Origin of the sequence: Micromonospora humidisoli, from assembly GCF_016900955.1 — a bacterium.
Taxonomy (GTDB): domain Bacteria; phylum Actinomycetota; class Actinomycetes; order Mycobacteriales; family Micromonosporaceae; genus Micromonospora; species Micromonospora wenchangensis.
On sequence record NZ_JAFEUO010000009.1, the window covers coordinates 57,672 to 115,342 of the forward strand.

Annotated in this window: 45 protein-coding genes and 1 riboswitch (1 of these 46 only partly in view); of the genes, 24 read left to right on the plus strand and 21 right to left on the minus strand. The window is 72.8% G+C overall.

The window, feature by feature from the left end; translation table 11 throughout:
* A protein-coding gene (locus JQN84_RS27700) for a hypothetical protein (protein WP_204961504.1) crosses the window boundary here: on the minus strand, positions 1-64 show its 5' portion. It extends 110 nt beyond the left edge of the window; only the first 64 of its 174 coding nucleotides appear in the window; the start codon lies at positions 62-64; its stop codon lies off the left edge, out of view.
* 290 nt (positions 65-354) lie between these two features.
* Here JQN84_RS27700 and JQN84_RS27705 point away from each other — a divergent pair, with 290 nt between their 5' ends.
* Positions 355-1,299 carry a hypothetical protein gene (locus tag JQN84_RS27705; RefSeq protein WP_204961505.1) on the plus strand — a complete coding sequence of 315 codons (945 nt, stop codon included), beginning with the start codon at positions 355-357 and terminating at the stop codon, positions 1,297-1,299.
* A 47-nt stretch (positions 1,300-1,346) separates the two neighbouring features.
* On the opposite strand, the gene JQN84_RS27710 is transcribed toward JQN84_RS27705, so the two are convergent.
* Positions 1,347-1,736: a winged helix-turn-helix transcriptional regulator gene (locus JQN84_RS27710; protein WP_307821459.1), complete on the minus strand. Its 390-nt coding sequence runs from the start codon at positions 1,734-1,736 to the stop codon at positions 1,347-1,349.
* A 123-nt stretch (positions 1,737-1,859) separates the two neighbouring features.
* On the opposite strand from JQN84_RS27710, the gene JQN84_RS27715 reads away from it, so the two are divergent.
* The gene (locus JQN84_RS27715) at positions 1,860-2,513 is read left to right on the plus strand and encodes an NAD(P)-dependent oxidoreductase (RefSeq protein ID WP_204961506.1); all 654 of its coding nucleotides are present in this window, start codon (positions 1,860-1,862) and stop codon (positions 2,511-2,513) included.
* A 90-nt stretch (positions 2,514-2,603) separates the two neighbouring features.
* Here the strand turns inward: JQN84_RS27715 and JQN84_RS27720 are convergent, their stop codons facing one another.
* On the minus strand, positions 2,604-3,989 hold the full coding sequence (locus JQN84_RS27720; RefSeq protein ID WP_281896331.1) for a short-chain fatty acyl-CoA regulator family protein: 1,386 nt from the start codon (positions 3,987-3,989) through the stop codon (positions 2,604-2,606).
* Positions 3,990-4,228: 239 nt separating this feature from the next.
* On the opposite strand from JQN84_RS27720, the gene aceA reads away from it, so the two are divergent.
* The 4 genes from aceA to JQN84_RS27740 all read left to right on the plus strand — a co-directional run bounded on the left by aceA (position 4,229) and on the right by JQN84_RS27740 (position 10,702).
* A complete protein-coding gene (gene aceA, locus JQN84_RS27725) occupies positions 4,229-5,500 on the plus strand; it encodes an isocitrate lyase (protein ID WP_204961508.1) in 1,272 nt (423 codons plus the stop codon).
* The gene (gene aceB, locus JQN84_RS27730) at positions 5,497-7,104 is read left to right on the plus strand and encodes a malate synthase A (RefSeq protein ID WP_204961509.1); all 1,608 of its coding nucleotides are present in this window, start codon (positions 5,497-5,499) and stop codon (positions 7,102-7,104) included. Before aceA ends, aceB begins: the two co-directional genes overlap by 4 nt.
* Before the next feature lie 168 nt (positions 7,105-7,272).
* The gene (locus tag JQN84_RS27735) at positions 7,273-8,814 is read left to right on the plus strand and encodes a glycoside hydrolase family 43 protein (protein ID WP_204961510.1); all 1,542 of its coding nucleotides are present in this window, start codon (positions 7,273-7,275) and stop codon (positions 8,812-8,814) included.
* Between the two features lie 256 nt (positions 8,815-9,070).
* The gene (locus JQN84_RS27740; protein ID WP_204961511.1) at positions 9,071-10,702 is read left to right on the plus strand and encodes an ABC-F family ATP-binding cassette domain-containing protein; all 1,632 of its coding nucleotides are present in this window, start codon (positions 9,071-9,073) and stop codon (positions 10,700-10,702) included.
* A 36-nt stretch (positions 10,703-10,738) separates the two neighbouring features.
* Here JQN84_RS27740 and JQN84_RS27745 read toward each other — a convergent pair whose 3' ends face one another.
* The 3 genes from JQN84_RS27745 to JQN84_RS27755 all read right to left on the minus strand — a co-directional run bounded on the left by JQN84_RS27745 (position 10,739) and on the right by JQN84_RS27755 (position 15,395).
* Positions 10,739-11,716 (minus strand): ribonucleotide-diphosphate reductase subunit beta, encoded by a 978-nt coding sequence (locus JQN84_RS27745; RefSeq protein ID WP_239486345.1) that lies wholly within the window; start codon positions 11,714-11,716, stop codon positions 10,739-10,741.
* A 53-nt stretch (positions 11,717-11,769) separates the two neighbouring features.
* Complete coding sequence (locus tag JQN84_RS27750) at positions 11,770-14,145, minus strand: ribonucleoside-diphosphate reductase subunit alpha (RefSeq protein ID WP_204961512.1); 2,376 nt, start codon at positions 14,143-14,145, stop codon at positions 11,770-11,772.
* 121 nt (positions 14,146-14,266) lie between these two features.
* Positions 14,267-14,480: riboswitch (cobalamin riboswitch) on the minus strand.
* Positions 14,481-14,507: 27 nt separating this feature from the next.
* Positions 14,508-15,395 carry a helix-turn-helix transcriptional regulator gene (locus JQN84_RS27755; protein ID WP_204961513.1) on the minus strand — a complete coding sequence of 296 codons (888 nt, stop codon included), beginning with the start codon at positions 15,393-15,395 and terminating at the stop codon, positions 14,508-14,510.
* Positions 15,396-15,524: 129 nt separating this feature from the next.
* Here JQN84_RS27755 and JQN84_RS27760 point away from each other — a divergent pair, with 129 nt between their 5' ends.
* Complete coding sequence (locus tag JQN84_RS27760) at positions 15,525-16,427, plus strand: oxidoreductase (RefSeq protein WP_204961514.1); 903 nt, start codon at positions 15,525-15,527, stop codon at positions 16,425-16,427.
* Between the two features lie 54 nt (positions 16,428-16,481).
* The gene (locus JQN84_RS27765; protein ID WP_204961515.1) at positions 16,482-17,201 is read left to right on the plus strand and encodes a hypothetical protein; all 720 of its coding nucleotides are present in this window, start codon (positions 16,482-16,484) and stop codon (positions 17,199-17,201) included.
* A gap of 54 nt (positions 17,202-17,255) precedes the next feature.
* Here JQN84_RS27765 and JQN84_RS27770 read toward each other — a convergent pair whose 3' ends face one another.
* From JQN84_RS27770 to JQN84_RS27790, 5 genes are all read right to left on the minus strand, one after another.
* Positions 17,256-17,822: a TetR/AcrR family transcriptional regulator gene (locus JQN84_RS27770; RefSeq protein WP_204961516.1), complete on the minus strand. Its 567-nt coding sequence runs from the start codon at positions 17,820-17,822 to the stop codon at positions 17,256-17,258.
* A gap of 7 nt (positions 17,823-17,829) precedes the next feature.
* Entirely contained in the window at positions 17,830-20,217 is a 2,388-nt protein-coding gene (locus tag JQN84_RS27775) for a PEP/pyruvate-binding domain-containing protein (RefSeq protein ID WP_204961517.1), read from the minus strand.
* A 128-nt stretch (positions 20,218-20,345) separates the two neighbouring features.
* Complete coding sequence (locus JQN84_RS27780; protein ID WP_204961518.1) at positions 20,346-22,136, minus strand: sensor histidine kinase; 1,791 nt, start codon at positions 22,134-22,136, stop codon at positions 20,346-20,348.
* Positions 22,133-22,822, minus strand: a complete 690-nt coding sequence (locus JQN84_RS27785) for a response regulator transcription factor (protein ID WP_204961519.1) — start codon at positions 22,820-22,822, stop codon at positions 22,133-22,135. Before JQN84_RS27785 ends, JQN84_RS27780 begins: the two co-directional genes overlap by 4 nt.
* Positions 22,823-23,055: 233 nt before the next feature.
* Positions 23,056-23,613 (minus strand): hypothetical protein, encoded by a 558-nt coding sequence (locus JQN84_RS27790; protein ID WP_204961520.1) that lies wholly within the window; start codon positions 23,611-23,613, stop codon positions 23,056-23,058.
* 124 nt (positions 23,614-23,737) lie between these two features.
* On the opposite strand from JQN84_RS27790, the gene JQN84_RS27795 reads away from it, so the two are divergent.
* Positions 23,738-24,328, plus strand: coding sequence for a DinB family protein (locus JQN84_RS27795; protein ID WP_204961521.1), 591 nt, complete (start codon positions 23,738-23,740; stop codon positions 24,326-24,328).
* Here the strand turns inward: JQN84_RS27795 and JQN84_RS27800 are convergent.
* The 3 genes from JQN84_RS27800 to JQN84_RS31995 form a co-directional block, all read right to left on the minus strand.
* Complete coding sequence (locus JQN84_RS27800; RefSeq protein ID WP_204961522.1) at positions 24,325-25,020, minus strand: DedA family protein; 696 nt, start codon at positions 25,018-25,020, stop codon at positions 24,325-24,327. The genes JQN84_RS27795 and JQN84_RS27800 overlap by 4 nt on opposite strands.
* Positions 25,021-25,173: 153 nt before the next feature.
* Positions 25,174-25,812, minus strand: a complete 639-nt coding sequence (locus tag JQN84_RS27805; RefSeq protein ID WP_204961523.1) for a response regulator — start codon at positions 25,810-25,812, stop codon at positions 25,174-25,176.
* A gap of 8 nt (positions 25,813-25,820) precedes the next feature.
* Positions 25,821-26,921, minus strand: a complete 1,101-nt coding sequence (locus JQN84_RS31995; RefSeq protein ID WP_204961524.1) for a sensor histidine kinase — start codon at positions 26,919-26,921, stop codon at positions 25,821-25,823.
* A 269-nt stretch (positions 26,922-27,190) separates the two neighbouring features.
* On the opposite strand from JQN84_RS31995, the gene JQN84_RS27815 reads away from it, so the two are divergent.
* Positions 27,191-27,754, plus strand: a complete 564-nt coding sequence (locus tag JQN84_RS27815; RefSeq protein ID WP_204961525.1) for a class I SAM-dependent methyltransferase — start codon at positions 27,191-27,193, stop codon at positions 27,752-27,754.
* Positions 27,755-27,776: 22 nt separating this feature from the next.
* Here the strand turns inward: JQN84_RS27815 and JQN84_RS27820 are convergent, their stop codons facing one another.
* The 4 genes from JQN84_RS27820 to JQN84_RS27835 form a co-directional block, all read right to left on the minus strand.
* A complete protein-coding gene (locus JQN84_RS27820) occupies positions 27,777-28,445 on the minus strand; it encodes a DUF2306 domain-containing protein (RefSeq protein WP_204961526.1) in 669 nt (222 codons plus the stop codon).
* Positions 28,446-28,576: 131 nt separating this feature from the next.
* Positions 28,577-29,248 carry a response regulator gene (locus JQN84_RS27825; RefSeq protein ID WP_204961527.1) on the minus strand — a complete coding sequence of 224 codons (672 nt, stop codon included), beginning with the start codon at positions 29,246-29,248 and terminating at the stop codon, positions 28,577-28,579.
* Positions 29,245-30,375 carry a sensor histidine kinase gene (locus JQN84_RS27830; RefSeq protein ID WP_204961528.1) on the minus strand — a complete coding sequence of 377 codons (1,131 nt, stop codon included), beginning with the start codon at positions 30,373-30,375 and terminating at the stop codon, positions 29,245-29,247. Before JQN84_RS27830 ends, JQN84_RS27825 begins: the two co-directional genes overlap by 4 nt.
* Before the next feature lie 82 nt (positions 30,376-30,457).
* Positions 30,458-31,567: an FAD-dependent monooxygenase gene (locus tag JQN84_RS27835; RefSeq protein ID WP_204961529.1), complete on the minus strand. Its 1,110-nt coding sequence runs from the start codon at positions 31,565-31,567 to the stop codon at positions 30,458-30,460.
* A 74-nt stretch (positions 31,568-31,641) separates the two neighbouring features.
* Between JQN84_RS27835 and JQN84_RS27840 the strand changes: the two genes are divergently transcribed.
* The 11 genes from JQN84_RS27840 to JQN84_RS27890 all read left to right on the plus strand — a co-directional run bounded on the left by JQN84_RS27840 (position 31,642) and on the right by JQN84_RS27890 (position 51,362).
* On the plus strand, positions 31,642-32,244 hold the full coding sequence (locus JQN84_RS27840) for a TetR/AcrR family transcriptional regulator (RefSeq protein ID WP_204961530.1): 603 nt from the start codon (positions 31,642-31,644) through the stop codon (positions 32,242-32,244).
* Between the two features lie 734 nt (positions 32,245-32,978).
* Entirely contained in the window at positions 32,979-40,466 is a 7,488-nt protein-coding gene (locus tag JQN84_RS27845) for a type I polyketide synthase (protein ID WP_204961531.1), read from the plus strand.
* Between the two features lie 2 nt (positions 40,467-40,468).
* Positions 40,469-41,689 (plus strand): nucleoside/nucleotide kinase family protein, encoded by a 1,221-nt coding sequence (locus tag JQN84_RS27850; protein WP_204961532.1) that lies wholly within the window; start codon positions 40,469-40,471, stop codon positions 41,687-41,689.
* Entirely contained in the window at positions 41,683-43,548 is a 1,866-nt protein-coding gene (locus JQN84_RS27855; RefSeq protein ID WP_204961533.1) for an FAD-dependent oxidoreductase, read from the plus strand. The genes JQN84_RS27850 and JQN84_RS27855 overlap by 7 nt, the downstream gene beginning before the upstream one ends.
* Before the next feature lie 37 nt (positions 43,549-43,585).
* Positions 43,586-44,584, plus strand: a complete 999-nt coding sequence (locus tag JQN84_RS27860; RefSeq protein WP_204961534.1) for an NAD(P)-binding domain-containing protein — start codon at positions 43,586-43,588, stop codon at positions 44,582-44,584.
* Between the two features lies 1 nt (position 44,585).
* Positions 44,586-45,968 carry an aminotransferase gene (locus JQN84_RS27865; protein ID WP_204961535.1) on the plus strand — a complete coding sequence of 461 codons (1,383 nt, stop codon included), beginning with the start codon at positions 44,586-44,588 and terminating at the stop codon, positions 45,966-45,968.
* Positions 45,969-45,997: 29 nt separating this feature from the next.
* A complete protein-coding gene (locus JQN84_RS27870; RefSeq protein WP_204961536.1) occupies positions 45,998-47,434 on the plus strand; it encodes a diaminopimelate decarboxylase in 1,437 nt (478 codons plus the stop codon).
* A gap of 3 nt (positions 47,435-47,437) precedes the next feature.
* Entirely contained in the window at positions 47,438-48,316 is an 879-nt protein-coding gene (locus JQN84_RS27875; protein ID WP_204961537.1) for a hypothetical protein, read from the plus strand.
* Positions 48,317-48,322: 6 nt separating this feature from the next.
* Positions 48,323-49,369 (plus strand): TauD/TfdA family dioxygenase, encoded by a 1,047-nt coding sequence (locus JQN84_RS27880; RefSeq protein ID WP_204961538.1) that lies wholly within the window; start codon positions 48,323-48,325, stop codon positions 49,367-49,369.
* Positions 49,366-50,586, plus strand: coding sequence for a phosphoserine transaminase (locus JQN84_RS27885; protein ID WP_204961539.1), 1,221 nt, complete (start codon positions 49,366-49,368; stop codon positions 50,584-50,586). Before JQN84_RS27880 ends, JQN84_RS27885 begins: the two co-directional genes overlap by 4 nt.
* Positions 50,583-51,362, plus strand: a complete 780-nt coding sequence (locus JQN84_RS27890) for an inositol monophosphatase family protein (RefSeq protein WP_204961540.1) — start codon at positions 50,583-50,585, stop codon at positions 51,360-51,362. The genes JQN84_RS27885 and JQN84_RS27890 overlap by 4 nt, the downstream gene beginning before the upstream one ends.
* Here JQN84_RS27890 and JQN84_RS27895 read toward each other — a convergent pair.
* The 3 genes from JQN84_RS27895 to JQN84_RS27905 form a co-directional block, all read right to left on the minus strand.
* On the minus strand, positions 51,349-51,834 hold the full coding sequence (locus tag JQN84_RS27895) for a YbaK/EbsC family protein (protein ID WP_204961541.1): 486 nt from the start codon (positions 51,832-51,834) through the stop codon (positions 51,349-51,351). The two genes, JQN84_RS27890 and JQN84_RS27895, sit on opposite strands and share 14 nt — an antisense overlap.
* Positions 51,835-52,039: 205 nt before the next feature.
* Positions 52,040-53,311, minus strand: a complete 1,272-nt coding sequence (locus tag JQN84_RS27900; RefSeq protein WP_204961542.1) for an MFS transporter — start codon at positions 53,309-53,311, stop codon at positions 52,040-52,042.
* A complete protein-coding gene (locus tag JQN84_RS27905) occupies positions 53,308-54,489 on the minus strand; it encodes an ATP-grasp domain-containing protein (protein WP_204961543.1) in 1,182 nt (393 codons plus the stop codon). Before JQN84_RS27905 ends, JQN84_RS27900 begins: the two co-directional genes overlap by 4 nt.
* A 570-nt stretch (positions 54,490-55,059) precedes the next feature.
* Between JQN84_RS27905 and JQN84_RS27910 the strand changes: the two genes are divergently transcribed.
* From JQN84_RS27910 to JQN84_RS27920, 3 genes are all read left to right on the plus strand, one after another.
* Positions 55,060-55,770 (plus strand): ThuA domain-containing protein, encoded by a 711-nt coding sequence (locus tag JQN84_RS27910; protein WP_204961544.1) that lies wholly within the window; start codon positions 55,060-55,062, stop codon positions 55,768-55,770.
* A complete protein-coding gene (locus JQN84_RS27915; RefSeq protein ID WP_204961545.1) occupies positions 55,740-56,843 on the plus strand; it encodes a Gfo/Idh/MocA family protein in 1,104 nt (367 codons plus the stop codon). Before JQN84_RS27910 ends, JQN84_RS27915 begins: the two co-directional genes overlap by 31 nt.
* A gap of 125 nt (positions 56,844-56,968) precedes the next feature.
* Positions 56,969-57,634: a GntR family transcriptional regulator gene (locus JQN84_RS27920; RefSeq protein ID WP_204961546.1), complete on the plus strand. Its 666-nt coding sequence runs from the start codon at positions 56,969-56,971 to the stop codon at positions 57,632-57,634.
* The last annotated feature ends 37 nt before the right edge of the window (positions 57,635-57,671 follow it).

Consider the following 57,671-nt stretch of genomic DNA (forward strand, 5'->3'; position numbering starts at 1 on the left):
GCTCCGCGCGAACCGTGCCCAGTGACACCGGGTGATCATCCTGGCGCATGGGTGCGGTCGTCATGAGTCTTCCTTCGGTATTCGTGAGCGCGCCGGGGAACAGAAGTGACGGCCTACCGTAGTGCGTCTGTGGAGTAAATTCACCACCGACCCGACGGCAGGAGCCGGCGTTCACAGGGTTGAATGCGTGACAGGGGTGGGTTGTTCGGCCCCTGTCCGCCGGAGCCTGCTCCATTATGCTCACCGGTAGTGGCATTTCTGGGCGAATAGTCAAGCTTCAGGGGAAAATGTGCGGACGGCCGCGGGCCGACTACCCGGGTTCGCCGATGTCGGACGGTGTCCTATCCTGGCCCGATGTCGTACGCCGAGCTCCGTGTCGACCAGTGGAACGACCGCTCGGAGCAGGCCGCCGATCGCCTGGCCCGGGAGATCGCGGCGCGGCACGACCTGACCGTAGTGGGCCTGCGGCACACCGTCTACGCGGGACGTCCGCACCGCACGGCGGTCTTCGACCGGGGCGGTCTGCGGTTCGCGCTGGTGCCGGGCGGCCGGCCGACGCTCGGCTACGACGCTTCCCGGTTCCACCCCTCAGCGGCCCAGCAGGCCAGCTACGCCGACAGCGCCGAGGAGTACGGCCTGCCCCCGCTGACCGAGTACGTCGACGCGATGACCTCGCCGGTGCGCGAGGTCGACCTGCCGGCGACGCTGGTCGCGGTGGAGGCGTTCGAACCCGGCGAGATGCCGGTGCCGTCGGACGATCCCCGGGTCGGTGAACTCGTCGGGTCGCTCGGCCACCGGGGCGGGCAGGCGGGCACGGTGAGCTCCGCCGACGGGCTGACCGTCGAGCTGGACGGGACCGGCCGGGTGACCCGGGCCGTGCTGGTCGAGGAGTTCGACCACGACGAGGCGATGGCCGCCCTCACCGCCCTGGGCCTGCGGACGACCAGCCCGGACGAGTGGGAGTGGGCCTGCGGCGCGGGCGCGACCACCCTGTTCCGCTGGGGCGACGACACCCCCGACCACGGCTATCCGGTCGAGCACCCGACCGGGGCGCACCGGACGCCGAACCTGTGGGGGCTGGCGATCGGCCAGGACCCCTACCGGTACGAGGTGACGACCGAGCCGACCGTGGTCTGCGGCGGCGACGGCGGGGTCGTCACCTGCGGCGGCAGCGGCTACTTCCTGGGCTGGCTGACCCTCGCCACCGCCTACCGCGACGGGGACTTCGGCCGGTGGCTCGCCTCCGCCGACGGGTACGCCGACGAGACCCTGACCCGACCGGTGATCAGCCTGACCTGATCCGCCGACAGACGGGCCGGTGCCGGCCACCCGACCGGAGAGCCCGGTCAGCGTGGTTCTGTCCGGCCCGGTCGGGCGTGCTCGCGGTCGTAGGCCTCCTGCGCGTCGAGCATCGCGCCGAGGTGATCGTGCGCCCACGTCACGGCCAACGCGACGGCGGGCAGCAGGGTTCGGCCCAACCCGGTGAGGCCATAGTGGACACTCCGGGGTGGTCCGGGGTGCTCCGACCGGGCGACGAACCCGTCCCGTTCCAGGTTGCGCAACGCCGCCGTCAGCACCTTCGCCGTGACCGGGCCGATCCGCGCCCTGATGGCGGAGAACCGCAGCGGCTCCTCGGCCAGCAGGGAGATCACCATCGCCGTCCACCTGTCGCCGATGCGGATCGGCGCGATGCCGGACGGGCAGACCGGATCGAAGCGCGCGTCGGGGTCCGTCACCGACCCAGCCTAACGAGGTTTCCCGCAGGAAACCCCGGTGCCCGTTACCGTGGCGCACCGGCGTCGTCCGCCGCGAGACGCGGGGCGGAACCGGCACGTCGGCATCGTGGAAGGGGACTGAACGTGACCAGGATCGTGGTGTTCGGCGCGGGCGGCCGGGCGGGCAGGGCGATCGTGGCCGAGGCCGCCGGCCGTGGGCACGACGTCGTCGCGGTCGTCCGGGACACCGCCCGGCACGCCGACCTCACCGGTCGTGGCGTCGGTCTGGTCGCGGGCGACGTCACCGACCGGTCGCAGGTCGCCGGCCTGGTCGGGGGCGCGGGCGCGGTGGTGAACGCGGCCGCCCCCGGCCTCGGGGACGACCCGGGAAGGTTCTTCACCGCCGCTGTGGGCGCGCTTGTCGAGGCCGTCGCCGGGACCGGCGGGGGCCGCCTGGTCGGCATCGGCCTGTCGGCCTACCTCGACGTCGCGCCCGGCGTCCGGGTCATGGACACCCCCGGGTTCCCGGCGCAGTTCCGGGGCTTCGCCGGGGCGCACGCGGCGGCACTGGACGTGCTGCGGGCCGCCCCGGCGACGGTCGAGTGGTCGGTGGTGGTGCCGGCGACGGAGTTCGACCCGCAGGGCGAGCGGACCGGGACGTACCGTGCCGGCGACACCCGCCTGCTGACCGACGCCGACGGGGCCAGCCGCATCTCCTACCGCGACTTCGCCGTCGCCGTCGTGGACGAGGCCGAGCAGGGCGCCCACCCGCGCACGCACTTCGCCGTCGCCTACTGATCGCGGTGGTGCCGTCGCCCGTCCGGCCGGGCACGACGGGCGCGGTCGCCGCACCGGGTGACAGCCGTCGGTGCCGGTCCGCCGCTGTGGTCAGCCCTTCAACGGGTACGGGATGAAGGTGCTGCGGTTCTCGTCCAGGTCGAGCCGGCCGCTGATCGGCGCGGCGGCCCGCTGCGGGCAGGTCATCCGTTCGCAGGTCTTGCACCCCGGGCCGATCGCGGTGACGGCGTCGGCGTCGTACAGGTCGATGCCCCGGGAGTAGACCAGCCGGTCGGCGTGCCTGATCTCGCAGCCGAGCCCGATCGCGTAGACCTTGCCGGGCTGGTTGTAGCCGCCGTGGTGCCGGGTGATGGTGCGGGCGATCCACAGGTAGCGCTGCCCGTCGGGCATCGCGGCCACCTGCACCACCACCCGGCCGGGCGCGCCGAACGCCTCGTAGACGTTCCACAGCGGACAGGTGCCGCCGGTGAGCGAGAACGGGAAACCGGTGGCGGACTGGCGTTTGGACAGGTTGCCGGCCCGGTCGACCCGGACGAACGAGAACGGCACCCCGCGCGCCCGGGGCCGTTGCAGGGTGCTGAGCCGGTGGCAGACGGTCTCCCAGCCCATCGTGAAGTGCTGGGTGAGCAGGTCGATGTCGTACCGGTGCTGTTCGGCGGCGGCGAGGAACGGCCCGTACGGCAGGATCAGCGCGGCGGCGAAGTAGTTGGCCAGCCCGACCCGGGTGAGGATCTGGGTCTGCGGGTCGTCGAACCGTTCCTCCTCCACGATCTCGTCGATCACGTCGGCGTACTCCAGCAGGGCGATCTGCGCGGCCATCCGCATCGCCTCCTGCCCGGCCCGCAGCGACGTCGACAGGTGCAGGGTGCGGGTCTGCGGCCGGTAGCGGTGGAGCTCGTCGCCGAGCAGGGTGGCGTCGTCGTGGCGGACCCGCACCCCGTGCCGCTGGGCGAGCCGGTCCTGCAACCCGGCCCGGACCTCGCCGCGACGCAGGTCGATGGTGCCGGCCAGCCGCTCCGCCGCCTCGTCCAGGTCGGGCACGTAGTTCTGCCGCCGGTAGAAGAACTCGGTCACCCGGTCGTGCGGGCTGCGTCCGACCGTCTCCCGGTCGCCCAGCAGTTCGGCGAGTTGCTCGTCGGCCTGCCGGTAGCGGCGGTGCAGGTCGAGGACGGCCTCGGCGACCTCGGGCAGCCGGGTGGCCAACTCGGTGAGGTCGGCGACGCCGGGCCGGCCGGGTAGCGCCTCGCGCAGCCCGGCGACCAGCCGGGGGGTGTCCCGGGGGGCGAAGACCGTCGGGTCGACGCCGAACACCTCGGTGATGCGCATCAGTACCGGCACGGTCAGCGGCCGGGTGTCGTGCTCGATCTGGTTGAGGTAGCTGGGCGAGATGTTGAGCAGCCGGGCCAGCCGGGACTGGCTCAACGCGCGGTCCTCGCGCATCCGGCGCAGCCGGGCACCCGCGAAGGTCTTGCTCACCACGCTCACCTCCCCGCTGCTCTTTCGGCAGCCCAGCACCCCTTGGCAGAGTGCGAATATACCTGTTCGCAACTTCGCAGAACCGGGTGTGAACTTCTCAGAACTTGGCTTCTTCCGTCCCTCGACCCCGCCCCGGACCCCGTGTGACCGTGGGTGACACGCCGGCCGGGCGACGCGTCCGCACCGCCGGACGGCACGACGGCCGGTGCCGGCGTCACGACATCCGAGGAGACGAGATCATGCAGAACGCCGTGGAGCGGTTGCGTACCGAGTGGGAGACCGACCCCCGCTGGCAGGGGGTGCGCCGCAGCTACCGCGCCGAGGACGTGGTCCGCCTGCGCGGGGCCGTCCAGGAGGAGCACACCCTGGCCCGCCGTGGGGCGGAACGGCTGTGGGAGCTGCTGCACACCGAGGACTACGTCCACGCCCTGGGCGCGCTCACCGGGAACCAGGCCGTGCAGATGGTCCGGGCCGGACTCAAGGCCATCTACCTCTCCGGCTGGCAGGTGGCCGCCGACGCCAACCTCGCGGGGCACACCTACCCCGACCAGAGCCTCTACCCCGCCAACTCGGTGCCCGCCGTGGTGCGCCGGATCAACAACGCGTTGCTGCGCGCCGGCCAGATCACCACCGCCGAGGGCGACGACGACGGCGTCGACTGGCTCGCGCCGATCGTCGCCGACGCCGAGGCCGGCTTCGGCGGCCCGCTCAACGCCTACGAGCTGATGACCGCCATGATCGGGGCCGGTGCCGCCGGGGTGCACTGGGAGGACCAGCTCGCCGCCGAGAAGAAGTGCGGCCACCTGGGCGGCAAGGTGCTCGTCCCGACCGGCCAGCACGTGCGCACCCTGGAGGCGGCGCGGCTCGCCGCCGACGTGGCCGGGGTGCCGTCGGTGGTGATCGCCCGCACCGACGCGCAGGCCGCCACGCTGCTCACCACCGACGTCGACGAGCGGGACCGGCCGTTCGTCACCGGCGAACGCACCGCCGAGGGGTTCTACCGGGTGCGCAACGGCATCGAGCCGTGCATCGCCCGGGGCCTGGCCTACGCCCCGCACGCCGACCTGCTGTGGATGGAGACCTCCACCCCCGACCTGGACGTCGCCCGCCGGTTCGCCGAGGCGATCAAGGCCGAGTACCCGGACCAGCTCCTCGCCTACAACTGCTCGCCGTCGTTCAACTGGCGCAAGCACCTCGACGACTCGACCATCGCGAAGTTCCAACGCGAACTCGGCCACCTCGGCTACCGGTTCCAGTTCATCACCCTGGCCGGCTTCCACGCCCTCAACTACTCGATGTTCGACCTGGCCCGGGGCTACGCCACCGACGGCATGCCCGCCTACGTGGCGTTGCAGGAACGGGAGTTCGCCGCCGAGCCGGCCGGCTACACCGCCGTCAAGCACCAGCGCGAGGTCGGCACCGGCTACTTCGACCTGATCAGCACCGTGCTCAACCCGGCCGCCGAGACCACCGCCCTGCGTGGCTCCACCGAAGAGGAGCAGTTCGCATGAGGTACGAGATCATCGGAGCGCTGGCCGACCGGTTCGACGAGGTCCTCACCCCCGCGGCGCTGGAGTTCCTGGTCGCGCTGGACAGCGAGTTCGCCGCCCGCCGGGTGGCCCTGCTGGACACCCGGCGGGCCCGTCGGGACCGCTACGCCACCGGCCAGTTCCCCGACTTCCTGCCGGAGACCGCCGCGATCCGGGCCGACCCCGACTGGCGGGTGGCCCCGCCCGCACCGGGCCTTGAGGACCGGCGGGTCGAGATCACCGGGCCGACCGACCGGAAGATGACGGTCAACGCGCTCAACTCCGGGGCCCGGGTGTGGCTCGCCGACTTCGAGGACGCCACCGCGCCGACCTGGCACAACGTCATCTCCGGTCAGCTCAACCTGATCGACGCCCTGGACCGGCGGATCGACTTCACCGACCCGCGCGGCAAGCGGTACGCCCTCGGCGCGCAGCTCGCCACGATCGTCGTCCGGCCGCGCGGCTGGCACCTGGTGGAGAAGGGCATCGTGGTGGACGGCCGGCCCATCTCGGCCAGCCTGGTCGACTTCGGGCTCTACCTGTTCCACTGCGCCCAGCGGCAGCTCGACGCGGGCGCCGGACCGTACTTCTACCTGCCGAAGCTGGAGGGGCACCGGGAGGCCCGGCTGTGGAACGACATCTTCGTCTTCGCCCAGCGACGCCTCGGCCTGCCCCGGGGCACGATCCGGGCGACCACGCTGATCGAGACGATCACCGCCGCCTTCGAGATGGAGGAGATCCTCTACGAGCTGCGGGAACACTCGGCGGGGCTGAACGCCGGACGGTGGGACTACATCTTCAGCGTGATCAAGAACTTCGGGCAGTGGTCCGACTTCGTCCTGCCCGACCGGTCCGAGGTCACCATGACGGTGCCGTTCATGCGGGCGTACACCGAACTGCTGGTGGCGACCTGCCACCGGCGCGAGGCGCACGCGATCGGCGGGATGGCCGCGTTCATCCCGAGCCGGGACCCGCAGGTCAACGAGGTGGCCCTCGACCGGGTCCGGGCGGACAAGCGGCGGGAGGCCGGCGACGGGTTCGACGGCTCCTGGGTGGCCCACCCGGGCCTGGTCGAGACCTGCCGTCGGGAGTTCGACGCGGTGCTGGGTGACCGCCCGCACCAGCTCGACCGGCTGCGCGACGACGTGGCCGTGACCGCCGCCGACCTGCTCGCCGTCGACAAGACCCCGGGCCGGGTCACCGCCGCCGGGGTGCGGGCCAACATCGCCGTCGCCGTGCGTTACGTCGACGCGTGGCTCGGCGGCACCGGCGCGGTGGCACTGGGCAACCTGATGGAGGACGCGGCCACCGCCGAGATCGCCCGCTGCCAGGTCTGGCAGTGGCTGCACCACGGCACCCCGCTGGCCGACGGCGGCTGCGTGACCGAGGACCTGGTCCGGTCGATCCTCGCGGAGGAGTTGGCCGCCCTGGTCGCCGGACGCGACGGCGTCGACCGGGAACGGGCCGGCTGGGCGGCGCGGATCGTCGAGGACACCGCCCTCGGCGAGGACCTGCCCGCGTTCTTCACCACCGGCGCGTACGCCCGGCACCTCGGCCCGACCCGGCGGCCCGTGCCGGTGGGCTGACCCGGCACCGCGCGGCCGGGAGGCGGCCCGACGGCTCCTCCCGGCCGGTGCCGGCCCGGCGGCCGGTGCCGGCCCGGCGGCCGGCGTCGGGTGGGGCAGCAGGCGGTGCCGCCCCCGTGGGATCGTGGGCGGGTATCCATCCTGATCGCGATCCCAGGGGGTTGGCGGATGAGTCCGGTCGGAGCCGACGCGGTGACCGGGGGTGTCGCCGGCTGGCCCGACGGCACCTTCGCCAATCCGGTGCTGGCCGGCTTCCACCCGGACCCGAGCGTCTGCCGGGTCGGCGACGACTACTACCTGGCCTGTTCCAGCTTCGAGTACTTTCCCGGGGTGCCGCTGTTCCACAGCCGGGACCTGGTGCACTGGGAGCAGATCGGCAACGTGCTCGACCGGCCCGGTCAGCTCACCCTGCCGGTCGACATGCCGTCGTCGGGCGGGGTGTACGCGCCGACCCTGCGCCACCACGACGGCCGGTTCTGGCTGATCGTCAGCAACTGCGCCGAGGGCGGCGGCACCCTGATCTGCACCGCCACCGACCCGTCCGGCCCCTGGTCGGACCCGGTCCGGGCCCCCGGGGTGGACGGCATCGACCCCGACCTCGCCTGGGACGACGACGGCACCTGCTGGTGCACCTACGCCGGGATCGCGCAGGTGCGCCTCGACCCGGAGACCGGACGCACCGTCGGCCCGGTCCGGCGGCTGTGGTCCGGGGCCCCTGGCGCGCAGGCCCCGGAGGCCCCGCACCTGTACCGGATCGGCGAGCACTGGTACCTGCTGATCGCCGAGGGCGGCACCGAACGCGGGCACGCCGTGTCAATCGCCCGCGCGGGCGCGCCCGACGGCCCGTTCGAGCCGGGCCCGGCCAACCCGATCCTCACCCACCGGGGCACCCACCGGCCGATCCAGAACACCGGCCACGCCGACCTGGTGCAGGGGCCCGACGGATCGTGGTGGCTGGTGCTGCTCGGGGTCCGCCCCGGCGGCGGCACCCCCGGCTGGCACGTGCTCGGGCGGGAGACGTTCCTCGCCTCGGTGACTTGGGTGGACGGCTGGCCGGTGGTCGGCGCGGTCACGCCGGAGATGCCCGCCCCGCCGTGGGCCGCGCACCCCGTGCCGCCGCCGCCCGTACGCGACGACTTCGACGCCGACCGGCTGCATCCCCGCTGGGTCTCGGTGCGGTCCCGGCCGGCGGAGGTCTGGTCGTTGGCCGAACGACCCGGTTGGCTCACGTTGCGGGCCCGGGGCGCGTCCCCGGACGCGCCGGACGTCACGTTCGTCGGCCGCCGCCAGCAGCACCCGTCGTGCCGGGTCCGGACCGTGGTCGACCCGGGTGACGGGCACGGCGGTCTGGTGGTCCGCCTCGACGAGCGGCACCACTACGACATCGAGGCGGGCGACGGTGAGGTGCGGGTGGTGGCCCGGATCGGGTCGGTGCGCTCGACGCTCGCCACCCGGCAGGTCGGGGCCGGCCCGGTCCACCTGCGGATCGAGGTGCTCGCCCCGGCCCCCGGCGACTGGCACCCCGGCAAGGAACCCGACCTGCTCCGGCTCGGCGTCGAGCGCCCGGACGGGACCTTCGACGTGCTTGCCGAACTCGACGGCAGGTACCTGTCCACCGAGGTCGCCGGCGGCTTCACCGGCCGGGTCATCGGCATGTACGCCGCCCGGGGCACCGTCGCGTTCGACTGGTTCGACTACGAGGCGCGGTGACCCGCCCGCGCCTGGCGCGTGCCGACCCGTCGGTGCCGGTGCGTGCGGTGACCCGCCCGCGCCAGGCCGGGTTATCCTGGTCCGGTCGACCAGGACAGGGAGCAGATCGTGGCAGGTGACGACGACATCTCCGGGTGAACACCCGGCTGCGGTGACCGACGGCGGATGACCGCCCCGTCGCGTCGCCCCTGTCGTCTTGCCCTGTTCGCCCCGGGCAGCGCCTGCGCGCCCGGATCACCCGTCTCCGAGGTCCGTCATGTCCGACAGTTTCGTCGTCTGCTCCCACCTGTCCTTCTCCTGGCCGGATGACACCCCGGTCGTCGAGGACCTGTCGTTCTCCCTTCCCGGCGGCCGTACCGGCCTGGTCGCGGCGAACGGGGCCGGCAAGTCCACCCTGCTGCGGCTCATCGCCGGCGAGCTGCGGCCCACCGGGGGCAGCGTCACCGTCGAGGGGGTGCCGGGCTATCTGCCACAGCACCTGCCGTTCGCGATGCGGCAGACCGTCGCCGAGGTGCTCGGGGTCGACCGCGTCGTTGCCGCGCTGCACGCCATCGAGTCCGGTGACGCCGCCGAGGAGCACTTCACCACCGTCGGCGACGACTGGGACGTCGAGGAACGCACCCGCGTCGCCCTCGACCGCCTCGGCCTGACCGGGGTGACGCTGGACCGCCGGCTCGGCACCCTCAGCGGCGGCGAGGTGGTCTCCCTCGGTCTCGCCGCCGAACTACTCAAACGGCCCGACGTGCTGCTGCTCGACGAGCCCACCAACAACCTCGACCGGTCGGCGCGGGAACGCCTGCTCGCCGTGCTGCGGTCCTGGCCGGGCGCGCTACTCGTGGTCAGCCACGACCGGGCGTTGCTGGACGAGATGGACCGCATCGCCGCGCTCGACCACGGTCAGATCCGTTTCTACGGCGGCAACTTCACCCACCACGAGCAGGTGGTACGGGCCGAGCGGGAGGTCGCCGAGCGGCAGCTGCGCCAGGCCGAGCAGGACGTCAAGCGGCAGAAGCGGGAACTCCAGCAGGCCCGCGAGCGGGCGGCCCGCCGGGCCTCGACCGCCGCCCGGAACCTGTCCGACGCGGGGCTGCCCCGGATCGTCGCCGGCAACCTCAAACGGGACGCGCAGGTGTCGGCGGGCCGGGCCGACGACGTGCACACCGCCCGGGTCGCCGACGCCCAGGCCCGGCTGGACCAGGCCGGCGAGGCGGCCCGCCGCGACGACCAGCTCGTCCTCGACCTGCCCGACACCACGGTGCCCGCCGGTCGCACCGTCTTCGCCGGCCACGGAATGCGGGCCGGGTACGCGGGCCGGCCGGTCTTCGCCGGTGACGGGATCGACCTGACCATCAGGGGTCCCGAACGGATCGCCCTGACCGGGCCCAACGGGGCCGGCAAGTCGACCCTGCTGCGGCTGGTCGGCGGCCGGCAGGAGCCGGACCTGGGCACCGTCGCGCGGGCGTCGGGGCGGGTGGCGTACCTGTCCCAGCGCCTCGACCTGCTCGACCCGGCCCGCACGGTGGCGGAGAACCTGGCCGGGGCCGCCCCGGCGCGGACCGAGGCGGAGCGGTTGAACCTGTTGGCCCGGTTCCTGTTCCGGGGCGCCCGTGCCCACCTGCCGGCGGGGGTGCTCTCCGGCGGTGAGCTGCTCCGCGCCACCCTGGCCTGCCTGCTGTTCGCCGAACCGGCACCGCACCTGCTGCTGCTCGACGAGCCCACCAACAACCTGGACCTGGTCAGCGTGGCGCAGTTGGAGAGCGCGCTGCTGGCGTACCGGGGGGCGTTCGTGGTGGTCAGTCACGACGACCGGTTCCTGGCGGGGATCGGGGTGGACCGCTGGCTCCGGCTGGCCGACGGCCGGCTCACCGAGGCCGGGCCACCGCAGTGACCCGGCCTCCGCAGTGACCCGGCCCGGCCGCGCCGGTCAGAAGTCGTCGTCGAAGGTGACGCTGCCGCTGACCCCCACCTGGTACGCCGACACCCGACGCTCGAAGAAGTTCGACAGCTCCTGCACGTCCTGCAGGTCCATGAACGCGAACGGGTTCTGCGCGCCGTAGCGGGGCGCGATGCCGAGCTGGGCGAGCCGCCGGTCGGCGACGTGCTCCAGGTAGGACCGCATGTCCGCAGGCGACAGCCCCGACACGCCCTGGTCGAGCAGGTCCTCGGCGAACTGCACCTCGCACTCGACGGCCTCGGCGAGCATCTCGGTGACCTGTCGTTCCAGCTCGGCGTCGAACAGGTCCGGCTCCTGCCGCCGGGCGGTCTCCACCACGTCGAAGGCGAACGCCATGTGCATCGACTCGTCGCGGAACACCCAGTTGGTGCCCGAGGCCAACCCGTTGAGCAGGCCCCGGGACCGCAGGAAGTAGACGTAGGCGAACGCGCCGTAGAAGAACAGCCCCTCGATGCAGGCGGCGAAGCAGATCAGGTTGAGCAGGAACGCCCGCCGGTCCGCCCGGGTCCGCAGCTCCCGCAGCTCGAACACCGAGTCGATCCAGCGGAAGCAGAACTCGGCCTTACGCCGGATCGACGGGATGTTCTCGATGGCGGCGAACGCGGCGAACCGTTCCTGCTCGTCGGGGACGTACGTGTCGAGCAGGTTCAGATAGAACTGCACGTGCACGGCTTCCTCGAACAGCTGCCGGGACAGGTAGAGCCGGCCTTCGGGAGAGTTGACGTGCTGGTAGAGGTTGAGCACCAGGTTGTTGGCGACGATCGTGTCACCGGTGGCGAAGAACGCCACCAGCCGGGACACCAGGTGCCGCTCGGCGGGCGACAGCCGTTCCAGGTCGGCCAGGTCGGAGTGCAGGTCGACCTCCTCCACCGTCCAGGTGTTGCGGATGGCGTCCTTGAACCGGTCGAAGAAGTGCGGGTAGCGCATCGGCCGCAGGGTGAGGTCCATGCCGGGGTCGAGCAGCAGGTGCCGCCCGCCGGTGCGGGTTTCGTCGACGGTGGTCACTGGCACGCCTCGCAGCTCTCGGGGTTCTCCAGGGAACAGGCCAGCGCCTCGGCGTCGGCCGCGACGACCGGGGCGACGGTGACGGTGGCCTGCTGGATCCGGGTCGCCGGACGCGACCGCAGGTAGTATGTGGTCTTCAGCCCGGACTTCCAGGCGTGCAGGTACATCGAGGACAACTTGCCGATGGTCGGCGCGCTGAGGAACAGATTCAGCGACTGCGACTGGTCGATGTAGGGTGCCCGCGCGGCGGCCAGGTCGATCAGCGCCCGCTGCGGCAGCTCCCACGCGGTACGGAACAGCTCCCGCACCTCGGCGGGCAGGTCGACGATCCCCTGCACCGACCCCTCGGCCCGCTTGATCTGGTCGCGGATCTCCGGCGTCCACAGGCCGCGTGCCTTCAGCTCGCGTACCAGATAGGTGTTGATCTGGAGGAACTCCCCGGACATGGTCTCCCGCTTGAACAGGTTGGACACCTGTGGCTCGATGCACTCGTAGCAGCCGGCGATCGACGCGATCGTGGCGGTCGGGGCGATCGCCACCAGCAGCGAGTTGCGCAGGCCGTGCGCCGCGATCCGGGTGCGCAACGCCGCCCAGCGCGCGGTCTGGGTGGGCTCCACCCCCCACAGGTCCGGGTGCAGGTCACCCCGGGCCGCCCGGGTCTGCGGGTACGCGGGATGTGCGCCGAACCGTTCGGCCAGACCGGTCGACGTCTCCAGGGCGGTCAGGAAGATCTCCTCCTGGACCCGGGTGGACAACTCCCGGGCCCCGGCCGAGTCGAACGGCAGGCGCAACGCGAACAACGCGTCCTGCAAACCCATCAGCCCCAGCCCGACGGGCCGCCAGCGCGGGTTCGACGCCGCCGCCTGCTCGGCCGGGTAGTAGTTGATGTCGATCACCCGGTCCAGGAACACCACCGCCGTGCGGACCGTGGCGCGCAGCTTCTCCCAGTCGACACCGTCGCCGGTGAGGTGTGCGCCGAGGTTGACCGACCCCAGGTTGCAGACCGCCGTCTCGGTGTCGCTGTTGACCTCCAGGATCTCGGTGCACAGGTTGGACAGGTGGATCGTGTTGCCCGGCACGCCGGTCTGGTTGGACAACCGGTTCGACCGGTCCTTGAACGTCATCCACCCGTTGCCGGTCTGCGCCAGGGTGCGCATCATCCGCCCGTACAGGTCCCGGGCCTTGACCGTGCGGACCGCCTTCTTCTCGGCGACCCGGTACGCGGCGTCGAACTCCTCGCCGTACAGGTCGGGCAGCTCCGGGGCATCCGACGGGTCGATCAGCGACCAGTCGCCGTCGGCCTCGACCCGGCGCATGAACTCGTCGGGGATCCAGTTGGCCAGGTTGAGGTTGTGGGTGCGCCGGGCCTCCTCACCGGTGTTGTCCCGCAGCTCCAGGAACTCCTCGACGTCCGGGTGCCACGGTTCCAGGTAGACGCAGGCCGCCCCCTTGCGCCGGCCGCCCTGGTTGACCGCCGCGACCCCGGCGTCGAGGGTTTTGAGGAACGGCACGATCCCGTTGGACCGGCCGTTGGTGCCCCGGATCAGCGCCCCCCGGCCACGTACCCGCGTGAAGGAGATGCCGATGCCGCCGGAGAACTTCGACAGCTTCGCCACCTGGTGGTAGCGCTCGTAGATCGAGTCCAGTTCGTCGCGCGGCGAGTCGACCAGGAAACACGACGACATCTGGGTGTGCCGGGTGCCCGAGTTGAACAACGTCGGGGAACTCGGCAGGTAGGCCAGCGACGACATCAGCCGGTAGAACCCGACCGCCTCGTCGGGCGTGCCGGACAGCCCGCAGGCCACCCGCAGCAGCCAGTACTGCGGGGTCTCCACCACCAGCCGTGACCGCGGGTGCCGCAGCAGGTAGCGGTCGGCCACCGTACGCAGTCCGAAGTACTCGAACCGCAGGTCACCGGCCGGGTCGACGGCGTCGTCGAGTTGGCTGGCGTGCCGAGCCACGAACGCGGCGGTGTCGTCGGCGATCAAGCCGAGGCCGTGGGCGTACCGGATGGACTCGCTGAAGGAGGTCACCTCCTGCCCGCGGACCTCCTCGTCCACGTAGGCGGCCAGCAGCCGGGCCGCCAGCCGGGAGTACTGCGGTTCCGTGCCGATCAGCTCGGCCGCCGTCTGGATCGACAGTTTGTCCAGCTCGGCCGTTGTCGCCCCGTCGTAGAGGCCACTGATCGTCCGGGTGGCCACCCGCAGCGGGTCGACCTCGTCCAGGTCGGTGGCCCACCTGGCGACGGCCGTGACGATCCGGTTGACGTCCACCGGTTCGGTGTCGCCGTCGCGCTTGCGGACCCGCATCGCGGGCCGGCGTGGCTGCGCGCCGTCGACGTCGGACGGTGGGCTCTGCGCTGTGCTCGTCATGACCTCTCCTCGCTGTCACCGATGGCCATCGGGACGCGGGAGAACGCCAACGGGCGCGGCGCGACGGCCGGCCCGGGTGCTGGCGTCGGTCGTCCCGCGCGACCTCCGACCGCCGCGCGCAGCAGCGCACGGCGCACTGGCAGGTCTTCGGACTCGCGGGCGTGACCGGGGTCGGTCGCCTACTGGCCGTCGCTTCCCAGACCTCGCGGTCCAGTGCTCGATGACGGCGGTCGTTCCCACTTACCGCTGCGGGGCAGTCCCGGATTCCCACCGGGTTCCCTGTTGCCTCGACCGGACCACCGGGCCCGGCCGAACCAGCTGCGTGGCACACCATATATGGCGTAGATGGGGGAGAGGCAACACTAGATGTCGCGTCGGCGTGTCAGATAACTCTCACCCGAGCGGCCGGTGGCCCGCAGTGACGCCAGCAGCCGCAGCGCGTCGGCGTCGGCGCTGCCCGGCTCGGCGGTGAAGACCAGCATGACCGGGCCGGGGTTGCCGGGCAGCGGGTAGGTGTCCCAGTCCAGGACGATGTCGCCGACCTCGGGGACCTGGAAGGTCTTGGTGCCGCTGACCGAACCGCGCACGTCGTGCCGGGACCACAGCCGCCGGAACTCGGCGCTGCGGATGCTCAGCTCACCGACGACGGCGGTGGCCCGGGGATGGGTGGGGTCCGTGGCGACGGCGGCGCGCATCATGCCGATGTAGTCCATGGCCTGCTGCTCCCAGGCCGCGCAGCGCCGCACCGGGGCCGCCGCCTCGTCGAACATCAGCAGCAGCATGTTGAGCCGGTCCGGCGGGTGGTCCGCCGGGTCACCGAGCAGCGCCACCGCCCACGCGTTCCAGGCGAGCAGGTCCAGGTGACGGCCGAGTACCACCGCCGGGGTGTCCATCACGCGCAGCAACCGCCTGGTGCTCTCCGGCACCCGCTCCGGGCCGTGGTCGACCCGGGCGGGCACCGGCCGGCGGGCGGCGCGGGCCAGGGTGAACAGGTGCCGGCGTTCGTCGTCGTCGAGGCCGAGCGCGGCGGCGAGCCCGTCCAGCACGTCGTCGGACGGGCGAACCTCCCGGCCCTGTTCCATCCGCTGGTAGTAGTCGGTGCTCAACCCGGCCAGCAGCGCCAGTTCCTCGCGGCGCAGCCCGGTGACCCGGCGTCGGCCGCCCGGCTCCAGGCCGACGTCCCGGGGGTGCAGCCGGCCGCGCCGGGCGCGCAGGAAGTCACCGAGTTCACGGGCGTACGGATGGGTCATGTCGCCAGTGTGACGCGGCCCGGACCGGCGCGGGTAGGTCTGCGGGACCTAGGCAACCGGCTACGACGGAGTCCGCCCGGCCGGTCCGTAGCGTCGGTGCTCCCACCCCCGACCGCTCAGGAGCAGCAGATGACCTGGACCGCCGACCACATTCCCGACCAGCGTGGCCGCACCGTCGTGGTGACCGGCGCGAACTCGGGCCTCGGTCTGGTCACCGCCACCGCGCTGGCCCACCGGGGCGCGCAGGTCGTGCTCGCCGTCCGCGACACCGCCGCCGGCCGGCGGGCCGCCCGCAGCATGGGCGGCGACGTCGAGGTACGCGAGCTGGACCTCGCCTCGCTGGCCTCGGTACGGGAGTTCGCGGCGGCCCTGGCCGCCGACCACCCGAGGATCGACCTGCTGGTCAACAACGCCGGTGCGGTGCTGCTCGGCCCGCGCCGCACCACCGTCGACGGCCACGAGCTGCATCTGGCCACCAACCTGCTGGGGCACTTCGCACTGACCGGCCTGCTGCTGGGCAACCTGGCCGCCGCGCGGGCGGCCCGGGTGGTCAGCCTCAGCTCGATCACCCACCGCAACGCACACCTGGACTTCACCGATCTGATGGTCGAGCGTGGCTACCGGGGTTCCACCGCGTACGGCCGATCCAAGCTCGCCACCACCGTCTTCGGCATCGAACTGGACCGCCGGCTGCGCGACGCCGGATCACCGGTGCTCAGCGTGCTGGCGCATCCCGGCGTCACCCGCACCAACCTGACCCCCCGGGCCTGGTCCCACCAGGGCCGGTCCGGCCGGGTGTTGGCCCGGCTCAGCCTGCTGGCCACCCAGTCGGTCGAGCAGGGTGCGTTGCCCCAGCTGCGCGCCGCCACCGACCCGGCGGTGCGCGGTGGCCAGTTCTTCGGCCCGGCCCGCCTTTTCCAGACCTGGGGGCCGGTCACCGAGGTGCGGGCCAGCCGGGAGGCCACCGACCCGGCCGTCGGCCGTCGGCTGTGGACGACGGCCGAGGAACTGACCGGCGTGAGCTATCCCTGACGCAGGGCGCACTAGCATGGCTGCGGTCGGTGACGGCGGCGGAGACGAGGCGACATGGGATGGCTCGGGCGGGTGCTCGGCGGCGGGGGCCGGCAGGTCCAGGACGATCCGGTCCGGCAGGCGGCGCTGTCGGCCGAGGTGCGGCAACGCTTCGGCGCGCACCTGGCCGTCCGACCGTCCGACCAGGTGGCGGGGATGATCCGGCTGCTCGACGACGGCGACGGCCTGGCAGTGGCGGCGGCGATCGTCGGTGAGTTCGCCGATGCGGCCCACGCGGACCTGTCGGCCCAGACGGCGGAGCTGTACCGGCGTACCGGTCAGCGGTTCCCGGTGGACCGGCGCAACTACCGGCCGCTGTGGCGTGCGGCAGGCGGCCGGCTGCACTGGCCGCTGTTCGCGTTGCCCGGCGGCCTGCACCCGTACGTGCACGTCGCCGCCGCCACCACGGTGGTCGGCACCCGGGCGGCGCAGTTCGTCCGGGCGACCGACCCGCATCCGCTGCTCGCCCGCCTGTTCGAGGTGCTCGACCTCACCACCTGCGGTTGGGAGTACGGCCGGGTGCGGGTGGACCACGACGGGGCGTCGCTGGTGGGTCGACTGATCTCGACCACCCGGGACGTCCGGGCGGCGATGAAGGAACCCCCGTCGCTGCCGCCGTCGGTACGGGAACTCATGCGCACCAACCGGACGGTCGACGTCTTCGACCTCACCGGTGACCGGGTGGTCGGCACGATCAACGTGGGCGGCGAGCTGCGCCCGGCCCTGCTCACCTGATGTCACCCGGGGTGGACGCCGTCGGCGTCCACCCCGCTCCCGACCGGCGTCGGGTCAGGCGAAGAGCAGGTCCAACTGGTGGTCGAGGACCGCGGTCGCCCGCGCCGGGGTGTACTGCCCGCCGAGCAGGTACACCCCCAGCCCCTCCACCAGCGCCAGCAGTCCCGCCGCGGCGTCCGACGCCGGTGGACGCGGCAGCAGCCCGGCGATGAACTCCACCAGTTGCGCGGTGTCCGACCGCAGGCCGGGGGTCGCCGCCGGGTGCAGGGCGGTCCAGGAGAGAAACGCCAACGCCACCCGCCCGTCCGCGCGTGCCGCCTCGTCCAGCGGCAGCAACGCCGCAAGCAGGGTGCGCAGCAGCAGCCGGGGCTGCGGGTCCGGCCCGAGCGCCGCGACCGCCGCCTCGACCCGGGCCCGACCCCGGTCACGGACGACGGACAGCGCGAAGGCCATCATCTCCTCCTTGGTGGTGAAGTAGTGCTGCACCATGCCGGCGGAGACCCCCGCCTCGGCGGCCACGTGCCGCAGACTCACCGCCTCCAGACCCCGGTCGGCGGCGACCCGCATGAGCGCGTCCGCGATCAGCGTGCGGCGTTGACGGGGATCGACCTTCCTGGGCACCGGGGGCCTACCGTGCCGTGGTCACGGTGCCGGCCGCGCCGTCCACGGTGACCAGCTGACCGGTGACGATCCGTGCGGTGGCGCCCGGCACGCTGATCACGGCCGGGATGCCGTACTCGCGGGCCACCGTGGGGCCGTGCGCCATGATCGCGCCGGTCTCGGTGACCAGCGCCCCGGCGGTCAGGAACAGCGGCGTCCAGCCCGGATCGGTGGTGGCCGTCACGAGGATCTCCCCGGGTTCGAGGTGCGCGGTGGCCGGGTCGGTGACCACCCGGGCCGGGCCGGTCACCCTACCCGTCGCCGCTCCCACCCCCCGCAGCACACCGGTCCCGTCGGCGGGGGCCGGCAGGGTGCTCTCCACGTCGGTCCCGTCGGACAGCAGCGCCACCGGCACCACCCGACGGCGCAGCTCACGCCGGTGTGTCGCCCGGCGTCGGGCGACCAGCCCGGTCAGGTCGGCACCGTCGAGGGCCGCCTCGACCTCGTCGAGGGTGAGGAACATGACGTCGTCCGCCGTCGGGAACAGCGTCGCCCCGATGAGCAGCAACTGCTCGCGTACGGTCCGGAGCCGGTACAGCCCGGCGAACTTCCCGGCCTCCCGCAGCCCTGCCAGCCGTCGTGCCCGCCGCAGCAGGAGGACCGCGATCCGGCCCCGGACCGGGCGACGTCGGTGGACCCGGGCGGCCAGTTCGTCGAGCGCGGCCCCGGCTGCTGCGGCGGCCTCGGTAAAGCGCCTGTCGGGTGCCTGCGCGGGGTCGGTGAGCCGTAGGTAGTTGGCGATCGCCGCGAAGACCGGGGTGGGGTCCTCGGCCCAGCGAGGCACCCCGACGTCGGCCTCGGCCGCCGCGCGGTGGCCGTAGCGGGACAGGAACCCGGACAGGCCGATCTCGGGGAGCGCACCCCGCAGGTAGCGGGCCGAAAGCTCGGCCGGTGGCGTGTCGAGGAGCAGTTCGCGGTGCTCGCGGGCGGCGCTGGCCAGCGCCCACAGCGCGAGGTCCATCTCGATGGTCACGTTGTGCGGGACGCCGCGCAGCACGGCGTGTATCTCGTCCTCGGTGGCGACGCCCTTGAGCAGGTGGGTGGGCAGGGCCGAGGCGAGCATCCCGGCCACGATCGGCCAGGTGATGTCGTCGGCGGCACCGCCGTCGCCGTGGTCGCGGACGAAGCGCAGCCGTTCGTGGGCCGTCCGCAGCTGTGGCGGGGCCGTCGCCTCGTCCCGTAGCCGGTCGACGGCCGCGACCAGCCGCCGCCGTGCCGCGTCCGGTCGCGCCAGCGCCCGCAGGATGCCCCGCAGGGCCCGCAGGGCCGTGCCCAGCGAGGCGTCGGCCGGGCGGCGGCGGGAGTTGTGCCCGGACGGCGCGAACCGGGGGTCGCGCAGGACGTGTTCCATCACCGCCTGGGCGCGCGGCCCGAAATCGACGGCCATCAGCCGGACGAGCCGCCGGCGGCTGGCCGGTCGGCGGACCAGCTCGGTCAGGTCGCCGTAGAGCCGCCCGCCGATGTCCACGATCTCCACCCGCATGCCGAGCGAGGCGACCATGGCGGCGATCAGCTGGCGGAGCGTGGCCATGCCCATCGGGGTGACCGGTCGCAACATCCCCTGCACGTTGCCGAACTCGACGTACACCCGCAGGTCGTCGGTCTGCGGCGGCAGCGGGAACAGGGTGCTGACCGGACGCGACTGGAGCACCCACAGGGTCCCGTCCCGGTCGAGGGCCCACTCGACGTCCTGGGGCGCGCCGAAGTGCGCCTGGAGCCGCCTGCCGACGGCCCACAGATCGTCGTGCCAGCCGGGCTCCGGCCGCCCCTCGGCGTCGCTGGTCGGACGGTGGGCCGGATCGGTCAGGACGAGGCGGGTCACGTCGGTGCGGCCGTCGACGACCGTCGTACCCGGGCCCGGCGCGACCTCGACGAGCATCTCGGTGCGGTTGCCGGTGACCGGGTTCGCCGTGTGGAGCACGCCGGCCCGGACCGGGGCGACCATCCGCTGCACCACCACCGCCATGCGCACGTCGGCGGGGTCGGTCCCGCGCGCCTGGCGGTAGGCCGCCGCCCGGTTGCCGTGCAGCGACTCCCAGCAGGTGCCGATCGCCGCCAGCAGGTCCGCCTCGCCCTCGACGTCCAGCACCGTGTCGTGCTGGCCCGCGAAGCTGGCGTCCGGCAGATCCTCGTCGGTCGCGCTCGACCGCACCGCCACCGGCCCGCCGCCCAGCCGCGCGTACGCCGCCCGGACCTCGTCGCGCGGCACCACCCCGGCCCGGTACGCCTCGGTGGTCACGCAGAACCCCTCGGGCACCCGTTCGCCGGCGCGGATCAGCTCGCCGAGACCGGCCGCCTTGCCGCCGACCAGCGGGACCAGGCCGGCATGTGCCTCCGCCAGGGGGATCACCGACACCTGCGCCTCCCGTTTGCAATACGACTGCATTGCCAAGAAGGTACGCGGGTTGCAGTGCAACTGCAACGTAAAAGTCGGCGGCACCCGCACGCCGGCCTCAGCCGGAAGGGACGGACGGCGGCGTGGCCTCAGCCCCGGGCCGGCACGACGATCGGCAGCCGGACGGTGAACGTGCTGCCCCGACCGGGGACGCTCTCGACGCCGATCGTGCCGCCGTGCGCCTCGGCGAGCTTGCGGGCGATCGACAGCCCGAGCCCGCTGCCGCCGGTGCTGCGGGTACGCGAGTCGTCCGCCCGCCAGAACCGGTCGAAGATCTTCGCCTGGTCGGCGGGGGCGATGCCGGTGCCGGTGTCGGACACGGCGATGGCGAGCTGGTCGTCGCGCACCTCCAGGCGCACGACGACCGACCCACCCGCCGGGGTGTGCCGCACCGCGTTGGCGACGATGTTGCCGACGATCTGGCGCAGCCGGGCGCCGTCGACCGCCATCTCCAGATCGGTGCCCACCGAGGTGCCCAGCCGGACCCCGGCCGCCTCGGCCGCGCCCCGGTGCGCCTCGACGACCTGCTCCAGCAGATCGGCCACGAAGTACGGCTCGCGGTGGATACGCAGGTCACCGGCGTCGGCGGCGGCCAGGTCACGCAGGTCGTCGATGATGTGCTGCAGCAGCAGCGCCTCGTCGAGCAGCAGGGTGAGCAACTGCGTGTCGAGCTGCGCCAGACCGTCCTGCGCGGCCTCCAGCCAGCTGCGCATGTTGGTCAGCGGCGTCCGCAACTCGTGTGCCACGTCGCTGACCATGCTCCGGCGCAACGCCTCGGTCTGCTCCCGTCGGGCGGCGAGATCGTTGAGCGCGGTGGCCAGCATGCCGATCTCGTCGCGGGTGGTCACCGGCACCCGGGCCGGTTCGTCCATCGGCTGGCGGGTCGCGTCGGTGAGCGCCCGCAGCGGCCGGACCAGCCGCCGCCCGACCAGCACGGTGATCAGCACGGTGGCCACCAGCACCGCGCCGGTCACCTGGGCGATGCGGACCACGTTGGCCCGGGACAGGTTGAACACCGGCTCGGCGCCGCCCTGTGTCTCGTCGGTGACGAACAGCAGCGCCGGGGGTGCCACGTACGCCCGGAGCTGGGCCGTCCGGGCCTGCCGCAGGCAGCCGTCGATCTGTCGGTCGAAGCTGGTGTCGCGGCTCGGTACCGCGGTCCGGTCGGCCCGGATCTCGACCCGGGTCGGTGCGCCCAGCTCCCGCAGGCAGGTCTTGGTCAGGGTCTCCAACTGGGCGATCCCGGCGACCTCGCTCGGCATCGGGCTCGTCAGCTCGTCGGGCAGACAGAACCCGACGATGCCCCGGTCCTTCGGGTCGCTCACCTGTACCGAGGCGCGGCCGGCCGGGTCCACCACGACCCGCGCGTCCGCCCGGGACTCGGCGCGTACGCAGCCGAGCTGCCGCTCGGCCATCTCCCGGGTGGTGTTGCTCTCCCGCTTGGTCAGCCGGTACGGCCCGACCGCGCGCGGATCGACCCGCTCGGTCCCGCCGGTCAGCCCCAGGTCGACCTGCAACGGGTCGACGGTCGCCGACGGCCGGGCGGTCTGCAACGACGGGCCGTCCGGTGCGGAGTCGGCGATCACCTGCCGGTCCGGGGTCATCAGGGTGATCCGCCGTTCCAGCCGGTCGGCCCGCTCGGCGAGCACCGCGTCGACCCCGGCCCAGTCCCGGTGGGTCGCCGCGTGGTCCAGCAGCGTGTCGTAGATGCTCTTGTCGTCGGCGAGCGAGCGGCCCTGTTCCTGCCGGATCGCCCGGGTGGTCGACTGCACGGCCAGCCAGGTCGTCGCCAGGATCGCGCAGACCGCCACCAGCAGCGAGGTGGCCAGCAGCCGCACCACCAGGCTGCGGTGCAGGGGGACCCGTGGCTGCCGGGTCACGGCGTGCCGGCGCTGAGCTTGTAGCCGACGCCGTAGACGGTCAGCAGCTGCTGCGGCCGGCGCGGATTCGCCTCGATCTTGCGGCGCAGGTTCATCACGTGGACGTCGATGGTGCGTCCGGTCGACTCCCGGTCGACGCCCCGGGTGTGTTCGAGCAGTTGTACCCGGCTGAACACCCGGCCGGGCTGCCGGATCATCGCGGCGAGGATGGCGAACTCACCGGCGGTGCAGTCGACCGTGGTGTCCCCGGCGGTGACCAGGCGTCGGGACTCGTCGACGGTGAGCCGTCCGAGCCGGTGCACCGGTGACTCCTGGGGCGTCGTACGCACCCGCCGCAGCAGGGTGCGCACCCGGGCCACCAACTCACGCGGGCTGTACGGCTTGGTCATGTAGTCGTCGGCGCCCAGGTCCAGCCCGCGCAGCAGGTCGTCCTCGGCGGACCGCGCGGTCAGCATCAGCACCGGCACGTCCGACTCCTGCCGCAGGATCCGGCAGACCTGCATGCCGTCCAGTTTCGGCAGCATCACGTCGAGCAGGAGAAGGTCGAACGCCTGCTCCCGGGCCTGGCGCAGCGCGGTCTCGCCGTCGGCCACGACGGTCGCCCGGTGGCCCGCTGCGGTGAGGTAGCGGCGCAGCGCCTCGGCCTGCCGCGGATCGTCCTCCGCGAGCATCACGTGTGCGCACATGCTGGGGAATATAGAGCAGGTCAGGGGGGTCGAGGATCGGGCGGAAGGCGGTGACACCGGGCACCTCCCGGTCGGTGCGCAGCTCGGCGGGCGGGTGACGGGGAGATCCGACGATCGTGAGAAAAAGGTCATGTCCGGTCCTGACCGGTTCCTGACAAACCGCTGGCACGATCGCCAGCGGACGACCGTCGGCGACGTCGCCCGGGGGAGGGCGACGCCGCCGGGTGGTACGGCTACTTCCGCTTCGCGGCGACCTCGCGTTCACACGCCGGGGAGTACTTCAACCCCTTGGAGATCGACTCGGAGTCGTTGTTCTTGCCGCCGAAGGCCCAGCCCGTGCCGTCGGCACCCACCTCGACGTACCGGACGCCCTTGTCCTTGAGGCACTTCACCACGTCCCGGGCGAAGTCCTTCGCCTCCGGGTTGGCCGGGTCGAACTCCCACGGCGGCAGTGGCATCAGATGCTCACACGCCTTGCCCGCCTTGCTGGTCCCGTCCGCGCCGGTGCCGTCGCTGCGCCGTCTGGTGACGTCGACGCCGTGCTCGCTCAGGCACTTCATGTACGGTTTGAGGCGTTCCTTCTTGTCCTCCGGGGTGTCGTCGAGCCGTTCCCGTGGCCGCTCGGCCTGTGCCGGCGTCGCCGACACGGTGGGGGTGGGCGCGCCGGTCTGGAGGGTGGCCACCTCCGCCCCACCGGTGCTGCCGGCGGCGGGTGGGGCCTCCTCGGCGGTCGAGCACCCGCCGACCAGCAGTACGCCACCGCACAGCGCAGCCATCAGTTGCTTCCTCATCGTCACGCCTCCGGTCAGCTCTGCGGCGATCTCGCCGGGGCCCAGCATCACCGTCGACTGTCAGGAAGCTGTTTGCCGCGACGGGCCCGCCCTCGTGTCGTACCGGTGGGGGAGACTGCCGGGCATGACGGAACGCGACGATCCGAAGGCGGCACTGCGGCACTACCTCCAGGCCACCCGCGACGACCTGGTGTGGAAGCTGGAAGGGCTCGACGAACGCGAGGCCCGGCTGCCCCGCACCCCCACCGGCAACAACCTGCTGGGTCTGCTCAAGCACTGCCTGAACGTCGAGGCCGGCTATTTCGGCCCCACCTTCGGCCGGGAGTTCCCGTCGCCCGACGAACTGGTCCCCATGGCCGCGTACGACGAGGAACCGCAGGCGGACTGGTACGCGCGGGCGGACGAGACGAAGGACGGCCTGATCGACCTGTACCGCCGGGTGGCCGGGTTCGCCGACCAGACGATCGCCGAGTTGCCGCTCGACGCGCCGGGGCGGGTGCCGTGGTGGCGGCCGGGGCACCACGACGTGACCCTGCACCAGATCATCATCCACGTGACCTGCGATCTCGCCCGGCACGCCGGCCACGCCGACATCATGCGCGAGCAACACGACGCGACGGTCGGCTGGCGGCGGGAGAACCCGCAGGTCATCGACGACCAGCAGTGGCCGGCGTACGTCGCCAAGCTGACCGCGCTCGCCGACCGGTTCGCCTAGACCTGCGGCGGCGTCCCCGCCGGGGCGACCGACGCCCGGGTGCCGTGGTCGGGCGGGTGAACGCCGTGCCGCCCCGGGGCGGTCACGGCCGGATCGCCGACACCTCGCCGCCTACGGGCAGCCACGACCAGGGCACCGATGCCGATGACTGCCAGGACGGCCACCATGACCGGGGTGGACATCCAATGGATCGAGTGGGCGGCCAGGTAGCCGCCGCCAGCCTCCACGCAGGCCCAGGTGACGGCGGCGCCGACGCTGTACGGGGCGATCCGCCGGTACGGCACCCCGGTCGCCCCGGCCAGGTGCGGCACCAGGGTCCGCAGCAGCGGGACGAACCGCGCCACCGCGACCGCCCGGCCGCCGTGCCGGTGCATGACCGACTCCGCGCGGGCCCAAGCGACCGCAGAGATCATCCGGCCGATCCGGTTGGTGCGGAGCCGGCCTCCCAGCCGGCTGCCCACGGCATAGCCGATCAGGTCGGCCGTCACCACGGAGCCGGCGGCGACGGCGACGACCACCGGCAGGTCGAGGTGTCCGGCACCGGCCAGCGCTCCGGCGGTGACCATCAACGTGAGAGTGGGTACGAAGACCCCGAACAGGAGATTCGACTCGATCAGCAGGGCGGCTGCCAGGAGCGTGTAGGCGGCCGGTGCGGGTACCCCGCCGAGCACGTCGGCAAGCCGGTCCGTCATCGGGGGCCGGTCCGGACGGCGTGCGGGGCCGCTGTCACGGCGTCGCCCCGGGTGGCGGTTGCGGTCATGGTTCGACGCTAGCCATCGGCGTCGCCGGGGGAACCTGCCGTTCTGCGACGGTGATCCCCGACGAAAGTAGGGGGCGGCCCGCCCTCACCTGCCCAGGCCGGCGTCGCGGGCCAGCAGCGCGGCCTGCACCCGGTTGGTGACGTCGAGGGCGGCCAGGATGCGGCTGACGTGTGCCTTGACCGTGCTCTCCCGCATGGCGAGGCGTTCGGCGATGTCGGCGTTGGTGTCACCCCTGGCGAGTAGGACGAGGACGTCGCGTTCCCGCGGGGTGAGCCGCTTGATGCGCGACTGCGCGGCGGCGGACTGCGGCGTGGTCGTGGCGTGGTAGCGGTCGATCAGGCGGCGGGCGGCAGCGGGATGCAGCATGGCCGAGCCGGCCGCCACCAGGTGCACGGCGCGTAGGATCTCGGCCGGATCGGTGTCCTTGAGCAGGAATCCGTCCGCGCCTGCGGCGAGCGCCCGGTACACGTAGTCGTCGAGGTCGAACGTGGTCAGCGTGATGATCCGGGGCGGGCGCGGCAGCCTGCGTAGTTCGGCGATTGTGGCGATGCCGTCCAGGCGTGGCATCCGGACGTCCATCAGCGCGATGTCGACCTGCCCGGCGGCCGCCTTCTCGACGGCCTCGACGCCGTCGGCGGCCTGGGCCACGACGGTGATCTCCGGGTCACCCTCCAGCAGGTCCGACAGGCCGAGCCGGACCAGGGCGTCGTCGTCGACGATCATGACGCGGATCACGGTGTCGGCCCGTCCGTCGGGGTGTGCGGGCGGGGTGGGTGCGGGATCTCGGCATGGACCCGCCAGGCGCCGACACCGGTCGCCCCGGTCTGCAACCGGCCGCCGAGGGCGGTGATCCGTTCGCGGAGACCGACGAGCCCGTACCCGGAGGGGACCCGGTCCGGTGCCGCCGTGCCGCCGGTGTTGGTGACCTCGACCGTGGTGACCGGCGGCCGGTAGTCGATGTGCACCGTCGTGGCCGCGCCCGCCGCGTGTTTCCGGGCGTTGGTCAGCGCCTCCTGCACCACCCGGTACACGCCGAGCCGGTGCGTGGTGGGCACCTCGTCCGCACTACCCTCGATCACCAGGTCGACCGACTGGCCCACCGACCGTGACTCGTCGACGAGGTGCCGTACCTGGCCCGGCACGGGGGCCGTCACGGCGGCGGTCGCCGGCACCTGGAGCGCCCCGAGCACGTCGCGGAGGTCGGCCATCGCGGCGGTGGAGGTGGCCCGCAGGAGCCGCAACCGGTCGGTGACCCGCTCGGGAAGCTCGTCGCCACGGGCCACGAGCACGCCTGTGTGCAGGGCGATCAGACTCAGCCGGTGGGCCAGCACGTCGTGCATCTCCGCGGCGATCCGGGAACGTTCCTGGCTACGGGCGGCCTCCTCCCGTAACGTCGCCTCGACCCGCAGGTGTTCGACCTGGTTGGCGAGCAGTTGCAGGTTACGCTGCCGGCTGCCTCGCCACAGCCCGATGACCAGCGACAACAGGGCGAGGATCGCTGCCGGGACATAGTCGTACGCCACCCAGCGCGAGGTGGTGGCCAGCTCGACGACGGCGTTGACCACCAGCACACCGGCGAACCCGGCGACCGCCACCCGGGCGCGACGGTCCACCGTCAGGTCGTAGACCGCTACGCAGACCAGCAGGAGCGGGGTCGACACGCCCAGCAGCGCCGCCGTCGCGAACAGCAGGGCCGGGGCGGCGAACCAGGGCAGCCGGCGCACCAGGAGGGCGACGGCACAGACCGGGAGGAGCACACAGGCGACGACCCGTTCCCGCCCCGTGGTGGTGAGGACCGCGTTGTTCACCGTCAGGGCCGTGAACCACGCCACCAGGACGAAACGTCCGATCCGTGTTCCTGCCGGGAATGCGACCACGCCCATGATCCTAGGCAGCCGGGCAGGTCGGGACCGCCCACTTCCGGCCACGTCCCATCCCCCACGAAAGTAGGGGGAGCAGAGCGGAATTCGACGGATCACGGCAGGGTGGAACGCTCATAGCGTCGTCCTCCATGAACCGCGACAATGCAGCGGCCACCGGAACCCGGAGCCCCTTTTCCTTCTGTGTCGAGGCTTTTCGCCATCCCCGCGCCGTCGGCGCCGTGGCACCCAGCAGCAGGGCTCTGGCCAGGGCACTCGTCCACCCGATACGTGACCGCTCCGGCGGCCCGCTGACAGTGCTCGAAGTCGGCGCCGGCACCGGCGCGGTGACCCGGACCATTCTCGACGTGCTGCCCCCGGCCAGTCGTCTCGACCTCGTCGAGGTCAGTCCGACATTCGTCGCCCGGTTGCGTGACACCGTCCGCACCGCCACGGTGTCCGTCGACATCCACCGTACGGAAATCGAGGAATATCGAACCTCTCGGACGTACGACGTCATCGTTTCCGGCCTACCGATGACCAATTTCGATCCCGCGCAGGTGTCCGGAATCATGGCGCGGTTCGTCCGGCTGCTGCGGCCGGGCGGCTCACTGACGTATTTCGCCTATCGGGGCACCCGCCCGGCGAGGCGGGTCTTCGCCGGTTCCGCCGAGGCCCGTCGGCACGCCGCCGTCGACAGCGTCATGCGGTCCTACCAGCGCGCCTACGCCACCGGGCAGCGTACCGTCTGGCGTAACCTGCCACCGGCACGCGTCTGGCACCTGCGCCGGCCCGGGGCGGCCTGACCCGGCACCTCCACCCGGCCGCTCAGCCGGTGGCGGCGAACGTCGCCGGGTGGGTCGCCGGGACCGTGCCGGGCCGCCGCCTGCGGATCAGCCACTCGGCGACGAGCAGGTTGAGCGTCCAGGCCGCCCCCATGAGCAGCGCCCGGGACAGCTCGGTCGTCGGCCCCACCGCCAGCGCCCAGGTCGACAGCAGCACGCCCTGGGTGCCCGCGCCCTGCGCGATCGCGTAGCCCCGCATCATCCAGGCCCGGTGCTGGGGTAGCCGTCGCCGCCGGACGGCCACGAAACCGAGGGCGACGGCGACGAACATGCCGGCGGCGAACAGGTAGCGCAGCACCATGAGCAGCGGGCCGTCGCCGGCTGGCAGCGGATAGGTGGCGTTCATCCACCAACCGGTCGCGGCCACCACCAGTCCACAAACGACAAGCGCCCGGCCCGCCCGGCGGTGCCAGGCCCGGTGACGCTGCCGGAACCCCGGGGCGAACTGGAACGCCCCCAGCAGGCTGAACGTGACGGCGGCGGCGATGTGCAGCAGCACCGGGACCGGCGCGGCGAAGAAACGTTCGTTGGCGGCGGTCACCTCGGCCCCACCGGCGAGGGCGGCCACCCGCAGCGCGCTGCCGAGGGTGGGCAGCGCGCTGAGCGCGATGAGCCCGGTGAGGAGGGGCCAGTCCCGTCGTCGCGTCGTCATGATCCGAGCATGGCGACCTGACCCGGCCGGCTCATCGGTCCACGGGCCGCCGTCGTGCCGGCCGATGGTCGGGTTCGTCGACCGTACTTTCGGCGGCCATCCACCATGGAGGGAATCGGCGGAGGTCGGCCTCAGCCGCCGCGCAGCCGGTCGGTCTCGTACGCCCACATCGCGACCTCGACCCGGTTACGGGCACCCAGCTTCGCCATCAGGCTGGCGACGTGCGTCTTGACCGTGCTCAGCGTGATGTGCAGCTCGGCGGAGATCTCGGTGTTGGTGCGTCCCCGGGCCACCGCGCCCAACACCTGCTCCTCCCGGTCGGTCAGCCGCTCGACCGGCTGGCGGGGCGGGGTGGCCGGGCCGGCGTCGGCGAACGCCCGGAGCAGCCGGGTGGTGACCTGCGGCGCGATCAGCGCGTCCCCGGCGGCCGCCGCGTGGACGGCCTGGGCGAGCAGGGCCGGGCCGCAGTCCTTGAGCAGGAAGCCCCGGGCGCCGGCGCGCAGCGCGGCGTAGACGTACTCGTCCAGGTCGAAGGTCGTGATGACCACCACCGCCATCGGGTCCGCGACCCCCGGCCCGGCCAGCAGCCGGGTCGCCTCGATCCCGTCCACGCCGGGCATCCTGATGTCGAACAGGCACACGTCGGGGCGCAGCCGCCGGGCCAGCTCGACCGCCCGCTGCCCGGTGGCCGCCTCGCCGATCACCTCGACGTCGGGTTGGGCGGCGAGGATCATCGCCAGCCCGGTCCGCACGATCTCCTGGTCGTCGGCCACGAGCACCCGTACCCGGGTCCCGCCGTTCATGCCACGGCCCGGGGCAGTGCGGCGGTGACCGTCCACCCGTGGTCCTCCTCGGGGCCGGCGTCGAGCGAGCCGCCGAGCAGGTGGGCCCGTTCCCGCATCCCGACCAGCCCGTAGCCGTCGCGTCCGGGTGCCGGGGGGCCGACACCGTCGTCGTTGACCCGCAGCCGCACCGTCTCCCCGTCGGCCACCACCCGGACGGTGATCCGGGTCGCGTCCCGGGCGTGCCGGCGGGCGTTGGTGACCGACTCCCGGGCCAGCCGGCAGATCGTGGCCGCCACCGGGGCCGGCAGGCCGTCCAGGTCGCCGACCAGGTCCACCTCGACGGCCGGCCCGTCACCGGTCCGACCCGCCAACTGCCGCAGGTCGGCGATGCGGGGGCTCGGCAGCCGGTCGGCCGGCTCGTCGCGGCGCAGGGCCCGGACCAGGGCGCGCATCTCGGTCAGCGCCTGGCTCGCCTCCGTCTCGATCAGCCGCAACGCCTCAGCGGCGGCCGGGGGATGGGTCTGCATCAGGGCGAGCCCGGCCTGGGCCCGGACGGCTATCGCGGACACGTGGTGGGCGACCGTGTCGTGCAGGTCGCGGGCCAGCCGTTCCCGCTCGCGCAGCGTCACCTGCTCGACCTCCCGTCGCCGGGCCCGTTCCCGCCAGCGCAGCGCGGCCCCGACCGCGAGGGCCGCCGCGACCACCCCGGCCCCCGCGAGGGCGTCGTCCGGGCCGAGGTGACCGACCACGGTCGACCAGGTGATCTTCGCGGCGACGAGGGCCACGCCGAATCCGACCTCCCGCCCCGACCCCCAGCGGGTCAGCGCGGACACCGCCAGCAGCAGGTAGGCAAGCGTGTGCAGGCCGAGGTCGCCACCGACGAGGATCTCGCCCACGGCGCAGACCGGGAAGGCGACAAGCGTCACGAGCAGCGGCCGGCTCCGCCGCCACAGCAGGACCGGGGCGAGACCGACGCCGATCAGGACCGGCACGGCCGCCGGCTGCGGCAGGCTGCCCCACCGGATGAGCCCCTCCACCAGCGCCGCCGCCACCAGCAGGGCGACCAGCGTCCCGTCACGCCACCCGGGTGGTTCCGGACGCGCCGGGCGGGGCTCACGCCACCAGGACCGCAGCAGCTCGCGCACAGGGAAATCGTACGGGCGGCGGGCATCCGTCCGGTGCCCCGGCGGCGCGGGTGGGAAGCATCGCGGGGGTGCCCTCCGGGGGTCAGCCGGCCGGCAGCAACCGGGCGAGCGCGTTGCGGACGGCGACCCCCGGGCGGCTCCTCGGGACCAGCACCGCCGCCACGAGGCCGGTGGTCCGCCCGCGCCGGTCGGTGCGGCGTCGGTGCTCGGCCTCGTAGCGGCGCAGGGCGGCGGCGGGTTCGTTCCCGGCGAGGGCCGCGGCCAGGGTACGGGCCCCGGCGATGGCCAGGCTCGACCCGTCGCCGAACAACGACACCGAGGCCGCCGCGTCGCCGAGCAGCGTCACCCGCCCGGTGGACCAGGACGGCAGCACCACCCGGGTGACCGCGTCGAAGTAGAGGTCGTCGGCCTGTCGGGCCCGGGCCAGCAGCTCGGGGATCCGCCAGCCACGTTCCCGGGCGTACGCGTCGGTGAGGATCTGCCGGTGCCGGGCCGTGTCGGTGTGGTCGAAGTCGGCGACGGCGGGGTGCCGGAAGATGAAGGCGACCCCCGCCTCGCCCCGGACCGGGTGGATCGCGACGAGCCGGCCCGGTGTGTTGTGCAGCAGGACGTCGTGGGGGTGCTCCGGTGCCTCGCCGAGCGGTGTGGTGGCCACGTAGAGGCCGAGGTGGCGGACGACGTCGCGCTCCGGGCCGAAGGCGAGCCGGCGGACCGTCGAGTGCAGCCCGTCCGCGCCGACGACCAGGTCGAACCGGCGGGGCGGGCCGGTGGCGAAGGTGACGTCCACCCCGTCGGGGTCCTGGTCGAGTCGGGTGACGGTGTCGTCGTACCGGAACTCGGCGTCGTCGCGGGCCGCGTCGTGCAGGATGCGGGCGAGGTCGGCGCGGGGCACCTCGATCTCCGTGGTGCCGGTCGGGCTGCGGGTGGCGGGCATCGCGATGCGGCGACCGGGCCGACCCGCCGGGTCGACGATCCGCAGGCCGGTGGCGTGGGTGGCCGCCGCCCGCAGAGCGTCCACCAGACCCATCTGTTCGACCACCGGCAGGGCCGGTCCGCGGACGTCGACCGGGTTGCCGCTGGAGCGCTGCCCGGCCGCGCGTTCGACCACCGTGGGCCGCCATCCCGCGCGGGCCAGCCAGTAGGCGAGGGTCGGGCCGGCCACGCCGGCCCCGGAGACGAGTACGGTACGCATGACCCGAACTTTTCCGCACTCAGTGCAGAAATGCAATGAGTGCAGATTTGCGTTCGGTGCGGTACGGTGTGCCGATGTCCCTCCGCGACCGCAAGCGGGCCCGCACCCGCCAAGCGCTTGTCGACGCCGCCGTCGACCTGTTCGGACGCCAGGGCTACGAGGCGACCACCATCGCCGAGATCGCCGCCGCCGCCGACATCGGCACCCGTACCTTCTTCAGTTACTTCCCGAGCAAGGAGGATCTGCTCTTCCCGGAGGCCGACCGTCGGGTGCGCGTCGCGGTCGAGGCCATCGCCGGCCGGTCGCCGGACGAGGAACCGGCCGAGGTGCTGTTGCGTGCGCTGCGGCAGGCCAACGACGAGAGCGGGGACATGACCGGTCCGCTCGCCGCGCTGCGGATCCGGCTGACCATGGAGGTGCCCGCCGTCCGGGGTCGGGCCCTGCAGCTGCAGTGGGAGAGTCAACGCGAGATCGCCCGGCACCTCGCCGCCGCCTATCCCGACCGCCTCGACGAGGTCAGCGCCGCCGCCCTGGTCGGCGCGTTCGTCGGCGCGGCCACCGCCGCCCTGACCACGCTCCTGGAGGACCCGCGCCGCCGCGCCGACCCGGCCACGATCCGGGCGTCCCTCCAGCAGGCCACCGAGGTCGCCCTGCGCCCGTGGACGCCCCGGCCCTGAGTCGCATCCCGGCCAGGGCCTGAATCGCCTCCGTCTCGACCCTTCGTCGCCGGGCCCGTTCCCGCCGGCGCAGCCGGCCCCGACCGCGAGCGGCGCCGCAGCAGGGCCGGGGTGGGACCGACGCCGATCGGCCGCGCGGTGCCGTCCCGGTGCCCCGACCTGCCGCCGACCGGTGTCGGATGGGCGAATTCCGCTGGGCCGGAACAGTGCGGGATTAACGTCCGTTTTACCCGGCTGGGGTCGCTGCCGGCGTTTGGGTGCGCCCATTGCCGGCCATCCCCCCGAAATGTCGATTCCGGTGTGGACTGCGCCTGGTCCGGATGCCGGTCGCGTGTCGAGCCGATCTGCGGCCGGGCTGCGGCGGCACGCGGTATCCGTCCTGGGCGCGGGAATTCCACGGAACGGAATTTGCTTCCACGCTGGCGGGAGGGGTCTGTCAACGGCGGCATGACATCGGCGTCAAGGTTGATGAGCGGCGCAAACAAGACTCCAATATCTATTTTGCCGATAGGTTGAATAGATATTCCTGTGTTTCCGGCAGGTGAACTGTGACCCGTGACATGTGAATGCCAAAAGCTGTTCCGATCCGGTATTGCGTGGTGCATCTTGCGGCCGTAGTCGGCTCCGTCTACTGTGGCTCGGTATAGCTTGGCGTCGATGAAAACGGGGACCGTTGGGTGTCAGTCGTCAGTGGGGGCTCTTCGGTAAACATTGACGTCGAGCCCATTGTCTTCGTGCGACGCGACGACGTGGCACTGCGGTTGTTCGCCTTCCCCCACGCCGGCGGCGGTCCGCAGAGCTTCGCCGAATGGCCGGCCGGCCTGCCCGCCGACGTCGAGGTCGTGAGCTTCGCGCTGCCGGACCGGGGTCAGCGACGCACCCCCGCCGACCAACGGCACCCGGCCGGCGTCACCGACCACCGTTCCTACACCGACCGCGCCCGGTTGGTCGACGACCTCGTCACCCTCGTCGACCGACTGGACGACGGCGCCCCGTTCGCGTTCTTCGGGCACAGCTTCGGGGCGCTCGTCGCGTTCGAGGTGTGCCGCAGGCTCGCGGAGCGCGGACTGCGCGTGCCCCGGCTGTTGATGCTGTCCGCGCACCGCGCACCGCACCTGCCGCCGGCGCGACCGACAGTCGACCTCCCTGACGACGACCTCGTCCACCTGGTACGACAGTGGGGGCTGGTCCCCGCCGACCTGCTGGCCGATCCGGACCTGCTCGCCCTGATGCTGCCCCCGCTCCGCGCCGACCTGGCCCTCGACGAGGCCGCCGTCGCCCCGGCAGGCGCGCTGCCGGAGGAGATCTCCTGCGTCGTCTACGCCGGCACCGACGACCCGACGGTCACCGCCGCCGAACTCGCCGGCTGGAGCACCGATCTCGGCAGGACACCCGACCTCCGGACGTTCGCCGGCGGGCACTTCTTCACCCTGGGTGAGCGCGCCCCCCTCCTCGCCGACATCACCGACCGCCTCGACGCGGTGCGGGCCGCGGTCGGCCCCAGCGTCGTACTCGCCGGGCCGCCGTACCCCCCGCCCGCCGAGAGCGTCTGGCAGCGCTTCGAGGCGCGCGTCGACGCGACCCCGGACGCTCTCGCGCTGCTGGAGACCCCGCGCCGGTGGACCTACCGGGAGCTGCGCGACCACGCCACCGCGGTCGCCGGTGCGCTGGCCGCACGCGGTGTCGGGGCGGGCGACGTCGTCGGCCTGCTGCTGCCCCACACCGCCGAGTACCCGGTGGCCCTGCTCGCCTGCTTCGGTCTCGGCTCGCCGGCCTGCCTGCTGGAGCAGAACTGGCCCGGCACCCTGCTCGCCCAGTTCCTGGCCAGCGCCCAGGTCCGGATGGTCGTCACCACGCCGCAGCTCGCCGCGACGGTGCCGACGGAATACCCCACCCTGGTGCTGGACGCGACGCCGGCCCCGGGCCCCGTACCCGTCCTCGGCCGGGCCGCCCCGGACGACATCGCCCTGATCTCGATGACCAGCGGCACGTCCGGCACACCGAAGGCCGTCCTCAACACCCATCTCGGTTGCCTGTACTGCTTCGACGCGCGGGAGGCCCGCTACCCGTACACCGCAGGGTCGCGCGACGGACTCCACGTCTTTCTCGCATGGGAATGCCTACGTCCCCTGCTCAGTGGCCGCCCGGCCGTCATCATCCCGGACGACCACATCGTCGACCCGGTACGCCTCCTGGCCACCCTGCACGAGCAGCGGATCACCCGGATCGTGGTGACGCCCTCCCTGTTCGAGGGTCTGCTCGACCACCCGCTCACCGGACCGGCCGTGGCCCGCGACCTGGCCCACATGGAGATCGTGTTCCTGATGGGCGAGGTGGTGCCCACCAGGATCGTCGACAAGGCGGTCGCGCTCATGCCACCCGGGGTCCGGCTGGTCAACGCGTACAGCACCTGGGAGAGCCTCGACGTCTCGTACGCCGACCTGGTGCCCGCCCGCGACGGACCGGTCTCCCCCTTCGCGCCCGTCGGGCGGCTGCTCGACGGCAGCGCGGCGGTGCTGCTGGACGACACCGGTCGACCGGTGCCCCGCGGCGGCGTCGGTGAACTGCTCGTCGCCGGGCCCGGGGTGGCCACCGGCTACCTCGACGATCCCGCGAAGACGGCCGAGCGGTTCGTGGCCGCCCCCGACGTGTTCGCCGGCACCCCGTTCGCCACGTCCACGTTCTACCGCACCGGCGACCGCGCCCGGCTGCGCCCCGACGGCGAGTGGGAGGTGCTGGGTCGGACCGGTGACGTGGTGAAGGTGCGGGGCTTCAAGGTCTCGCTGCGCACGGTCGAACACGTGCTCGCCGAGGAGGACGGCGTCGCCCGCGTCGTGGTGCGGCCCGTGCCCGACCGGCGCACCGGTCAACCCGCCGAACTCGTCGCCTACGTGCAGGGGGCCACCGGTGAACCGACGCCGACCGTGCTCGCCCGACTGCGCCGCCGGGCCGCCCGCGAACTGCCCGAATACGCCCGGCCGCGACACCTCGTCGGCCTCGCCGCGATGCCGGTCAGCGGCGGCGACGCCCGCAAGCTGGACCTGACCGCGCTGCCGCCCCCGCCCGCCGCGCCGGTGCCCGAGGAGACGGCCGCCGACCCGCTCAACTCCGTCGAGCGGCGGATCGCCGCCGCCTGGCGGGAGGTGCTCGGCAGCACACCCGGCATCGACGACAGCTTCTTCGCCGTGGGCGGCGACTCCCTCAGCGCCGCGCGCCTCTCGGGGGTGCTCGCCAGCCGGTTCGGGATCGCGCTCCCGGTCGTCGACATCTTCCAGGCCCCGACGCTGCGGATGATGGCCGCCCGCTGCGCGGGCGGGACCGGCGTCGCCGAGCGGACCCGGCGGGCCCGGACCACGGGCAGTGGGGAAACCCGGATAGCCGTCGTCGGGATGGCCGGCCGGTTCCCCGGGGCGGACGACATCGACACGTTCTGGGCGAACCTGTGCGCCGCCACCGACTCGCTCACCGTGCTCACCCCACAACAGCTGCGGCACAAGGGCGTCGCGGAGGAGGTCCTGGGCCACCCCGGATGGGTGCCCGCCGCCCAGCTCGTCGACGGCGCGGACACCTTCGACGCCGCGTTCTGGGGCATCGGACAGCGGGAAGCGGTCCTGATGGACCCGCAGCACCGGGTCTTCATCGAGACCGCGTGGACCGCCCTCGAACAGGCCGGCTACGCCCGCCGGGACAACCCCTACCGGGAACGGACAGGTGTCTTCGCGGCCTGCGGCATCGACGGCTACCTGATCCACCACCTGCGTGGCGGTGGCCTGACCGAGCCGTTGGACCCGGTCGGGGTGTTCCTCACCGAGATCGGCAACGAGAAGGACTACATCGCCACCCGGGTGGCGTACCTGCTCGACCTCGGTGGCCCCGCGGTCACCGTGACGTCGGCGTGCAGCAGCGCGCTGGTCGCCGTGGCCCAGGCCGCGCAGTCCATCGCCACCGGCCAGTGCGACATGGCGGTGGCCGGCGCCTCGGCGCTCACCTTCCCGAACTTCGGCTACCGCTACGAGGAGGGTCTCGTCGGCAGCGTCGACGGCGTGGTCCGCCCGTTCGACGCGGCGGCGAGCGGCACCCTGTTCGGCGACGCGGTCGGTGCGGTGGTGCTGAAGCGGCTGGATGTCGCGCTGGCCGACGGCGACCCGGTGTGGGCGGTGCTCACCGGATACGGCGTCTCCAACGACGGGCGGATGAAGGCCGGCTACACCGCGCCGAGCGCGCAGGCGCAGGCACGGTGCATCTCCGACGCCATCGCCATGGCCGGCGTCACCTCCGACCAGATCTCGTACGTGGAGTGCCACGCCACCGCCACGCACGTCGGCGACGCGATCGAACTCGCCGGGCTGCGTGCCGCGTTCGAGGAACACCGCGACGGCGCGGAGCCGGTCACCGGGAGCTGCGCGATCGGCAGCGTGAAGGGCAACATCGGGCACGCCAACTGCGCCGCCGGCATCACCGGCCTGATCAAGACGGTGCTCAGCCTGCACCACCGCACCCTGGTACCCACCGTGCACCACGACACGCTCAATCCGAAGCTGGTCGACCTGGTCGACACGCACGGTTCGCCGTTCACCGTGCGGACCACACTGGGGCCCTGGACCGTGGTCGATCCGGAGCGGCAACTGCCCCGCCGGGCCGGGGTCTCCAGCTTCGGCATCGGCGGCACGAACGCCCACGTGATCCTGGAGGAGTTCGTCGGTGCCGACGCCGTGGGCCCCACCGCGGAGCGGGCGTCCGGCGACGACGCCCTCCGGTACGCACCGCAGCTGGCGACCGTGTCCGCGCGCGACGAGGAGTCGTTTCCGCGTCAGGCGGCGGCCGTCGCCGCCCACCTGGCCGAGGTGTCCGACGGTGACCTCGCCGCCGCGACCCGGGCGCTGCACCTCACCCGGGAGTCCCACCCGTGGCGCGCCGCGGTCGTGATCGACCGGCCCACCGCCGCCGCCGCGCTCGGCACCGCCGTGCCGCGCCACGGTGGACGGCCGGCCACCGTCGCGTTCTGCTTCTCCGGACAGGGATCCCAGCGGGCCGCCACCGCGCGCTCGCTGGGTCGGGGCCGGGTCGACGGCGGCCGGTTCCGCCGCCTGTTCGACGAGGCGTGTGCGCACCTCGCCGGGCACCTGGACGTCGACCCGGGCGAGCTGATCCTCGGTGCCGACGAGAGGTCCGTGCGCCGCCCGCTGACGACCCAGTGCGGGCTCTTCGCCGTCGGGTACGCCCTCGCGCGCACCCTCGTCGACGTCGGCGTCGTCCCGGTCGCGGTGGCCGGACACAGCATCGGCGAGTACGCCGCCGCGGCCGTGTCCGGGCTGCTCGACCTCGACGAGGCCGCCGAGTTGGTGGCGGTGCGGGCAACGGCGACCGAGCGGCTGGCCCCGGGGCCGCAGGGGGCCGGCGGCATGCTCGGTGTACACGGCGACGAGCAGCGGCTCGCCCACTGGCTGTCCGGCCGTACCGACCTCTGGCTGGCCGCCGAGAACGCCCCCGGCCGGACGGTGCTCTCCGGCCCGTCCACCGTGTTGCGTGCCGCCGCGGCGGAACTGTCCGACATCGGGTTCTCCTGCCGGGCCCTGCCCGTCTCGCACGCCTTCCACAGCGGGCTGATGGCACCGGTCGCCGACCGCCTCGCCGAGGCCGCCGGCCGGTTCGCACCACGGGTTCCCGCCGTCCCCGTCGTCAGCAACGTGACCGGCGCCTGGTTCGACGCCGGCTACCGGCCCGGCGAGTACTGGGCGGAGCACGCCCTCGCGCCGGTGCGGTGGCGCGGGTCCGTCGACACGCTGCTGCGCTGGGAGCCCGACATCCTCGTCGAGATCGGGCCCGGCACGGTGCTGACCACGCTGTCGGCCAAGTGCCTGGCGGCCCACCCCGACACCGCCGCCCGCACGCTGGCGACGCTCGCCGACCCCGCCGACGACGAGACGGGCCTGCTCAGCGCGCTCGGGCAGCTGTGGTGTCACGGCGTCGACCTCGACTTCGCCGCGCTCCACGACGGCGCTCCCGCCGTGCCGCCGGCGGTGCGCCGGGCGCTGCCGACGTACCGGTTCGCGCCCACGAGTCACTGGACACGGCCCGAGGCGTCGGTGTACGTCGACCCCCTGCCGACCCCGACCGGAGCCGGCGCGGGCCCGCTGACCCGGTTCGCCGACCGGCCGGCCGGCCGGGTGCGGCTGTACTGCTTCCCGTACGCCGGTGGCACCCCCGACATGTTCCGCTCCTGGGCCCACACGGCACCCGACTGGCTCGACGTCGTCGCCGTGGACCCCACCGCAGCCGACCTGGCGGCGCGGATCGAAGCCGACGCCGGGGACGCGCCTGTCGCGTTCTGCGGCCTGAGCTCCGGCGCCTCCCACGTCGTCGACCTGCTCACCGGTGACCTGGCCCACTGGGCGGCGGACGGCCGGGTCGACGCCGTGTGTGTGGTCGGCCGGGCTCCGCTCACCGCACCGCAGCCCGGTGACGAGCTGCCGGTCGAGGGCTACCTCCTGGCGCCGGACGAGCTGCGTGCCGATCCACGCTGGCAGGCGGAGGTGCTGCCCCGGCTGCACGAGGACCTGGCCCGCGACGCCCGGCACGCCGCCCGGGTCGCCGTCCGGGGTCGACGCCTCGACTGCCCCGTGCAGGTGCACCACGGCAGCACCGACGTGTCGTTCCCGGCCGGGGCGGCCGACGGCTGGGCCGACATCACGACGAGCCCGATCGTCGAGACCAGGGGGCACGAGGGCGGTCACGACTTCATGGTGCGGCACCGCGCCGACGTCCTCGCCGGCCTGGTCGCGTTCCTCGACCGGCTCGTACCGTCGAGCAGCGGCGGCCGGCTGTACGACATCCGCTGGCTGCCGGTCGGGGCCGTCCGGCCGGCGACCGTCCCGGACCTGCCGCGGGCTGAACTCGGCAGGCCGGAGACCGCCGCACTGCTGACGGCGGCGCTGACCGGCCCGGAGGCTGTCGCCGTCCTGCACTGCCCGACGACGCACGACGGTGGTGCCGCCCTGCTGTCGGTGCTGCGTCACCTCGCCGGCGTCGAGGCCCGGGGTCGGCTGGTCCTGGTGCTGCCCGTCGACCGGTACGGCGGGTTGGCCGCGGCGATGAGCCGCTGTCTTCCGCACGAGGAGGCGGGGCTCACCGTGCTGCGCTACCACACGGACGAGGCGACACCCGAGCTGCCGGCCGGCCTCACCGAACCCGATCTGCGTGCCCACGACGGCGTTCTGCTCGCACCGCGCCGTATCCCGATCGACCAGCCCGACCTACCGGCCGGCACGTTGGGCGCCACGGGCGGCAACGTCCTGCTGGTCGGCGGCACCGGTGGCATCGGCGGGGCCGTCACCGACTGGCTGCTGCACCACCAGCGGGTCACCCCCGACCGGGTGGTGGTCACCGGCCGGACGGACCCGGGCACACTGCGGCCCGGCGTACGGTTCGCGCGGGTGGACCTCACCACCGGTGACGGCCTGGCCGACCTCGGACGTCTCGGCGGCTTCGCCGGCGTGGTGCACCTCGCCGGGGCGCTCGACGACGGCCTGGTGCGCCATCTCGACCCCGGTCGACTCCCGGCGGTGCTCGCGCCCAAACTCGCCTGGGACCGCCTCGTCGAGTGGGCACGGGTGGCCGGCACCCGCTGGATGGTCGCCTTCTCGTCCACGAGTGCGCTGTTCGGCGCGGCCGGCCAGGCGAACTACGCGGCGGCGAACGGGTGGCTCGACGCGGCGGTGACGTGGGCGACGCCCGCCGCAGGACCGGCCGTGGCGTCCGTCGCCTGGGGCACCTGGGGTGAGGTGGGAATGGCGGCGGGCAACGCGCGGGCGCTCGCGGCGGCCCGGTCGGCGGGCGAGACACCGCTGCCCACCGGGGCCGCGCTGCGGCTGTTCGGTCAGGTGGTCGGCGGGTTGCTGGCCGGCACCACCACCGGTCTGCACCTGGCCGCCTACGACCTGGGGGAGCAGGCACCGCAGGACCGCCCCCCGGACCGGGCCGGGCCAGTGGCCGCCGCGGCGGGTGGACCGCCGACCGCCGACCACATCCGCGACTTCCTCGGTGCGTACGTGCACCGCTGGGACGAGTCGCAGCGGCTCAGCGATCTCGGCCTCGACTCGCTCGACTTCGCCCGGCTGCGCGGCGACTTCGCCCGCCGGTTCGGCCGGGACGTTCCCCTCGCCGACATCGCACGCCAGGGGCAGCGCCTGGGCGAACTGTACGAACTCCTGACGGGCCGGTGACCATGCCCGGGTCAGCGACAGCCGAGCAGATCGTCAGGTGGAGCCGGAGCGCGCCGGACGCGGCGGCGGTGCGGTTCCTGCTGTCGGCCGAGGCGTCGGCGGTGGACGGCGGACCGGAGCCGCAGCTACTGCGGTCGACGGTGGACCGGCACCTCACCCCGGTGCTGCACCGGGTCATCGCGGGCGCGTACCTCGACGCCGCGGACCTCGACGCGTTGACCGCGCCCGACCCGCTCACCGAGCCGTTCACCGTCGACACCCCGACCGGCGTCGTCCCCGGCACCGTGGCCGAGCGGATCGACGTGCTGCGCCGGGCGTACGGGCCGTTCGCCGACTGGTGGCGGGGGTACTTCGCCGGTCACGGCGACGATCCGGTGCCGCTTGCCGACCTGTGGCGGCTGTACCTGCCGCTCGCCTGCTGGATAGCGGCCGAGAAGCGGCGACGCCGGCCCGACGGGCTGTTCGTGATGGGGTTCAACGGCAGCCCGGGTTCGGGCAAGACGGTCCTGTCGACCGCGCTGGCCGTCCTGCTCGACGTGTTGCTGGACCCGGAGACCGAGGGGCGGGCGGTGGCCCGCAGCGGCGACGACTGGTATCTGTCGCGCGCCGAGCGTGAGCCGTTGCGGGCGCTGGGCTACGACCCCGGTATCCCCGGCGTCACCAACCGGTCCGGTCCCGGCACCCACGATCTGGCCTGGTTGCGCCGCAACCTGGCGGAGCTGGCGGACAGCAGCCGTGCGGGCAGCGTCATCCGGATGGGCAACTTCGACAAGAAGGCCGACGACCAGCCCACCGGCCCGGACCGGTACTTCGAGGTGCGGGGGCGGGTCGGGGTGTTCCTGTTCGACCTGTGGTTCGCCGGTGCCGAGACCGACGTCGATCCCGCGCTGGTGCCGGACGGCCTGCGCCGCCGGGTCGCCGAGCAACTCCGCCGGTGGCGTCCGGTCTTCGACCGGATGGACGCGTTGTGGAGCTTCGAATGGCCGTCGTTCGCGCAGATGGTCAGCGACCGGGAGGCACAGGAGGTGCTCGTCGCGCGTCGACGTGGCGCCCGGGGGATGAGTCCCGAGCAGATCCGCGCGTTCATGACGTACATGATCGAACGGACCTGGGACTGGCGGACGACGTCCCCGGTGCCTCCGGACCACGCCGTCACCTTCCACGCGAAACGCGCTGCGAACCACCGGATCATCGCTGTTCAACGAGGAGGTCGTGCATGGTGAAGTCGTCGTCCCTACGTCCGCCGGTCACCCGGACGTTCGCCATGACGGACGTGGTGCGGCAGTACCGCGAACTGGTCGAGGAAGACGCCGCCGACCCGGCGAGGGTGCACGACACGCTGATCGTCGGTGGCGGCGCGGCGGGCGCCGGGGTGCTGCGTGACCTGGCCTCCCGGGGGGACGTCAGCGCGTTGCTCGTCGACCGGGGGCCGTTCGGCGGCGAGACGTCGAGCAAGACCGGCAAGGCCATCCACCCCGGCATCCGCTACCTGCGGATGGCGTTCCACCGCATGTTGCTCGCCGCCCACCTGCGGCGCGACCCGAAGATCAGGCAGAGCAGCCTGCAACACCTGCGCAGCGCCTGGCTCGACCTGCAACTGGTCTGGTACGGCACCCGCGAGCGCAAGATCCTGTTGGAGACCACCGGCGGCACCGTCGAGGAGATCCCGAACATCGTGTTCGTCCTTCCCGACAGTCCGGAGAAGAAGTGGTCGGTATTCTTCGGGATCTCCCTCTACGATCTCTTCACCACGCTGTGGGCCTGGTGCGGGCTGGTGCCGCGGTTCAGCCGGGTCAAGGTGTTCCGTGACCGGGCGGCGCTGCACCGTGAACTGCCCCACCTCGCGGCGTCCGACGTGGTGGGCGGCATCCGCTACTGGGACGGCAAGGCCAACAACGACAAGATCCTGGTGGTCAAGACCATTCGGGACGCGTACCTGCGCGGTGGCCCGGAGCACCCGATCCGCGCCCTGTGTCACGTCGAGGTCGACGGCTACGAGTGGGACCCGGCCGGCTACTTCCGGGTCACCCTCGCCCGCCGGTTCGCCGACGACAGCCTGCCCGAGACGGTGGTGGTGCGGGCGCGCACCATCACCAACGCGGCCGGCCCGTGGATCGACGAGGCCCGGCACCGTACCGCGGAGCCCGACGGCCGTAGGTCGGTGGCGTACTCCCGGGGCACCCATCTGGAGGCCACCAACCGGTTCATCCACGAGACGATCGCGGCCGACCCCCGGCTACAGGTCGGTCTGGTGCCGCTCAACGCCGAGCGGCAGCACTACCTGCGCCCGTTCCACCAGCACGGCCTGTGGTACGTGCAGTGCACCACCACCGACCGAGGCCAGCAGGATCCCTACCGCACGGTGCCCGAGGCCGACGAGTACGAGGAACTGCTGCACTCGTACAACGACCTGGTGGACGACCGCTGGAAGATCGACAGGCGGGACATCTTCAACGTCTTCTGCGGCATCCGGCCGCTCGCCTCCACCGACGGCGGCGAGATCTCGGTCAAGGACATCTCGCGGATGTTCCGGATCCACCGGCGCGTCGTCGGTGACGGCCTGCTACTCGACCTGGTCAACGTGAAGCTGACCGACATCCGCTGGGCCGGCCAGGTGGTCTCCGGGATACTGGCCCGGGAACTCCGCGACCGGCACGGCCGGCGGATCGGGCGCTCCACGACGAAGCGGCTGCCGTTCCTGCCCGTCGTCGACGAGCAACGGTACGCCCCCGACCACCCCGCCACCCGCGGCGACCGCGAGTTCATCCGGGCCAAGGCGGCCCATCACGTCACCTACCAGATGGTCGGCAGCTACTCGGACTACCTGCTCAACACGGGAGCGGTCCGCGACGCGGTGGTGTTCGACGCGGACGGCAGGGCCGATCTCGACCTGTCCGTCCTGGACCTGGTGCTCGCCGAACTCGCCGAACGGCTGGGCTGGGACGAGGCACGCCGGCGTGCCGAGTGGACGGCGTTCCAGGAGATCTACACCCGCAACATGGCGTACGCCGACCTCGGCGCGCGTGTACGTGACCACGAACCCGTGAAGGTCGATCGACTGATGGCCGGCGGGGTCGACTGACCAGCTGGCCGGCATCCGGCGACCCCGGTACCGGCCGATGGCGAAGGGACCCACCATGTACTTCGACAAGGACGCGAGCGTCACCGACATCGCGGGCGAGACCGTCGCCGTCATCGGCTACGGCATCCAGGGCAGGGCGTTCGCGGCGAACCTGCGCGACAGCGGGGTGCCTGTCGTCATCGGCAACCGCGACGACGAGTACCGCCCGGACGCCGTCGCCGACGGGTTCGACACCAGGTCGATCGCGGAGGCGGCCGCCGCCGCGTCGATCGTCATCCTGCTCATCCCCGACGAGGCGCACCCGGCGGTGTTCTCCGCCGACCTCGCGCCGAACCTGCGCGACGGGGACCTGTTCCTGCTCGCGCACGGCTTCTCGCTCCGGTTCGACCGGGTCGATCCCGCGCCGGGCCTCGACGTCGCGCTGCTCGCCCCGAAGATGTTCGGTCGGCCGATCCGGCGGCGCTATCTCGACGGCAGCGGCGTGCTCGCGTTCGTCGACGTGGTCCGTGACGCCACCGGCCGGGCGTTGGCCCGTACCCTCGGCGTCGCGGCCGCGGTCGGGTTCACCCGCTACGGGGTGCTACCCGTGTCGACCGCCACCGAGACCGAACTCGACCTGTTCCAGGAGCAGTTCCTCACCCCGTTGCTGCTCGACTCCGTCCGGGTCGCGTTCGAGGTCCTGGTCGAGCAGGGGTGCGACCCGGTCGCGGCGTTGCTGGACATGCACGCCTCGGGCGAGATGGCGGAGATGATGGTCGAGGCGGCCACGATCGGCCTCTACGAGGTCATCGAACAGCAGGGCTCGCCGACGTGCCGGTTCGGCGTCCAGCGTCAGCTCGGCACGCTGCTCGGTGAGGACGTCCGGGAGCGGGGGCGGGCGATTCTCGCCGGCATCCGCGACGGGAGCTTCCTGACGGCCCTCGAACGGGAGGCCGCAGCGGACTACCCCAGCCTGGAGCGGTACCGCGAGGACTACCGGTCCGCCCCGCTGACCAGGGCACACGAGGAGTACCGCGCCGTGCTGAGGTCGGCCTGAGATGGGGGAGAGCATGAACGACCTTGAGGCGTTGGACGCGCGGCACGTCGTGCACCCGTGGGCCGACCTGTCGGTGCTGGGCAAGCAGCAGCCGCTCGTCGTCAGCCGGGCGCATGGGGTGGAGATCGTCGACAGCCACGGCAGGTCCTATCTCGACGCGATCGGCGGCATGTGGTGCGTCACGGTCGGCTACGGCCGGCAGGAGATCATCGACGCGGTGCGTGACCAGGCGGCGCGGATGCCGTACTTCACCCCGTTCGGGGACGTGGCCAACGAGCCAGCCGTGCGACTGGCCGGGCTGCTGGCCGGACTCGCACCGGGAGACCTGAACCGGGTGCACTTCACCACGGGTGGGTCGACCGCGGTCGAGTCGGCGGTGCGGACGGCGCAGTTCTACTGGGCCAGCGTCGGTCGTCCGGACAAGTTCCACGTGCTGTCCAGGGTGGACGCCTACCACGGCAGCACCTACCTGGCGGCGTCGTTGTCCGGGAAGGCCGCCGACCGTACCCGCTTCCACTACGAGTCCGGCTGGGTGCACCATCTGGACAGCCCGGGTCACGACCCCGACACCTCGGACGTACCGGCGGACCGGCGGCTCGACGAACTCCTCGACGGGATGACGGCGGCGATCGACGAGATCGGCCCGGAGAACATCGCCTGCTTCGTCGCCGAGCCGATCCTCGCCTCCGGCGGGGTGCTCATCCCGCCACCGGGCTACCACGCCGCCACCCGTGAACTGTGCCGCCGTCACGACATCCTGTACGTCAGCGACGAGACCGTCACCGGTTTCGGTCGGCTCGGCCACTTCTTCGCCTCCGAGCCGCACTTCGGGATCGTGCCGGACCTGCTCGTCACCGCGAAGGGGTTGACCTCGGGCTACCAGCCGCTCGGCGCGGTGCTGATCGCCGACCCGATCGCCGAGACCCTGGCCGAGACGGCCGATCCGGCGAAGCCGGTGTTCTCCAACGGGTTCACCTACTCCGGGCACCCGGTGGCGTGTGCGGCTGCCATCGCCAACATCGAGGTGATGCGCCGGGAGGACATCTGCGGCCACGTCCGCGACGTCGGACCGTACTTCGTCGAGCGGTTACGGGCGTTGCGGTCCTCGCCGATCGTCTACGCCGTACGCGGCGACCACCTGATGGCGTGCGTGGAGTGCCAGGTACCCGGCGAGACGGGTCCGACCCCGCGCAACATGGCCCTCGCCGGGCGGGTCGACGCGTACTGCGAACGGGCCGGCCTGCTGGTCCGTCCGTACGAGAACCTCTGCATCATGTCGCCGCCGCTGGTCGTGACGCGCGCCGAGATCGACCGCATGGTGGACATCGTCGCCGGGGCGCTCGCGGCCGCGCAGGCCGATCTCGACGCGGGTCGGATCGGTTAGGTCCGGAACCGGTGGAGGTGGGAGTGAGCATGGAGGGACAGCCGACCGTCCTCGACTGCCGTGGACTGAGCCCGGTCCTGACGGTCATGCGGATCAAGCAGGCGGTCACCGCCGGGCACGGGGAGGCCGAGCCGCTGGAGGTGATCCTCGGCGACGGATGCAGCCGCGAACACATCACCGGTGCGTTGGCCGGGGCCGCCGAGCGGGTGCGGTACCTGACCACGGCGCCGTGGTGGCAGCGCGACGACCTCAGGTACCGTGCCGGTCGGCTGCACCTCGGCGGCACGGACCTGGTCGAGTTGGCAGCGCAGGTCGGCACGCCGAGCTACGTCCTGCGGGCCGACCGGGTACGGGACAACCTCGACCGGGTGAGCGCCGCACTGGACGGGGCGGGGATCGACCACCGGGTCCACTACGCGGTCAAGGCCAACCGGACGCCGGCCCTGTTGACGTACCTGCGCGCGGCCGGCCTGCCCGGGGTCGACGTGTGTTCCACGGGCGAGTTGGCACACGTCCTCGCCTGCGGCTTCCCGGCCGAGGCGGTCTCGTTCACCGGCACCTCGCTGTCGACGAGGGACATCGAGGTTCTCGCCAGGTCCCCACGGGTGCGGGTCAACCTCGACTCCGTCGCGTCGCTGGACGCGCTCGGCCGGGCCGGTCCGGGCCGTGACGTCGGACTGCGGGTGAACCCCGGGGTCGGCGTCGGCTACCAGGACGACGACCGGCTGCGGTACTCCGGCGCCGCGACCACCAAGTTCGGCATCTACGCCGAGCACGTCGCCGAGGCGTTGGCGGTGGCCGCCCGGCGGGACCTGCGGGTCACCCGGCTGCACCTGCACGTCGGCTGCGGCTACCTCGACGCACAGCTCGACCAGCTCGACCGGGCGCTCGCCACGGCGGCGGGGTTCCTGCCCTTGTTCCCCGACGTCACCGAGGTCAACCTCGGTGGTGGTCTGGGTGTGCCGCACACCGCCGAGGACCGGCTGCTCGACCTGGACCGCTGGGCGGGCGTCGTGGCCCGGCACTTCGGCGGCCGTGGGCTGACCGTCGCCGTGGAACCTGGTGACTACCTCGTCAAGGACGCCGGGGTGCTGCTCACCACGGTCACGTACGTGGAGCGTCGCCGTGACGTGCTCTTCGCGGGCCTCGACGCGGGCTTCAACCTCGCGATGGAACCCGCCTTCTACGGCCTGCCCTGCGAGCCGGCCGCGATCGCGCCGCGCTGGGACGAGGGGACCGAGACGTACACCGTGGTCGGCAACATCAACGAGGCGCTCGACGTGTGGGCGACCGGCCACCGGATGCCGAAACTGCGGGCCGGCGACCCCGTCGCGCTACTCAACTCCGGCGGGTACGCCGCGTCGATGAGTTCCGACCACTGCCTGCGGGGTCAGGCCGGCTCGGTGCTGCTGATCGAGGAAACCGTTGGTGCATCCCGCCGGCCACCCGCCGTCACAGGAGGCTGAGACATGTCGGTTGACGCCGCGTCAGGGGTACGGCCAGCCGTGCCGAGCTACGCGTTCGATCCGTCCGATCCGTGGACGACGACGATGCAGAGCGGTCTGGCCCGCGCGGGTCTGCGCGGGTGCCGCGTCTACGAGGTCGGCGTCGGCAGCGGCACGAACGTGGTGTTCATGCTGCGGGACTGCGACGCCGAACTGGTGCTGGCGAGTGACCTGGATCCGCGTCTGGTGCAGCTCGCGGAGCGCTGCGTCGGGGAGGCCGCGCCGGAACTGCGCGACCGGTTCCGCCCGATCCACGGGGCGGTCAACCTCATCGACCTGCCGGCCGCCGGGGCGGCCGGGGTCGACGTGGTCGTGGCCTGCCTGCCGCAGGTTCCCGATCCCCACGACGCGATGTGCGCGCGGTTCCACGTCGCGTCGTTGCGGGCCCCGGCCGGGCAGGCGCCCGAGGCGGCCGACCACCTCGCCCACTACTACCCGTGGACGGTCTTCCACGGGTACCCGTACAACGCGGTCGGGCTCGGCCTCATCGAGGCGCTGCTGCGGCAGGTCCGGGCCGGTGTGCCGAACGCCCAGGTGGTCCTCAACCTCAGCTGCCGCACCGGGCGGGAGGTGCTGCTGCGGTTGCTGCGCGCCAACGGCTACCGACCCGAGGAACTCGCCTCCCGGATCGTGCGTCAACACCCCGGCACCGACATCTCGTTCTTCGTCGCGCTGGAGGCCGCCATCGGTGGCACCGGCTTCGAGCGGGACTTCGTCTGCGAGTTCTACCGCGACCCGCTGGGCCGCGAACCGATCTCCGCGCACGAGGCGAGGGACCGGCTCGCCGCCGGTGAGCCGGTCCACCACGAAATCTGTGTCCTGCGCGGACACCCCGAGAGGTAGGCGGCGATGACCGAGACCTGTACACCGACGTTCCGGCGGGTACCGCCCGACGCCCCGTTCCGCGTGCCGGTGCGCGGGCGTGCCTATCTGGCCGGCTCGGCGCACGACAGTTTCCCCGAGAGCGTGCCGGACAGCGGTGACCTGATCCCGACCCTGGCCCTCGACGTCGACGTCGCGCCGGGGCCGCAGCTCTACGCGGCGGTCCGGGACGCCGTCGACCGGCAACTGCCGACGCACGGCGGACTGCTCCTGCGGGGGATGCCGCTGACCGACCGTAGGGGTTTCGAGGCGCTCGTCGCGGGCCTCGGCTACGACCTCGTCGGCTACCGGGGTGGCATCGCCGTGCGTCGCAACGACTCGGACGTGGCGTTGCACGCGAGCGACGAGGATGCCCGGGTGACGCTGTCGCCACACCACGAGATGGCGTACCTGCCCGGGTATCCCCGCAAGATCCTCTTCTTCTGCGAGAAGCCGGCCGAGCGCGGCGGTGAGGTGCCCGTCAACGACATCCGGCAGACCGCCGCGCTGATCCCCGCCGCCGTCCTCGACGAGTTCCGCGCCCGGGGCGTGCGCTACCACCGCAACCTGCCGCGTGCCTCGACGGAGGGCGAGACCGGCTGGGTCGACACGTTCGGCACCGACGACCCGGGCACGGTCGAGGAACACCTGCGCGCCTGCGGTTACGAGTGCACCTGGGACGCCGACGGCCGGTTGCGCTACCACTATCGGCGGGACGCGTTCGTCACCGACCGGGTGACGGGTCAGGAACTGTGGTTCAACCAGGTGACCGAGCTGCACTGCTCGTACTGGCGGGCGCATCCAGGTTTTCCCGCCGACCTGCCGGACGGTGACTATCCGGCGACCACCACGTACGGCGACGGCGGGCCGATCCCGCCGGAGCTGGTGTCGTACCTGCGCGGCATGCTCTGGCGGACGACCGTCGCGGTCCGGATGCGGGCGGGTGACGTGCTGGTCCTGAACAACCAGGTGGTGCAGCACGGGCGGTTCGCGTACGAGGGCACCCGCCGGCACTTCGTCAGCCTGACCTCGTGACCAGGTCCTCCGCCGCGCCGGGCCGGCCGCAGCCCGCACCCCTGCCGGTGCCGCCGCCCGGACGTCCGGCCCGGCGTCCGGCCCGACCGTGGTTCTCGTCGGGGCCCTGCGCGAAGATCCCCGGCTGGACGCCCGGCGTGCTCGCGGAGGCGTTCGTCGGCAGGTCGCACCGGCACCCGGCCGGGCAGCAGCGGCTCCGCGAGGTCATCCGCACCTCGGCGCGGTTGCTCGGTGTTCCGGACGGCTACCGGGTGGCGATCGTTCCCGGCTCCGACACCGGCGCGATCGAGCTGGCGATGTGGAACCTGTTGGGTCCGCTCGGGGCGGAGGTGTGCTGTTGGGAGAACTTCGGCTACACCTGGCTGGCGGACGTGGTGTCCCAGCTGCGCGTGCCGGGGGTACGGGTGCACCGGGCGGACGCCTACGGTGAGCTGCCCGACCTCACCGCGGTGGACTTCCGCCGGGACGTGGTGTTCACCTGGAACGGCACCACGTCCGGGGTGTGTGTGCCGGGCTCGGACTGGATCCCGGCCGACCGGTCGGGGCTCACGATCTGCGATGCGACGTCCGCCGTGTTCGGCCTCGACGTCGACGTCGCCAAGCTCGACGTGGTGACCTGGTCGTGGCAGAAGTCGCTGGGCGGCGAGGGCGCACACGGGATGATCGCGTTGTCACCGGCGGCCGTGCACCGGCTGCAGACGTACCGGCCGGACCGGCCGCTGCCGAAGGTGTTCCGGCTGACCCGCGACGGGCAGCTGCTCGACGAGGTGTTCGACGGCTTCACCATCAACTCGCCGTCGATGCTGGCCGTCGAGGACGCGCTTGTCGCTCTCGACTGGTGCGTCCGGGCGGGCGGGCTGCCCGAACTGCTCGCCCGCTCGCGGCGCAACCTCGCCGTGGTGTCCCGGTGGGTGGCCGGACGTTCCTGGGTGGAGTTCCTCGCCTCGGATCCGGCGACGGTCTCGTCGACGAGCATCTGCCTGCGGCTGCGACACCCCGCGTTCGACACGTTGAGCCCGCAGGCGCAGCGGGCGTTCGTGGACCGGATGTGTGCGTCGATCGAGGAGCACGGGGCCGGCTACGACCTCGCCGGGCACCGGGAGGCACCGCCGGGGCTGCGGATCTGGGGTGGCCCGACCGTCGAGGCCGACGACATCGAGGCGCTGCTGCCCTGGCTCGACTGGGCGTTCGCCGCGACCCTCGCGGAGTGCTCATGAGGGTCGGGACGGACACCCTGACGGCGTTCGCGGTGCGGTTGGCTGCGGAGAGCCGGCGGATGCTGGCCGCAGCGGCGCTGACGGTCACGGCGGTGGAGGCGAAGGCCGACCGCAGCCTCGTCACCGAGGTCGACCGGGCGATCGAGGTCCGGCTGCGGGAGCTGATAGCCGACGAGTTCCCGGGACACGGTATCCTGGGCGAGGAGTACGGCCCCTGCGATCTGGACGCGGACCTGGTGTGGGTACTCGACCCGGTGGACGGCACCGCCGCCTTCATCGCCGGGATTCCCGTGTACGGCACCCTGGTCGCCCTCGCCCGGGGTGGCCGTCCCTGGATCGGCGTCCTCGACTATCCGGCCACCGACGACCGGTGGGTGGGCGTGGTCGACGGTTTCGCCTCACGCAACGGTTCCCCGGTCCGCACCCGCCGGTGCCCCGATCCCGGGGAGGCACTGCTGACGTGCTCGAACCCGGACTTCTTTCCCCCGGCCGAGCGGCAGGCCCTGGACCGGGTCCGCGACCGGGTCCGTTACACCCTCTACGGTGCCAGCTCCTACGCCTTCGGCCTGCTGGCCGGTGGCCGCACCGATCTGTCGGTGGACTGTGGCCTCAAACCGTACGACGTCTTCGCCCCCGCCGCGGTGATCGGTGGCGCCGGCGGCCTCATGACCGACTGGGCCGGCGCCGACCTGGGCTTCGACAGCCGGGGTGTGGTACTGGCGGCCGGCGACCGCTCCCTGCACACGCTGACCCGGTCCCTGCTCACGCCTCCATGATCGACTCGATCCGGGGTTCGGCGATGGCCAGGTAGTCCTTGGTGGCCACGCCGATGGTGCGGTCCAGCCGACCCGCGTTGAAGAAGACCTCGTCGTACTGCAACAGCTCCGGGTCGAAGATCAGCTCCAGCCGCTCGTCGAAAGCGAACGGCGGGATGGTGCCCACCGGGGTCCCCGCGAGCTTCTCGGCGACGTCACGCTCGGCGAACCTCGCGAACGTGCCGCCGGTAAGTGCCTTGAGCTTGTCGAAGCTCACCCGCCTGTCGCCGGGCAGCACCGCGGCGACGAACCTGGTGACCTTCTTGCCGATTTTCACCATGACGATGATGCATTTGGCGGCCTGTGCCGGATCGTGTCCCCGCAACGCGCTCACCGCGGCCGTCTCACCCTCCGGGTCATGCTCGATCACCCGATAGGTCGCACCACGTTCGTCCAGCAGGTTGACAAGTTTCTGGTAAATGTCGTCTGCCATCGCTCCTCCATTCTTCCGGTCGGCGCGTTCAGCCGAAAATCATGTCACACCACGCCGTCCCGATGCGCCAGAGACTCACCCTGACGTCCAGCCGGACCCCGAATGATCGCGATGTCGACCGCGCGACGAACCGCACTCACGCACATTGTCCAGGTGGGAACTGTCGGGCCGGTGCCGTGGACACCCGACGTCCCACCCGCACCGGTCATCCGGGCGCGGCGACCGGTGCGGGCGTCGAGGAGACCACCGGGCGGGCCCGCTCGGCGAAGCGGACAGCCGGGCCGGTCAGCAACGTCAACAACAGCAGCGCCACACCCAGCCCGAGCCAGCCCACCAACCCGTGGGCCAGGCAGGTGGCGGCGAGGACCGCCGGTGACGCCGCGTTGGCGGCGCCCTGCCCCAGACCGAAGGCACCGGCGTACTGCCCCTGGGCGTACGGCTGGGCCAACCCGAACGCCAGCTCGAACGATGCCGCGGCGTGCCACAACTCGCCGAACGTGTAGACGACGGTGGCGGTGACGAGCAGGGCGAGCGCCGGCCACAGCGACGCCTGCGGCATCGCCCCCATCATGGCCAACGACCCCAGCAGCGCCACACCCGCCCAGACCATCCGTTGTGCCGCGGCCCGCGGGTTCACCACGCCACGGCTGACCCGGACCTGTAGGGCGACCACGAGAATGCCGTTGAGCAGCATGAACCCGGTGATCGTCGCGCGCGGGAGGGTGGTGTGGTCGGCGATCCACAGCGGCAGGGCGAAGGCGGGGATGGCCAGGTGCAGCGACACCCCGCCGTTGATCAGGGTCACCGCCAGGTACGGGCGGTCGGCGAAGGCCACCCAGCGGCGCTTCGTGTCCGTCGGGGGCAGCGGTGCCACGTACGGCACCCGGGTCAACACGGCTGCCGCCACCAGGAACGTCGAGGCCCCCAGCAGAATGAGCCCCACGTACACCGGGCCCGAGTCGAGTTGGATGGCGATGCTGGCGATGAGGACGCCCGCCATCACGCCGACATTGGTGATCGCCCGCTGGTACGACAGGAACCAGGTGAGCCGGTCTCCGGCGAGCGCCCTGACCATCGGGGCCCGGCTGGCGGCGGCGGCCGTGCCGACCAGCGTGACCAGCAGCGAGACCAGGACCAGTGACCAGAACGAGCGAACCAGCACGAACCCGGCGGTGGCCACGGCGCCGAGCAGCATCGTGGCGATGTGCACCGCCCGTGGCCCCAGCCGGTCGGCGGCATGCCCCGCCAGCGGGCCGGCGACGAGCCCGACCGCCGCGCCGACCGTCAGACCCGCGCCCACCGTCCCGGCGGACATGCCGACGATCCGGGTCAGGTACAGCGAACTGCTGAACATCATGCCGCCACCGATGGTCACGGCGAAGACGGAACCGGCCAGCGCACGCTGCGGCCCGGTGGGCGGCAGCATGCGGCTGACCAGGACACGCATCGAACTGGCCGCCGTCGAGGCAGCCGTCATGCCAGCGCGAACAGGCTGTCGGAGTAGTTCCGGTCCGGCCACTGCCGACGGACCCACTCCCAGCGCTGCCCGCCGGTGAGCACCGGCTCGGCGACCGCCAGCCGGCTGTCGAACCACTCCCGCGTCTCGACCACCCGCTTGTCGAACCCGGCGACGGAGTCACTGATCAGCAGGACCGCGCCGAGCATGTCGGCGGAGGCGGAGAACTTGGTGTTCAGCGTCGCACCGGGCGGCACCCAGAACTGGACGAAGGCGACGTCGGGCCGGGCCATCAGCGCATCGACGTCGGGATAGCCGAGGATGGTGCCGGCCGGCCCGTACAGCCCTGCGCAGCCCACCACGCCGGGATTGACCTTCACGTCGAGCTGGGGCTTACGCCCGACCGCGCAGAGCAGGGCGGCCTCGCCGAGGTCGACGTTGAACTTGGCCATGACCTGCTCCTGGGTGAGCGCCCCACCCCGCCGGGCCGCGCACTCGCTGAACACGATCCGGCCGGTCGCCCGCTCACGGAACAGCTCCATGTGGAACACGCTGTCGCGCAGACCCAGCGCGGCGATGGCGCTCCGCACGACCGGCTCGGCGGCGGCGTACGCGTCCGCCTCGTCGGTCGGGTCGATCCGGCGCAGCGACAACGGCTTCTGCCCGGTGATCGCCGTCAGGCACGGCTCGGTGTAGACACCCAGGCCGAAGAAGAGGATCTCGCCGTTGTAGACGACCCCCTCGGCCATCCACTCGTCCCCCTCGACGAACTCCTCCAACAGGAAGGTGCGGCTGGTCTCCTTGTTGTCGCGGCACTCGCGGCTGAGCTTCTCCAGCTCGGCGCGGCTGTGCACGACGCTGGTCGAGGTGGTGCCCCCGCCGGCGATCGGCTTGATCACCGCGCTGTCGAACTCGAACTTCACGGTGCTGACGTCGTACAGGTCGTGGACGACCTCCGTACGGGCCACCGGGACGCCGGCCTCGGCCAGCCGGGCCTTCTGCAGTGACTTGTCGCGGAAGTGCAGCGCGACCTCGGGCGCGATGCCCCGAACGCCGAGCGCCTGGGCCAGCACGGCGGCGTTGACGACCGAGAACTCCCAGGTGGTCTGGATCGCGTCGAAGGTGCGACCGCCCATACCGGCCCGGTACAACCCGCCCAGCAGATCCTCCGGGCTGGTCACGTCGTCGACGCGAATCATCGTGCCCCCGGCCGGCATGCGAATCCGCCCCGAGTCGTATGCGCCGGAGTTGCACAACAGGACCGGTTCGATGTCGTGCACCTCGCACGCACGCAGTGCATACGGGTCGGCGCCGATCATGAGAACCGATGTCCTGCTCACATGTCCTCCAAGCACTTTCGGGCCTCAGCGGAATCGTTCAGGCCGTGGCGAGCTTAGCAATACGTGCTGCTTTCCGGACACCGGGCTGCCGGGCACGCGACAGCAGTGCGGCCCGCCTAAATCAACAAAGTGAAGCGGGCTTCGCCCACGGGCGCGGCGACTGCGCGGATGCACTCGGATGAATCTTCCACCGTTTCCTGTTTTCGCTGATCGTGGCGTTTTCGGTCGGCCGGGGAGCGGCACGGGGCAGGCCCGCCCGTCAGGTCCAGGTCGACGCTTGCGGTGCCGTCGCGATCCGTGCCGGGCGGCCCGCGACGGCAACCGCGAGTACGGTTCTGGTGCCCGACAGGTGAAGAAACAGGTCTCCTCGTCGGCTCGTCGCGGCGCACGCGGCCGGCCCGGCGGTGACGGCCCGTGGAGGGAGCGAGGATGACGATGCGTACGGCACTCGTGGTACGGGGCGGATGGGAGGGGCACCAGCCGGTCCGGGCGACCGAGCTGTTCCTGCCGTTCCTTGAGGACAACGGCTACACCGTACGGGTCGAGGAGTCCACGGCGGTCTACGCCGACGCCGACGCGATGGCCGGCACCGACCTCGTCGTGCAGTGCATGACGATGGCCGAGATCACCGCCGACGAGGTGGCCGGCCTGCGGGCGGCGGTCGTCGCCGGGACGGGCCTGACCGGCTGGCACGGCGGCATCGTGGACGCGTTCCGCGCCTCGTCGGACTACCTGCACCTGGTGGGCGGCCAGTTCGCGACCCACCCCGGCCGGGAACCCTGCGAGCGGCAGGGCGGGGAGCAGGACAACTTCCTGCCGCACACGGTGACGGTCACCGACCTCGGCCGCCAGCATCCGATCACCGCCGGGATCGCCGACTTCGACCTGGTCACCGAGCAGTACTGGGTGCTGCACGACGACCTGGTCGACGTCCTCGCCACCACCGTCCACCCCACCCGCGACTGGCACCCCTGGCACCGGCCGGTCACCTCGCCTGCGGTCTGGACCCGGCAGTGGGGGGCCGGGCGGGTCGTGGTGACCACCCCCGGGCACAGCCTCGACGTGCTGGAGCACCCGTCCGTGCGGACCGTCATCGAGAGGGGCATGCTGTGGGCGACCCGCACCGCGTCGGCATCGTAGGGCTCGGGGTCATCTCCCGCGCCTACCTGGACACCCTCGCCGACCACCCCGAGCTGCGTATCGTCGCGGTGGCCGACCTCGACGCCGACCGGTCGGCCGCCGCAGCCGCGACCCTCCCCGACGCCGAGGCGATGGGCGTCGCCCGCCTGCTCGACCACCCCGACGTGCAGACGGTGCTCAACCTCACCATCCCCGCCGCCCACGTGGAGGTCTCACTCGCCGCGATCGACGCCGGCAAGCACGTGTACGTCGAGAAGCCGCTCGCCGTGGAGCTGCCGCAGGGGCGCACGGTCCTCGACCGGGCCGCCTCGGCCGGGGTGCGGGTGGGTTGCGCGCCGGACACCGTCCTGGGCACCGGCACCCAGACGGCCCGCGCGGCGATCGACGGTGGGCTGATCGGGCGTCCGCTGGCCGCCTCGGCCGTCATGGTCACCCCCGGGCACGAGCGCTGGCATCCCCACCCCGACTTCTACTACGCCCCGGGCGGCGGCCCGTTGCTGGACATGGGCCCCTACTACCTGTCGGCGCTGATCCACCTGCTCGGTCCGGTACGCGCGGTGACCGGCACGGCCAGCCGGCTGCGCCCGGAACGGGTGATCGGCAACGGCCCGCGCCTCGGCCAGCGCGTCCCCGTCCTGGTGGACACCCACGTGTCGGGCGTGCTCGAACACGACAGTGGGGTGCTGTCCACCATCACCACCAGTTTCGACGGGGTGACCACGACGGCCGCGCCGATCGAGGTGCACGGCGAGACCGGCACCCTCGCCGTGCCCGACCCGAACTACTTCGCCGGCGAGGTCCGGCTGTGCCCGCTCGGCGGTGACGGCTGGCAGGTGCTCGCGCCGACGGCGGGCTACCGGGACGGCGCCCGGGGTCTCGGGCTGGTCGACGCGGTCCGGGCCGACGACACCCGGGCGCCCCGGGCGGGCGGTGACCTGGCGCTGCACGTGCTCGACACGATGACCGGGCTGCTCCGCTCGGCGGCCGAGGGCCGGCGGATCACGCTGGACACGACGGTGCGGCGACCCGCACCGGTGCCGCTCACCCCGGCCGGGGACTGGCAGGGACGCTGAGCGGGCCGGACGGGCCGCTGCCCCCGCCGGTCGCGGGCGGCGGTGCCGGAGCGGGCGGCGCGGCGTCCCCCCGGGTGGGGATGCGCCGCGCCGCCCGTCAGGTGACAGATGGCAGACTCGGCGGAGTGAACGACGTGGCCGCATCGCCGATGGATGGTGAGCTGGAGAGTGTCAGCCTGGTGGAGTTGGCCGTCACCCGGCTCACCCAGGAGATCCTCAGCGGCCGGAGCGACCCGGGTGAACGCCTGGTGGAGGAGCAACTGACCAGGCGGTTGGGGATCAGCCGGGCGCCGCTGCGGGAGGCGCTGCGGTTGCTCGCCCAACAGGGGCTGGTCGAGCACGTGCCCCGGCGGGGCGTCCGGGTCGCCACCCTCTCCGACCGCGACGTGCGGGAACTCTACGAGCTGCGCGACGTGCTGGAGCGGTTCGCGGTGCGGGCCGGCATCCCGGTGGCCCGCGACGACGACCTGGCCGGCCTGCGGGCGGCGCTGGAGCAGATGCGCGAGGCGGTGCGGCGCGGCGACCGGATGCTGGTCGCGCAGGCGCACCGGGCGTTCCACGTCGCGCTGGTGGCGCTCGCCGGCAACCGGAAGCTGTCCGACGTGTACGACTCGATCCTGGTGAAGTTGCAGCTCTACATGGCGATCAACCTGCGCCGTGAGGCGGAGCTGGCTCAGCCGCTCGACGGCGTGCACCGGCACGAGCGGCTGTTCGAGGCGGTCGCCGGGGGAGACCCGGAGGAGGTGCTCGCCGTGCTCTCCGCGCACGGCGCGCGCTCGTACCTCGGCTAGGTTTCCGTCGTCCTGATTGGTCGGGTACGGCACGTGG

Bases quoted from the DNA above. Each gene is read 5' to 3' on its own strand.
- JQN84_RS27840 (WP_204961530.1), top strand. From the start codon at position 31,642: ATGTCCCTCCGCGACCGCAAGCGGGCCCGCACCCGCCAAGCGCTTGTC.
- JQN84_RS27910 (WP_204961544.1), top strand. From the start codon at position 55,060: ATGACGATGCGTACGGCACTCGTGGTACGGGGCGGATGGGAGGGGCAC.
- JQN84_RS27750 (WP_204961512.1), bottom strand. From the start codon at position 14,145: ATGACGAGCACAGCGCAGAGCCCACCGTCCGACGTCGACGGCGCGCAG.
- JQN84_RS27870 (WP_204961536.1), top strand. From the start codon at position 45,998: ATGGAGGGACAGCCGACCGTCCTCGACTGCCGTGGACTGAGCCCGGTC.
- JQN84_RS27855 (WP_204961533.1), top strand. From the start codon at position 41,683: ATGGTGAAGTCGTCGTCCCTACGTCCGCCGGTCACCCGGACGTTCGCC.
- JQN84_RS27755 (WP_204961513.1), bottom strand. From the start codon at position 15,395: ATGACCCATCCGTACGCCCGTGAACTCGGTGACTTCCTGCGCGCCCGG.
- JQN84_RS27875 (WP_204961537.1), top strand. From the start codon at position 47,438: ATGTCGGTTGACGCCGCGTCAGGGGTACGGCCAGCCGTGCCGAGCTAC.
- aceB (WP_204961509.1), top strand. From the start codon at position 5,497: ATGAGGTACGAGATCATCGGAGCGCTGGCCGACCGGTTCGACGAGGTC.
- aceA (WP_204961508.1), top strand. From the start codon at position 4,229: ATGCAGAACGCCGTGGAGCGGTTGCGTACCGAGTGGGAGACCGACCCC.
- JQN84_RS27705 (WP_204961505.1), top strand. From the start codon at position 355: ATGTCGTACGCCGAGCTCCGTGTCGACCAGTGGAACGACCGCTCGGAG.
- JQN84_RS27785 (WP_204961519.1), bottom strand. From the start codon at position 22,822: ATGTGCGCACACGTGATGCTCGCGGAGGACGATCCGCGGCAGGCCGAG.
- JQN84_RS27800 (WP_204961522.1), bottom strand. From the start codon at position 25,020: ATGACGGACCGGCTTGCCGACGTGCTCGGCGGGGTACCCGCACCGGCC.
- JQN84_RS27865 (WP_204961535.1), top strand. From the start codon at position 44,586: ATGGGGGAGAGCATGAACGACCTTGAGGCGTTGGACGCGCGGCACGTC.
- JQN84_RS27745 (WP_239486345.1), bottom strand. From the start codon at position 11,716: ATGGACCTCACCCTGCGGCCGATGCGCTACCCGCACTTCTTCGACCGG.
- JQN84_RS27880 (WP_204961538.1), top strand. From the start codon at position 48,323: ATGACCGAGACCTGTACACCGACGTTCCGGCGGGTACCGCCCGACGCC.
- JQN84_RS27900 (WP_204961542.1), bottom strand. From the start codon at position 53,311: ATGACGGCTGCCTCGACGGCGGCCAGTTCGATGCGTGTCCTGGTCAGC.
- JQN84_RS27820 (WP_204961526.1), bottom strand. From the start codon at position 28,445: ATGACGACGCGACGACGGGACTGGCCCCTCCTCACCGGGCTCATCGCG.
- JQN84_RS27740 (WP_204961511.1), top strand. From the start codon at position 9,071: ATGTCCGACAGTTTCGTCGTCTGCTCCCACCTGTCCTTCTCCTGGCCG.
- JQN84_RS27860 (WP_204961534.1), top strand. From the start codon at position 43,586: ATGGCGAAGGGACCCACCATGTACTTCGACAAGGACGCGAGCGTCACC.
- JQN84_RS27825 (WP_204961527.1), bottom strand. From the start codon at position 29,248: ATGAACGGCGGGACCCGGGTACGGGTGCTCGTGGCCGACGACCAGGAG.
- JQN84_RS27850 (WP_204961532.1), top strand. From the start codon at position 40,469: ATGCCCGGGTCAGCGACAGCCGAGCAGATCGTCAGGTGGAGCCGGAGC.
- JQN84_RS27905 (WP_204961543.1), bottom strand. From the start codon at position 54,489: ATGATTCGCGTCGACGACGTGACCAGCCCGGAGGATCTGCTGGGCGGG.
- JQN84_RS27760 (WP_204961514.1), top strand. From the start codon at position 15,525: ATGACCTGGACCGCCGACCACATTCCCGACCAGCGTGGCCGCACCGTC.
- JQN84_RS27890 (WP_204961540.1), top strand. From the start codon at position 50,583: ATGAGGGTCGGGACGGACACCCTGACGGCGTTCGCGGTGCGGTTGGCT.
- JQN84_RS27805 (WP_204961523.1), bottom strand. From the start codon at position 25,812: ATGATCGTCGACGACGACGCCCTGGTCCGGCTCGGCCTGTCGGACCTG.
- JQN84_RS27735 (WP_204961510.1), top strand. From the start codon at position 7,273: ATGAGTCCGGTCGGAGCCGACGCGGTGACCGGGGGTGTCGCCGGCTGG.
- JQN84_RS27835 (WP_204961529.1), bottom strand. From the start codon at position 31,567: ATGCGTACCGTACTCGTCTCCGGGGCCGGCGTGGCCGGCCCGACCCTC.
- JQN84_RS27765 (WP_204961515.1), top strand. From the start codon at position 16,482: ATGGGATGGCTCGGGCGGGTGCTCGGCGGCGGGGGCCGGCAGGTCCAG.
- JQN84_RS27895 (WP_204961541.1), bottom strand. From the start codon at position 51,834: ATGGCAGACGACATTTACCAGAAACTTGTCAACCTGCTGGACGAACGT.
- JQN84_RS27795 (WP_204961521.1), top strand. From the start codon at position 23,738: ATGACGGAACGCGACGATCCGAAGGCGGCACTGCGGCACTACCTCCAG.
- JQN84_RS27790 (WP_204961520.1), bottom strand. From the start codon at position 23,613: ATGAGGAAGCAACTGATGGCTGCGCTGTGCGGTGGCGTACTGCTGGTC.